Annotated in this window: 49 protein-coding genes and 3 pseudogenes (1 of these 52 cut by a window edge); 31 read left to right on the forward strand and 21 right to left on the reverse strand. The window is 72.0% G+C overall.

Going from position 1 to position 56,943, the window contains the following annotated elements; translation table 11 throughout:
- The 5 genes from OG928_RS02045 to OG928_RS02065 all read right to left on the reverse strand — a co-directional run.
- Nucleotides 1-1,608, reverse strand: the start of a protein-coding gene (locus OG928_RS02045; protein WP_406278243.1) for an amino acid adenylation domain-containing protein. Its footprint begins 6,303 nt before the window's first position; the window shows 1,608 of its 7,911 coding nt (coding positions 1-1,608); it begins with the start codon at nt 1,606-1,608; its stop codon lies beyond the left edge, outside the window.
- 45 nt (nt 1,609-1,653) lie between these two features.
- Nucleotides 1,654-8,433 (reverse strand): amino acid adenylation domain-containing protein, encoded by a 6,780-nt coding sequence (locus OG928_RS02050; RefSeq protein WP_406278246.1) that lies wholly within the window; start codon nt 8,431-8,433, stop codon nt 1,654-1,656.
- Nucleotides 8,434-8,682: 249 nt separating this feature from the next.
- Nucleotides 8,683-10,041 carry an MFS transporter gene (locus OG928_RS02055; RefSeq protein WP_406278249.1) on the reverse strand — a complete coding sequence of 453 codons (1,359 nt, stop codon included), beginning with the start codon at nt 10,039-10,041 and terminating at the stop codon, nt 8,683-8,685.
- 15 nt (nt 10,042-10,056) lie between these two features.
- Nucleotides 10,057-10,647: an ArsR/SmtB family transcription factor gene (locus OG928_RS02060; RefSeq protein WP_406278252.1), complete on the reverse strand. Its 591-nt coding sequence runs from the start codon at nt 10,645-10,647 to the stop codon at nt 10,057-10,059.
- 132 nt (nt 10,648-10,779) lie between these two features.
- Nucleotides 10,780-13,671, reverse strand: a complete 2,892-nt coding sequence (locus tag OG928_RS02065) for an AAA family ATPase (protein ID WP_406278255.1) — start codon at nt 13,669-13,671, stop codon at nt 10,780-10,782.
- Between the two features lie 295 nt (nt 13,672-13,966).
- Here OG928_RS02065 and OG928_RS02070 point away from each other — a divergent pair, with 295 nt between their 5' ends.
- The 3 genes from OG928_RS02070 (at nt 13,967) to OG928_RS02080 (ending at nt 15,911) form a co-directional block, all read left to right on the forward strand.
- Entirely contained in the window at nt 13,967-14,329 is a 363-nt protein-coding gene (locus OG928_RS02070; RefSeq protein ID WP_406278258.1) for an ArsR/SmtB family transcription factor, read from the forward strand.
- 107 nt (nt 14,330-14,436) lie between these two features.
- Complete coding sequence (locus OG928_RS02075) at nt 14,437-14,670, forward strand: hypothetical protein (RefSeq protein ID WP_406278261.1); 234 nt, start codon at nt 14,437-14,439, stop codon at nt 14,668-14,670.
- On the forward strand, nt 14,664-15,911 hold the full coding sequence (locus OG928_RS02080) for a malic enzyme-like protein (RefSeq protein WP_406278264.1): 1,248 nt from the start codon (nt 14,664-14,666) through the stop codon (nt 15,909-15,911). The genes OG928_RS02075 and OG928_RS02080 overlap by 7 nt, the downstream gene beginning before the upstream one ends.
- Nucleotides 15,912-16,086: 175 nt before the next feature.
- On the opposite strand, the gene OG928_RS02085 is transcribed toward OG928_RS02080, so the two are convergent.
- On the reverse strand, nt 16,087-16,512 hold the full coding sequence (locus OG928_RS02085) for a DUF4267 domain-containing protein (protein ID WP_406278267.1): 426 nt from the start codon (nt 16,510-16,512) through the stop codon (nt 16,087-16,089).
- 237 nt (nt 16,513-16,749) lie between these two features.
- Here OG928_RS02085 and OG928_RS02090 point away from each other — a divergent pair.
- Together OG928_RS02090 and OG928_RS02095 are read left to right on the forward strand one after the other, a co-directional pair.
- Nucleotides 16,750-16,935: pseudogene (locus tag OG928_RS02090) on the forward strand (TetR family transcriptional regulator); the annotation flags it as partial.
- Between the two features lie 401 nt (nt 16,936-17,336).
- Nucleotides 17,337-18,218, forward strand: a complete 882-nt coding sequence (locus OG928_RS02095) for a class I SAM-dependent methyltransferase (protein WP_406278270.1) — start codon at nt 17,337-17,339, stop codon at nt 18,216-18,218.
- Nucleotides 18,219-18,257: 39 nt separating this feature from the next.
- On the opposite strand, the gene OG928_RS02100 is transcribed toward OG928_RS02095, so the two are convergent.
- Nucleotides 18,258-19,835: an MFS transporter gene (locus tag OG928_RS02100; protein WP_406290720.1), complete on the reverse strand. Its 1,578-nt coding sequence runs from the start codon at nt 19,833-19,835 to the stop codon at nt 18,258-18,260.
- A gap of 296 nt (nt 19,836-20,131) precedes the next feature.
- Between OG928_RS02100 and OG928_RS02105 the strand changes: the two genes are divergently transcribed.
- The gene (locus tag OG928_RS02105) at nt 20,132-21,097 is read left to right on the forward strand and encodes a TetR/AcrR family transcriptional regulator C-terminal domain-containing protein (protein ID WP_406278273.1); all 966 of its coding nucleotides are present in this window, start codon (nt 20,132-20,134) and stop codon (nt 21,095-21,097) included.
- A gap of 158 nt (nt 21,098-21,255) precedes the next feature.
- Here the strand turns inward: OG928_RS02105 and OG928_RS02110 are convergent, their stop codons facing one another.
- A complete protein-coding gene (locus OG928_RS02110) occupies nt 21,256-21,684 on the reverse strand; it encodes a response regulator (protein ID WP_406278276.1) in 429 nt (142 codons plus the stop codon).
- A gap of 298 nt (nt 21,685-21,982) precedes the next feature.
- Between OG928_RS02110 and OG928_RS02115 the strand changes: the two genes are divergently transcribed.
- The 9 genes from OG928_RS02115 to OG928_RS02155 all read left to right on the forward strand — a co-directional run bounded on the left by OG928_RS02115 (nt 21,983) and on the right by OG928_RS02155 (nt 30,228).
- Entirely contained in the window at nt 21,983-22,582 is a 600-nt protein-coding gene (locus OG928_RS02115; protein WP_406278279.1) for a class I SAM-dependent methyltransferase, read from the forward strand.
- A gap of 64 nt (nt 22,583-22,646) precedes the next feature.
- On the forward strand, nt 22,647-23,435 hold the full coding sequence (locus OG928_RS02120) for an SGNH/GDSL hydrolase family protein (protein WP_406278282.1): 789 nt from the start codon (nt 22,647-22,649) through the stop codon (nt 23,433-23,435).
- Nucleotides 23,426-24,064, forward strand: coding sequence for a pentapeptide repeat-containing protein (locus tag OG928_RS02125; RefSeq protein ID WP_406278285.1), 639 nt, complete (start codon nt 23,426-23,428; stop codon nt 24,062-24,064). The genes OG928_RS02120 and OG928_RS02125 overlap by 10 nt, the downstream gene beginning before the upstream one ends.
- Nucleotides 24,065-24,171: 107 nt before the next feature.
- The gene (locus OG928_RS02130; RefSeq protein WP_406278288.1) at nt 24,172-25,017 is read left to right on the forward strand and encodes a siderophore-interacting protein; all 846 of its coding nucleotides are present in this window, start codon (nt 24,172-24,174) and stop codon (nt 25,015-25,017) included.
- 158 nt (nt 25,018-25,175) lie between these two features.
- Nucleotides 25,176-26,636, forward strand: coding sequence for a M1 family metallopeptidase (locus OG928_RS02135; protein ID WP_406278291.1), 1,461 nt, complete (start codon nt 25,176-25,178; stop codon nt 26,634-26,636).
- Between the two features lie 192 nt (nt 26,637-26,828).
- A complete protein-coding gene (locus OG928_RS02140; protein ID WP_406278294.1) occupies nt 26,829-28,136 on the forward strand; it encodes an MFS transporter in 1,308 nt (435 codons plus the stop codon).
- A gap of 74 nt (nt 28,137-28,210) precedes the next feature.
- Nucleotides 28,211-28,693, forward strand: coding sequence for a TetR/AcrR family transcriptional regulator (locus OG928_RS02145; protein WP_406278297.1), 483 nt, complete (start codon nt 28,211-28,213; stop codon nt 28,691-28,693).
- A 141-nt stretch (nt 28,694-28,834) separates the two neighbouring features.
- Complete coding sequence (locus OG928_RS02150; RefSeq protein WP_406278300.1) at nt 28,835-29,761, forward strand: 4-hydroxy-tetrahydrodipicolinate synthase family protein; 927 nt, start codon at nt 28,835-28,837, stop codon at nt 29,759-29,761.
- 41 nt (nt 29,762-29,802) lie between these two features.
- Nucleotides 29,803-30,228, forward strand: a complete 426-nt coding sequence (locus OG928_RS02155) for a YchJ family protein (RefSeq protein ID WP_406278303.1) — start codon at nt 29,803-29,805, stop codon at nt 30,226-30,228.
- Nucleotides 30,229-30,241: 13 nt separating this feature from the next.
- Here OG928_RS02155 and OG928_RS02160 read toward each other — a convergent pair whose 3' ends face one another.
- The gene (locus OG928_RS02160) at nt 30,242-30,913 is read right to left on the reverse strand and encodes a B3/4 domain-containing protein (protein WP_406278306.1); all 672 of its coding nucleotides are present in this window, start codon (nt 30,911-30,913) and stop codon (nt 30,242-30,244) included.
- A gap of 47 nt (nt 30,914-30,960) precedes the next feature.
- On the opposite strand from OG928_RS02160, the gene OG928_RS02165 reads away from it, so the two are divergent.
- From OG928_RS02165 to OG928_RS02180, 4 genes are all read left to right on the forward strand, one after another.
- Nucleotides 30,961-31,569, forward strand: a complete 609-nt coding sequence (locus tag OG928_RS02165) for a helix-turn-helix domain-containing protein (protein ID WP_406278309.1) — start codon at nt 30,961-30,963, stop codon at nt 31,567-31,569.
- 169 nt (nt 31,570-31,738) lie between these two features.
- Nucleotides 31,739-32,044, forward strand: a complete 306-nt coding sequence (locus tag OG928_RS02170) for a hypothetical protein (protein WP_406278311.1) — start codon at nt 31,739-31,741, stop codon at nt 32,042-32,044.
- On the forward strand, nt 32,041-32,451 hold the full coding sequence (locus OG928_RS02175) for an AraC family transcriptional regulator (protein ID WP_406278314.1): 411 nt from the start codon (nt 32,041-32,043) through the stop codon (nt 32,449-32,451). Before OG928_RS02170 ends, OG928_RS02175 begins: the two co-directional genes overlap by 4 nt.
- Before the next feature lie 5 nt (nt 32,452-32,456).
- Nucleotides 32,457-33,116, forward strand: a complete 660-nt coding sequence (locus OG928_RS02180; protein ID WP_331768082.1) for a glyoxalase — start codon at nt 32,457-32,459, stop codon at nt 33,114-33,116.
- Here the strand turns inward: OG928_RS02180 and OG928_RS02185 are convergent.
- Nucleotides 33,055-33,462 carry a sigma factor gene (locus OG928_RS02185; protein WP_406278317.1) on the reverse strand — a complete coding sequence of 136 codons (408 nt, stop codon included), beginning with the start codon at nt 33,460-33,462 and terminating at the stop codon, nt 33,055-33,057. The two genes, OG928_RS02180 and OG928_RS02185, sit on opposite strands and share 62 nt — an antisense overlap.
- On the opposite strand from OG928_RS02185, the gene OG928_RS02190 reads away from it, so the two are divergent.
- Both OG928_RS02190 and OG928_RS02195 read left to right on the forward strand, forming a co-directional pair.
- Nucleotides 33,419-33,832 carry a VOC family protein gene (locus tag OG928_RS02190; RefSeq protein ID WP_406278320.1) on the forward strand — a complete coding sequence of 138 codons (414 nt, stop codon included), beginning with the start codon at nt 33,419-33,421 and terminating at the stop codon, nt 33,830-33,832. The two genes, OG928_RS02185 and OG928_RS02190, sit on opposite strands and share 44 nt — an antisense overlap.
- A gap of 156 nt (nt 33,833-33,988) precedes the next feature.
- Nucleotides 33,989-34,423, forward strand: coding sequence for a YdeI/OmpD-associated family protein (locus OG928_RS02195; RefSeq protein ID WP_406278322.1), 435 nt, complete (start codon nt 33,989-33,991; stop codon nt 34,421-34,423).
- Nucleotides 34,424-34,712: 289 nt separating this feature from the next.
- On the opposite strand, the gene OG928_RS02200 is transcribed toward OG928_RS02195, so the two are convergent.
- From OG928_RS02200 to OG928_RS02220, 5 genes and pseudogenes are all read right to left on the reverse strand, one after another.
- The gene (locus tag OG928_RS02200; RefSeq protein WP_406290723.1) at nt 34,713-35,147 is read right to left on the reverse strand and encodes a nucleoside deaminase; all 435 of its coding nucleotides are present in this window, start codon (nt 35,145-35,147) and stop codon (nt 34,713-34,715) included.
- A gap of 90 nt (nt 35,148-35,237) precedes the next feature.
- Nucleotides 35,238-35,603 (reverse strand): annotated as a pseudogene (locus tag OG928_RS02205) (ATP-binding cassette domain-containing protein); the annotation flags it as partial.
- On the reverse strand, nt 35,600-36,496 hold the full coding sequence (locus OG928_RS02210; protein WP_406278324.1) for an RNA polymerase sigma-70 factor: 897 nt from the start codon (nt 36,494-36,496) through the stop codon (nt 35,600-35,602). The pseudogene OG928_RS02205 and the gene OG928_RS02210, both read right to left, overlap by 4 nt.
- Before the next feature lie 94 nt (nt 36,497-36,590).
- Nucleotides 36,591-37,793, reverse strand: a complete 1,203-nt coding sequence (locus tag OG928_RS02215) for an NAD(P)/FAD-dependent oxidoreductase (RefSeq protein ID WP_406278326.1) — start codon at nt 37,791-37,793, stop codon at nt 36,591-36,593.
- Between the two features lie 219 nt (nt 37,794-38,012).
- Entirely contained in the window at nt 38,013-38,708 is a 696-nt protein-coding gene (locus tag OG928_RS02220) for an SDR family NAD(P)-dependent oxidoreductase (RefSeq protein ID WP_406278328.1), read from the reverse strand.
- Nucleotides 38,709-38,798: 90 nt separating this feature from the next.
- Here OG928_RS02220 and OG928_RS02225 point away from each other — a divergent pair, with 90 nt between their 5' ends.
- Nucleotides 38,799-39,398: a TetR/AcrR family transcriptional regulator gene (locus OG928_RS02225; RefSeq protein WP_406278330.1), complete on the forward strand. Its 600-nt coding sequence runs from the start codon at nt 38,799-38,801 to the stop codon at nt 39,396-39,398.
- 42 nt (nt 39,399-39,440) lie between these two features.
- Here the strand turns inward: OG928_RS02225 and OG928_RS02230 are convergent, their stop codons facing one another.
- Entirely contained in the window at nt 39,441-40,304 is an 864-nt protein-coding gene (locus OG928_RS02230; RefSeq protein WP_406278333.1) for an SDR family NAD(P)-dependent oxidoreductase, read from the reverse strand.
- Between the two features lie 147 nt (nt 40,305-40,451).
- Here OG928_RS02230 and OG928_RS02235 point away from each other — a divergent pair, with 147 nt between their 5' ends.
- Together OG928_RS02235 and OG928_RS02240 are read left to right on the forward strand one after the other, a co-directional pair.
- On the forward strand, nt 40,452-42,074 hold the full coding sequence (locus OG928_RS02235; protein WP_406278336.1) for an acyl-CoA dehydrogenase family protein: 1,623 nt from the start codon (nt 40,452-40,454) through the stop codon (nt 42,072-42,074).
- An 85-nt stretch (nt 42,075-42,159) separates the two neighbouring features.
- A pseudogene (locus tag OG928_RS02240) lies at nt 42,160-42,507 on the forward strand (STAS domain-containing protein); the annotation flags it as partial.
- A 134-nt stretch (nt 42,508-42,641) separates the two neighbouring features.
- On the opposite strand, the gene OG928_RS02245 reads toward OG928_RS02240, so the two are convergent.
- Nucleotides 42,642-43,355: an ArsR/SmtB family transcription factor gene (locus OG928_RS02245; protein WP_406278339.1), complete on the reverse strand. Its 714-nt coding sequence runs from the start codon at nt 43,353-43,355 to the stop codon at nt 42,642-42,644.
- A 130-nt stretch (nt 43,356-43,485) separates the two neighbouring features.
- Here OG928_RS02245 and OG928_RS02250 point away from each other — a divergent pair, with 130 nt between their 5' ends.
- Nucleotides 43,486-43,977: a GNAT family N-acetyltransferase gene (locus OG928_RS02250; protein WP_406278342.1), complete on the forward strand. Its 492-nt coding sequence runs from the start codon at nt 43,486-43,488 to the stop codon at nt 43,975-43,977.
- Between the two features lie 242 nt (nt 43,978-44,219).
- On the opposite strand, the gene OG928_RS02255 is transcribed toward OG928_RS02250, so the two are convergent.
- The gene (locus OG928_RS02255) at nt 44,220-45,098 is read right to left on the reverse strand and encodes an alpha/beta fold hydrolase (RefSeq protein WP_406278345.1); all 879 of its coding nucleotides are present in this window, start codon (nt 45,096-45,098) and stop codon (nt 44,220-44,222) included.
- A gap of 166 nt (nt 45,099-45,264) precedes the next feature.
- Here OG928_RS02255 and OG928_RS02260 point away from each other — a divergent pair, with 166 nt between their 5' ends.
- Nucleotides 45,265-46,200: a BTAD domain-containing putative transcriptional regulator gene (locus OG928_RS02260; protein WP_406278348.1), complete on the forward strand. Its 936-nt coding sequence runs from the start codon at nt 45,265-45,267 to the stop codon at nt 46,198-46,200.
- Complete coding sequence (locus tag OG928_RS02265; protein WP_406278351.1) at nt 46,113-48,635, forward strand: ATP-binding protein; 2,523 nt, start codon at nt 46,113-46,115, stop codon at nt 48,633-48,635. The genes OG928_RS02260 and OG928_RS02265 overlap by 88 nt, the downstream gene beginning before the upstream one ends.
- A gap of 229 nt (nt 48,636-48,864) precedes the next feature.
- Here the strand turns inward: OG928_RS02265 and OG928_RS02270 are convergent, their stop codons facing one another.
- The gene (locus OG928_RS02270; RefSeq protein ID WP_406278354.1) at nt 48,865-50,040 is read right to left on the reverse strand and encodes an RNA ligase; all 1,176 of its coding nucleotides are present in this window, start codon (nt 50,038-50,040) and stop codon (nt 48,865-48,867) included.
- A 266-nt stretch (nt 50,041-50,306) separates the two neighbouring features.
- Between OG928_RS02270 and OG928_RS02275 the strand changes: the two genes are divergently transcribed.
- Together OG928_RS02275 and OG928_RS02280 are read left to right on the forward strand one after the other, a co-directional pair.
- Nucleotides 50,307-51,098 carry an SDR family NAD(P)-dependent oxidoreductase gene (locus tag OG928_RS02275; RefSeq protein WP_406278357.1) on the forward strand — a complete coding sequence of 264 codons (792 nt, stop codon included), beginning with the start codon at nt 50,307-50,309 and terminating at the stop codon, nt 51,096-51,098.
- The gene (locus OG928_RS02280) at nt 51,095-51,241 is read left to right on the forward strand and encodes a hypothetical protein (RefSeq protein ID WP_406278360.1); all 147 of its coding nucleotides are present in this window, start codon (nt 51,095-51,097) and stop codon (nt 51,239-51,241) included. Before OG928_RS02275 ends, OG928_RS02280 begins: the two co-directional genes overlap by 4 nt.
- Nucleotides 51,242-51,534: 293 nt before the next feature.
- On the opposite strand, the gene OG928_RS02285 is transcribed toward OG928_RS02280, so the two are convergent.
- On the reverse strand, nt 51,535-52,215 hold the full coding sequence (locus OG928_RS02285; protein WP_406278363.1) for a TetR/AcrR family transcriptional regulator: 681 nt from the start codon (nt 52,213-52,215) through the stop codon (nt 51,535-51,537).
- A 224-nt stretch (nt 52,216-52,439) separates the two neighbouring features.
- On the opposite strand from OG928_RS02285, the gene OG928_RS02290 reads away from it, so the two are divergent.
- Entirely contained in the window at nt 52,440-54,122 is a 1,683-nt protein-coding gene (locus tag OG928_RS02290; protein ID WP_406278366.1) for an MFS transporter, read from the forward strand.
- 148 nt (nt 54,123-54,270) lie between these two features.
- Here the strand turns inward: OG928_RS02290 and OG928_RS02295 are convergent, their stop codons facing one another.
- Nucleotides 54,271-55,128, reverse strand: a complete 858-nt coding sequence (locus tag OG928_RS02295) for a phosphotransferase family protein (RefSeq protein ID WP_406278369.1) — start codon at nt 55,126-55,128, stop codon at nt 54,271-54,273.
- A gap of 186 nt (nt 55,129-55,314) precedes the next feature.
- Here OG928_RS02295 and OG928_RS02300 point away from each other — a divergent pair, with 186 nt between their 5' ends.
- Nucleotides 55,315-56,889 (forward strand): MFS transporter, encoded by a 1,575-nt coding sequence (locus OG928_RS02300; protein WP_406278372.1) that lies wholly within the window; start codon nt 55,315-55,317, stop codon nt 56,887-56,889.
- Nucleotides 56,890-56,943: the final 54 nt, after the last annotated feature.

The raw sequence follows: 56,943 nt of genomic DNA on the forward strand, positions 1-56,943 counted from the left end.
CCGATTCGCCCGCTCGTTCACCTGCCGAAAGGTGAGACTCTCCGTCCCGAACATCACCGCGACGGCGTCCGGGCAGCGCTCGACCCGCTCCTCGACCAGTTGATGGATGGTCGCCGTGTCCGGGTAGGGCCCGGTGGTGTCGTTCCACTCCACCAGGATCTGCCGTCGCTCCTCCGCGGTGAGCATGTCCACCTCGGACAACCGGGCACCCGGGGCGACGGTGACCGCGGCCAGCAGGGTCTGGAAGTGTCCGACCAGCCGCTCCACCGTGGCCCGTTCGAACAGATCGGTGCGGTACTCCATCGAGGCCCGCAATCCACTCCCGGACTCCACGACGGTCAACTGAAGGTCGAACTTCGCGAGGCCGCGTGCGATGTCCACCGACCGAACTCGCGTACCGGAGAGGTCCCACGTACCCGTGCCGGCCTCCGGGTCGGAGCCGCCCGGCGCCTGGAGGACGAACATGGTCTGGAAGAGCGGGTTGCGGGAGAGGTCGCGTTCCGGCGCGAGCTCCTCGACGAGCCGCTCGAACGGCAGGTCCTGGTGGTCGAAGGCGCCCAGCGCCGTGTCCCGGACCCGGCCCAGGAGTTCGACGAACGTCGGATCGCCCGACAGATCGGTGCGCATGACCAGGGTGTTCACGAAGAACCCGATCATGTCCTCGATCTCGGCCCGATTCCGCCCCGCGATCGGCGTACCGACCGCCACGTCCTCCTGCCCGCTGTACTTCGACAGCAACAACTGGAAGACCGACAGCAGTGTCATGAACAAGCTCGCACCGCTGTCGTTCGACACCTTCCTCGCCCGGTCCGCGACATCGGCGGGAACGGTGAACGTGACGGCATCCCCGCCGCCGGCCCGCTCGGCCGGTCGCCGCCGATCGGTGGGCAGCTCCAACGGCTCCAGGCCGGCGAGATTCCCACGCCAGTAGCCCAGTTGCCGATCCAGCACGTCCCCGACCAGCCATTGCCGCTGCCACACCGAGAAGTCGGCGTACTGGAGCGGCAAGGCCGGCAGTGCGACCTCGCCCTGCCCGCGAGCGGCGGCGGCGTAGTGCTCCCGCAGCTCCCGGGCGATGACGCCCTCGGACCAGCCGTCCGAGACGATGTGGTGCATCGTGATCAGCAGGTACTGGTCCTCGTCCGCCAACCGCACCACATCCGCCCGCAACAACCGCCCCGCCGCCAGATCGAACGACCGACCGGCCCCGACCCCGAGCGCGTCGCGGGCCAGCTCCTCGCGGGTGGTCGCGTCGTCCACGTCGCGCAGGTCGTGGACGGTGACGGCGACCCGCCACGGGACGTCGACGATCTGCGTCGGTTGCCCGGTCTCGTCGGCGACGAAGCGGGTCCGCAGGATCTCGTGCCGGGCGACCAGCCCCGACAGCGCGGTCTCCATCGCCGGGATGTCCAACGGGCCGGCGACGTGCAGCGCGAACGGTACGACGTATTCGGCGCCGCCGGGGTCCAACTGATCCAGGAACCACAGCCGTTGCTGCGCGAAGGACAGCCGCACGGCACCGGCCGTGTCCCTGCGCGGAATGCGGCCGACATCGGTGCGCTGCCGCATGCGGGACAGGAGACGTGCCTCGATCGACTTCTCGCCCATGATGTTCTTTTCCTATCTCTCCACGCGGTAGCGGAAGGACGATTCCTAGGAAAGCTGGTCTTCGAGTTCGAACAACTCGATGAGCTGGGTCTTGATACCGGCGATCGAGGGCAGCAGGAACAGCTTCCTCAGGCTCACCCGCACCCCGGTCGACATTTCGATCCGGTTGACCAGCTGGGTGGCCAGGAGGGAATGGCCACCGAGTTCGAAGAAGCTGTCGTGCACGCCGACCCGATCGACGCCGAGAATTTCCGTCATGACGTTTGCGATCGCCATTTCGATCTCGTCGCGCGGAGCCACGAAATCCGCATCGGTATCCCCGCATTCTCCATCGGGCGAGGGCAGTGCCTTGTGATCGACCTTGCCGTTCGGGGTGAGTGGAAGGGCGTCGAGGATCACGAAAGCGGACGGCATCATGGCGCGCGGCAGTGTCTCGCCGCACCAGGCCCGGAGCGCCGGTACATCGATGGTCCGATCGAGGGCGGCGACGCAGTACGCGGTCAGCCGCTTGTCGCCGGGGCTGTCCTCGCGGACGACGACGGCGCAGGTGCCGACGGTCGGGTAGGACAGCAACGTGGCTTCGATCTCCCCGAGTTCGATGCGCACGCCGCGCAGCTTCACCTGCCGATCGACCCGACCGAGCAGGTCCAGGTCGCCGGTCGGGGTGAACCTGCCGAGGTCGCCGGTGCGGTACATCCTGGCGTCCGGCGCACCCGCGAACGGGTCGGGGACGAATCGCTCGGCGGTCAGCTCGGCGCGGTTGTGATAGCCGCGGCCCACGCTGGCCCCGCCCAGATACACCTCTCCCAGGACGCCCGCCGGCACGGGTCGGCCGGCTCGGTCGAGCACGTAGACGGTCTGGTTGATCATCGGCCGTCCGGCCAGGACGGGACCTTGCGGGTGGGTGCGGGACGCGCGCCAGAACGTGGTGTCCACCGAGACCTCGGTGGCGCCGTACAGGTTGATCAGGTCGCCGGGAAAGCCGTCGACGAATCGGCGCACCAGGGACGGCTGGAGGGGCTCACCGCTGCAGAACGTGTACCGCAGGTGGGTGCAATCCTCGGCGTGCACTTCGGCGACGAACAGCTCCAGCAGGCTGGGGACGAAGTGCAGCCCGACGACGCGGTGGTCGCGCATCAGCCGCGTGACGCACTCCATGTCCAGGCGTTCGGCCCCGGGTACGAGCACGACCTTCGCGCCGCGCCACAGCGGCCAGAAGATCTCGTAGGCAGACACGTCGAAGGACAGCGGCGTGGCCTGGAGGAACCCCTCCCCCTCGGTGATCGGGAACTCGTCCTGCATCCCCGCGAGGTAGTTGACGACGCCCTGGTGCTCGATCCGCACGCCCTTGGGCCGGCCGGTGGAGCCACTCGTGTGGATGACGTAGGACAGGTCGTGGGGGCCGGCGAGCGGGGCAGGGTTGGTACGGGGCCGGCCGGCGATGACGGGCCAATCGTGGTCGATGGCCAGGTACGGGGTGTCCGCGGGCAGCCGATCCGTGTGGCTCGTGTGGGTGACGATCAGGGGTGCCGCGGTGTCCTCGACCAGGTAGGCGAGCCGGTCGGCGGGGTGGTCCGGGTCGAGCGGGACGTAGGCGCCGCCGGCCTTGAGGATGCCGAGCAGGGCGCAGATCATGTCCGGGCCGCGCTCCAGGCACACACCGACCAGGCTGTCCGGGCCGATGCCCAGGTCGCGCAGGTGATGGGCGAGCCGGTTGGCCCGCTCGTTGAGTTCCCGATACGTGAGGGTGTCCGACCCGCAGGTGAGTGCGGTGGCGTCCGGGCAGCGTTCGGCCCGCTCCTCGAAGAGCCGATGGACGGTCGCCGTGTCCGGGTAGTCGGCGGCGGTGTCGTTCCACTCGACGAGGATCCGCCGCCGTTCTGCCGGGGCGAGCATGTCGAGTTCCGACAGGCAGGCGTCGGGCCGGGTGGTGACCGCGACGAGCAGGTTGCGGAAGTGCTCGACCAGACGGCCCATCGTGGCGTCGTCGAACAGATCCGTGGTGTAGACGATCGCTCCGTCGAGGCTTCCGTCGGCCGCCTCGGCGAGGTACATGGACAGGTCGAACTTGGCGTCGTGTGCCGTGGTGGAGATGGGCTCGATGGACAGGTCAGGCAGGTTCCAGTTGTTGGTGTCGGGGACGTTCTGGAGGACGAACATGGTCTGGAAGAGCGGGTTGCGGGAGAGGTCGCGTTCCGGCGCGAGCTCCTCGACGAGTCGTTCGAAGGGGAGGTCCTGGTGGTCGTAGGCGCCGAGGGCGGTGTCGCGGACCCGGGCGAGGAGTTCGGTGAAGGTGGGGTCGCCGGAGAGGTCGGTGCGCATGACCAGGGTGTTCACGAAGAACCCGATCATGTCCTCGATCTCGGCCCGATTCCGGCCCGCGATCGGCGTACCGACCGCCACGTCCTCCTGCCCGCTGTACTTCGACAACAACAGCTGGAAGACCGACAGCAGCGTCATGAACAGGCTCGCGCCCCGTCCGGCGGCGGTGGCCTTCACCCGATCGGCGAGCTCCGCCGAGATCGTGAACGGAACAACCTCTCCATCGCCGCTCCGCTCGGTCGGTCGCCGGTGGTCGGTGGGCAGCTCCAGGGGCTCCAGACCGGCGAGATTCGCACGCCAGTAATCAAGTTGCCCGTCCAGTACGTCCCCGGTGAGCCATTCCCGCTGCCAGACCGAGAAGTCGGCGTACTGCACCGGCAGCGCCGGCAGCGCGGCCTCCCGGGCGCTCGTCGCCGCGCCGTACAGCTCGGTGAGTTCGCGGGAGAGGATGGCCACCGACCAGCCGTCGAAGGCGATGTGGTGGACGGTGATCGCGAGGATGTGGTCCGTGTCGGCCAGTCGGACCACGACGGCCCGAAGCAGCGGCCCGGTGGCGAGGTCGATCGGCCGAAGCCCCTCGGTGTCGACGATGCGTCGGGCGGTGTCCTCACGGGCGGCCGGGTCGTCGATGTCCCGCAGGTCGCGAGTGGTGACGGTCATGGGTCGGAGGTCGTCGACGATCTGGGTGGGCCGGCCGCTGTCGTCGGCGACGTAGCGGGTGCGCAGGACTTCGTGGCGCGTGACGAGCGCGGTGAAGGCGGTTTCCAGCGCGGTGGTGTCGAGCGGTCCGGTGATGCGCAGCGCGAAGGGGATCAGGTATTCGGCGCGTGCCGGCTCCAACTGGTCGAGGAACCACAGGCGTTGCTGGGCGAACGACAAGGGGAGCGGGTTGCCGTCCCGGACGGCGGGGGTGATCCGGATCGCCTCGCCCGAGTCCATTCCCTCGACCAGGGAGGCGAGTTCGGCCGGCGTCGGTGTGCTGAAGAGCGCCCGTACGGGCACGTCGACACCCAGCGCCTTCCGCAACCGCGAGGTCACCCGCGTCGCGAGCAGGGAATGCCCGCCGAGTTCGAAGAAGTTGTCGTGCACGCCCACCGACTCCAGGCCCAACACGTCGGCCCAGATACCCGTGACGGCCAGCTCGATGGGGGTACGCGGCGCCGTGTACGCGGCGTCGAGGTCCGGACGCTGCTGGTCGGGGGCCGGGAGGGCGTTGCGGTCGAGCTTCCCGTTGGGGGTGAGCGGGAGTTGGTCGAGCGTGACGAACGCCGCGGGGACCATGTAGTCGGGCAGACCCTGCTGTAGGTGGGCGCGCAGCTCCCCCGCCGTCGGCCCCGCGGTGCCGTCCCCGACGGGGACGACGGGGACGACGTAGGCGATCAGCCGCTCGTCGCCGGGGGTGTCCTCGCGGACCACGACCGAGACCGCGGTGACGGCGGGGTGGGCGAGCAACGTGGCTTCGATCTCGCCGAGTTCGATCCGGTAGCCGCGCAACTTGACCTGGTTGTCGATGCGGCCGACGAACTCCAGTTGCCCGTCCGGGCGCCACTTGACCAGGTCGCCCGTGCGGTACACGCGTCGGGTCGTGCCCTCGACGACGTGTGCGACGAACTTCTCGCGGGTCAGGTCCGGCCGGTTCAGGTAGCCGCGGGCCAGCCCCGCGCAACCGATCCAGATCTCCCCCGGAATGCCCACCGGGACGGGAAGGCCGTGCCGGTCGACGACGAAGACCTCGGTATTGGCGACCGGCCGGCCGACCGGGACGAACTCCGGCGTCCCGTAGATGCGCGAGGTCGTCGCCTCCTGTGCCGCCTCGGTGGGGCCGTACCCGTTCACCAGCGGGACGGACGAATGCTCGAACCACTGCCTGACCTGCTCGTGCCGCAGTGCCTCCCCGCCGAGTCGGACGAGCCGCAGGTCCGGCCCCAGTCCCTCGGGGCCGTCCAGTTGCGCCGTCAGCGCGGAGAAGGCCGAGGGCGTGAGCCACGCGACCGTCACGCCGGCGGTCCGGAGCAGGGCGGCCGACGTGGACGGATCCCACTGGTCCTCGCGCAGGACCAGGGCCGCGCCGCAGGTGAGCGGCGCGAAGATCTGGCCCACCGAGGAGTCGAAGGCGATCGAGGCGAACTGCAACAGGCGGTCGTGATGCGTCAGTTCGAGCTCTCGGCGGGTTTCCCGCATGCGGGCGGCGAGCGCGCCGTGTTCGATCTGGACGCCCTTGGGCTTCCCGGTGGATCCGCTCGTGTAGATGGTGTACGCGAGGTTTCCCGGGCCGGCGGCGGGCTCCGGGTCGGTGGCCGGTTCCCCGGAGACGAGCGTCGACCAGTGCCGGTCGACGAGGAGCCGGGGGGTGGTGGCCGGGAGCCGGTGCGTGTGGCCGGCCTGGGTGATGATCAGGGGTGTGGCGGAGTCCTCGATCATGTAGGTGAGCCGGTCGGTGGGGTAGTCGGGGTCGAGCGGCAGGTAGGCGGCACCGGCCTTGAGGATGCCGAGCAGGGCGCAGATCATCTCCGGGCCGCGATCGAGGCACACGGCCACCAGCGAGTCGGGCCCGACGTCGCGGGTGCGGAGGTGGTGGGCGAGCCGGTTGGCCCGTTCGTTGAGTTCCCCGTAGGTGAGGGTGCCGGCGCCACAGGTGACCGCGAGGGCGTCCGGACGCAGCGCGGCCTGCTCCTCGAAGAGTTGGTGGACGGTCACCGCCGCCGGCCCGTCGGTGCCGATGCCGTTCCACTCGACGAGGATCTGCCGGCGTTCGGCCGGAGTGAGCATGTTCGTCGCGGAGAGGCGGGTGTCCGGGTCGGCGGTGACCGTGGCCAGCAGAGTCTCGAAGTGCCCGGCCAGGCGCACCATGGTGGCCTCTTCGAACAGGTCCGTGGTGTAGACGATCATCCCGTCGAAGCTGCCGTCGGCCGCCTCGGTGACGTAGCACGTGAAGTCGAACTTGGCGTCCTGGGCCTCGACGCCGATCGGTTCGACGGTGAGGTCGGGCAGGTTCCAGCCGGCGGTCTCCGGGGTGTTCTGGAGGACGAACATGGTCTGGAAGAGGGGGTTGCGGGAGAGGTCGCGTCGGGGGGCGATTTCCTCGACGAGTCGTTCGAAGGGGAGGTCCTGGTGGTCGTAGGCGCCGAGGGCGGTGTCGCGGACCCGGGCGAGGAGTTCGGTGAAGGTGGGGTCGCCGGCGAGGTCGGTGCGCATGACCAGGGTGTTCACGAAGAACCCGATCATGTCCTCGATCTCGGCCCGGTTGCGACCCGCGATCGGCGTACCGACCGCCACGTCCTCCTGCCCGCTGTACTTCGACAGCAGCAGCTGGAAGGTCGCGAGCAGGGTCATGAACAGACTCGCGCCGTTGCCGGCGGCGGTCTGCCTCGCCCGCTCGGCGATGTCGGCCGGGATGGTGAAGGTGACGGCGTCGCCGTCGCCGCTGCGGCGCGCCGGCCGGCGGTGGTCGGTGGGCAGCTCCAGCGGTTCCAGACCGGTGAGCCGCTCACGCCAGTAGCCCAACTGCTCGTCCAGCACGTCCCCGGTGAGCCACTGCCGCTGCCAGACCGAGAAGTCGGCGTACTGGAGCGGCGGCGCAGGCGGCGCTTGCGCCGGCGCGGCCTCGGTGGCGGTGACCGTCGCGGTGTACAGCTCGGTGAGTTCGCGGGAGAGGATCCCCGCGGACCAGCCGTCGAAGACGATGTGGTGCACGGTGATCGCGAGGATGTACTCCTCGTCCGCGAGCCGAATGAGGATGCACCGGAGCAGGGGCCCGGTGGCCAGGTCGATCGGCTGGAACGCGTCGGTGTCGACGATCTCCCGGGCGGTGTCCTCGCGGACGCGGAGGTCGTCGATGTGCCGGAGGTCGTGGCCGGCGACGGTGAGCGGCCTCGGCTCGTCGATGAGCTGCTCGGGGTGGCCGTCGTCGTCCGCGACGAACCGGGTGCGCAGGACCTCGTGCCGGGCCACGAGGTCGGTCAACGCCGACTCCAGCGCGGTGGCGTTCAGCGGACCACGCACGCGCAGCCCGAGCGGGATCAGGTACTCGGCGCGGCCGGGGTCGAGCTGGTCGAGGAACCACAGCCGCTGTTGGGCGAACGACAGCGGGAGCGGGCCGCCGTCGCGGACGGCGGCCGGGATGGTCGGGTCCTCGGGGGTGTCCCACGCAGTCGGCACGAGGCCGTCGAGTTCGGTGCCCTCTTCGAACAGGCGCCGCGCGCGGAGGAATGCCTGTTCGGCGAGGTGGGACGAGACCGCCCGCACGGTCAGCGGCCGCGGTATCGACGTGGCACGCAAAGCGGTGCCGAATTCCCTTTCGACACGCTCGGCCATGTCCTCGGCGAGGGCATCGGTTCCACCGAGGTCGAAGAAGTCGCCGTCGATGAAATCGTGGTCGCCGCCGACCATTTCGATACCGAGAACGGCCCGCCATATCGCGGCGATGCGGATTTCCGCCGGGGAGAGGTCGTCGCGCGCCGCCCCCGCACCCGTGGGGGGAGCCGCAATGGGATTCGTCGTCATGCGTCCACCAGATCCTCGTCGTCGACCGGCTCCGGTCGGGCCTGTGGCCGTCAGCCGATAACGATGCTGGCAGGGCCCACATGACGAGATAACTGGTTACTTTCGCCCCGCTGTTCGTGGCCACTTGTGCCCGCGACGACGCGGAATGCGCGCCCGAGGATCGGGCTCGGGCGGGGTGTTTCGGGTGCCGGGCTCGCACGGGTGTTTCGGGCACCGGCGGCGACTCGCCCGCCGGCGCCCGGATGGGGTTCAGACGCTCGACTTCTCCGGGACGGGCTCCTCGGTGATCCGCTCCGGGACGGGCGTCTCGGCGATCGGATCCCGGTCGAGCGGCCCGGATCGCGCGGTGCGCTTGCGCATGCCGGTCCACTCGTTGCCCATTCCGGGCACCACGATCGCGACCAGGTACAGCCCGCCGACGATCCACAGCGCGCCGGTCAGGCCGGAGACGGTCACCAGGCCCGCGCCCAGGAGGCCGCCGAAGGGAATGCCGGCCCAGGTCACCGCCTGCGCCAGGGTCTTGACCCGCCCGAGCAGCGGGGTCGGGATGAGTTCGTAGGTGACCGCGCCGATGATCGGGTTGACGAACCCGGAGCCGAAGCCGCCGACCGCGAGCACGACCAGCACCGCCCACAACGGAACGCCCACCGCCATCGCGACGAAGCGCGGTATCCCCCCGATGACGAAGCCGACCAGATAGACCGTACGGCGCGGCAGGCGTTCGGCCACGGCCGCCGCCACCAGCGCGGCCACGATGGAGGTGGCCGCGAAGACGCTGACCACGAGCCCGATCGCTTCCGGGCCGTGCCCGGATTCCTTGGCCCACAGCGGCAGCAGTACCGACATGAACGCCTGGTCCAGCAGGTTGGTCACGGCGAGCATGCCGACGATGGCGCGCAGGAGGCGTGCGCCGCGCAGGAAGTCGGCCCCTTCACGCAACTGCGCGAGATAGCCGGTGGTTTCGTCGACGGGACGCTCGTGGGGTTCGGGGACGGGATTGGCGAGGGTGGTCGAGACGATGAGCGCGGAGAGCGCGAACAGGGCCGCGGTGACCCACAGCGCGTACACGCTTCCGCAGGACGCGACGACGACGCCGGCGACCGCCGGCCCGACCGTGGTGGCGGTGCGCTCGACCGCGGCGGACAGTCCCGTGCCGCGTTCCAGCGACACCTGGGCCGCGCGCGTGGCCGACGGCACGAAGAGGCCCTTGGCGCCGTTGGCCGGCCCGTCCGCGATGCCGACCACGGCCATCAGGGCCAGCAGGGTCCCGAACGAGAGCCCCCCGCCCAGATAGAGCAGCGGCGCGAAGGCCATGGCGATCGCGGAGACCAGGTCGCCGACCACGCTGATCCGCTTCGGGCCGATCCGGTCGATCAGCGGTCCGGAAAGGGCCTGCGAGATGACGTAGGGCACGATCTGACAGAACGCGACCAGGCCGGTCTTGGCGATGCTGCCGGTGGTGGTCAGGACGAACCATGGCAGCGCGATCGACAACACCCGATTGGCGGACAGGGACGCGGCGTTGGCCGCGAGCATCCCGATCAGGCCGCGCCGGGACCGCCGGGCGGGAGGAGCCGTCGCTAACGCGGTGATCTTTTCCGTGGTCATCGTTTTCACTTCCGGTTAGGTGGGGTCGTGAAGGCGCTGATCCTCGGAGTTGGGGAACATCTGGAACTGGAAGGTCACGCGGGCGGCGCCTTCCTGGGACGGAGTCCGGGCATCGGTGCCGCCACGTCGTCTGAGCACGCCGTGGATCTCCGCCATGAGGGCTTTCGCCTCGTCGGGCGTGAGCGTGAGCGCGTAGTCGCCGAAGTCCTGCGCGTCACGCCACTGCGGTGACAGCGCCGGCGTGGCATCGACGGCCCGGAGCAGGTTGTCGGCCCACACCTGCCCGAGCGATTGCAGGAACGCGGCGCCCAGGCCCTCGCTCAGGAGATCGTCCGACACGACGGTGTTGGCGTGCGCGGCCTGCCACCATCGCTCGCGCCGCACGCCGCGGGCGGGCACCTCGACGATGAATCCGTGCTCGGCCAACTGGCGCAGGTGGTAGCTGGTCGCCCCGGTGTTCTTGTCCAGGCGACGGGCCAGCGTGGAGGCCGTGGCCGGGCCGTCCGTGCGCAGGATGCCCAGGATCCGCACCCGGAGCGGGTGTGCGATGCCGCGGAGGTTTCGGGCGTCCAGGCTTACCTGCGCGGGCTGTTCGTTGGACTCCATGCGCTCACAGTACGACTTCAAAGAGATGTTTGCAAAGACTTGCTTGTACTCGTTGGTAACTTATCGCGTGATCATCCGCGCATGCCGAAGACGACGAGCGCGGTCTTCGCGCACGCCGAGGAGCGAAAAGAGCTACAGGTACAAGTCGGTGACCAGGTTGGACAGTTCCCTGCGGTCGGCGCTGTCGAGCTTGCCCAGCAGGCTCGCCACGTGCTTCTCCACCGTCCGCGGCGAGATGAACAGCAGCTTCGCGATCTCCGGGTTGGCCCGCCGCTCGCCGAGCAGCGTGAGCACCTCGAACTCGCGGGCGGTGACGCCGCGGCTGGCGAACCGCACCGGTACCGCGCCGATCCCGGTGCGGCGCTGCATCACCCGAACTCCCGCCTTGCGCAACAGTGCCCGGCAGGCGCCCGCGATGGCGGCGACGTCCACGCCGTGGAAGTGCCGCTCGGCGGTGCGCAGCCAGTCGACCGGCTCGCCCCAGCCGTCGGCGAGCGCCGCCTCGGCGACCAGCCGGAGCACGAGGTGGCGCCCCATCGGGAACGGGGTCGCCGCGGCCTGCGCCTCGGCCATCTTCGCGTCCGCCGCCTTCGCGTCGCCCTCCCGGCCGAGCAGGACCGCCTCGGCGGCCAGCACGAACTGGAGGTTCCAGCGCAGATGGGCGGCCGCGGCGGCACAGGTCTCGACGAGCAGTTCGCGGCCCGCGCGGCCGGCGAGCACCTCCAGGAGCACGCCGAGGCCGTAGCGGCCGGACTGATAGTAGATCGTCGGATGCGTGCGCTCCCACTCGCGGACGCGCGCCATCTCCGCCTCCGCCCCGGGCCGGTCCTCGCCCAGGAGCGCGCAGATGGCCCGATGGCCGAAGACGACCGGAGCGTGGAAGGACTGCTCCCCACCGCGCTGCCGAAACTCGGCCAGGACCAGGCGCATCGCCTCGCGGCGCCCCTGGTGCGCCTGCGCCGCGATCTTGATCACCAGGCAGAACTGGGACTCGCTCTCCTGGTGCATCCGCGTCGTGGACTCCAACAGCTTGTCGGCGAGGGCTTCGGCCTGGGCGAACTCGCAATAGAGCACCTGTTGCATCGCCACGGTGGCGTCCGCCTGCGATCCGGCGGTGACCGCGCCGAGTGTGAGGGCCGCCTGCCGGGCGAGCAGGATCTGTTCGGCTCCCCCGGTGCGCATCAACTCATTGGTCGCCAGGCGTATTTGCGCCCGCAGCCGCCAGATCGGCAGGCCGTGCGCGTTCGCCGTCGCGAACATGTGGCGCAGGTGCACGTCCGCGTCGTCGAAGCTGTGTCGCCGGGCGAGGAGGGCGAGCACCTGGCGGCCCTGGCACGCGGTGGCCGGCAGCGGGATCTCCTCGGCCGTGCGCACCGCACGCAGGGCCAACGCCTCGGCGCGGGCCGCCCGATCGTCGCCCTGGCTGTCGGCCAGGGTGAGCAGATGCGCCTCGACCACGTCGAGCGGCGCGAGGTGGGCCGGCGACGAGGATTCGGCCAACAGCCGCCGAGCCAGGGCCACTTGCTCGGCGGCCTTCTCCCAGTGGCCGCCGACCACACAGACCCAGGCGAGCCGGGTCAGCAGCTCGGCCCGCTGCTGCGGCGCCAGCAGCACCGAACCGTAGAGGTCGGCGCCGCGCCGCAGGGCCTGCTCGACGTCGCCCGCCTCGGTCAGCGCGTACAGCAGCGATTCGAGCACCTCGGCGTGCCGGGCCGCGTGCGAGTGTGCCGGGATCAACTCGAGTGCCCGGTCGAGGAGATGCTCGGCCGAGGCGGCCGCGCCGGCGCCCAGCGCCCTGCGCCCGGCCATCGCGAAGAGCAGTCCGGCGGCCGGCTCGTCGCCGGTGGCCAGTCGCAGTCGTGCGGCCAACTGGCATAACTCGCCCGGGAGTTCCGGGAAGAGCGACTCCACCGCCGTCGCCGCCGCGGCGGCCAACGCCTTGCGCTCGGCCGGCAGCACCCCGCTGGCGAGGGCCTCCGCGGTCCAGGTGTGGCAGAAGGTGCACCAGTCCGGCGAACTGCGGGACGGCTCCAACAACTGGGCCTCGGTGCCCGCCCGTACCAGCGCGTGCAGCTCGTCGTCGGACAGGCCCGACACGCGTTGGAGCGCGGCCAACGGAAACCGCCGCCCGATGATGGCGGCGGCCTGCAGCGCGCGATGCCACTGCGGCCCCAGGCGGCGCGCGCGATCGTTCACGCTGGAGGCCACGGTGGACGGCATGTCCCGCGGCACGTCCTCGACCATCCGCCAGCCGGCGCCGTTGCGGGCGAGCGCCCCCGCGGCGATGCCGCCGCGCAGCAACTCCTCCACCACGAACGGATTGCCGTCGGCGCTCTGGGTCAGCCACCGAGCCACACCGTCCGGCAACTCCCGTGCGGCCACGCCCAGACACTCGGCCGCGAGCTCACCGACCTGCTCGTCGGTCAGCGGTCCGATCTCCATCAACTGCGCCACGCGATCGCGCGCGCTCGACTGCGCCAGGCTCAACGCGGCCGACGGCGCGGACCGGGTACTGACCAGCAGCAGCACGGGCTGGTCGGCCAGGTTGTCGACCAGGTACTCGACGATGCTCATCGTCTCGGCGTCGCAGTCCTGCAGGTCGCCCAGACAGATCAGGGCTCCGCGCCCCCGGCCGACCACGCTCAGCAGGCGCAGTACCGATTCGGCCAGCACGACCAGCGAGTCGTCGCTTTCGTAGGGCACTCCGTTGCGCCACTCGGGAATCAGGCGCCCCAGCGCGGGCCGGTACGGCGCCAGGTCCGGGTCGTCCGGCACCGTGCCGGAGCGCACGATCGAGAACAGCGCCTCGGTGAGCGGGCGAAACGGAACGGTCGCACCGGCCTGTGTGGCCCGACCGCGGAGCACGGCCATGCCGCTGTCCCCGGCGATCGTGACGCACTCCCGCATGAGCCGCGATTTGCCCAAGCCCGCTTCGGCGACCATGAAGATGGCCCCGCCCCGCCCGGCCCGCGCCCCGGCCAACGCGCTCTTGAGAGTGCCAAGTTCCTCTGTACGGCCGATCACATTCGGTGACGAAACCTGCACTCGCGGAATCTACCCCGGTTCCAAGAGCCCTACGCTTCCGTTGAGGTTTTCCCAACGAAGCTCCCCCACGCCACAGCAGGCTCGCGAGACTCGGTCGGCAACTTCCGTGACCGGCAGGGGCATTCGACGTCGGCGCCACCTCGTGCGTGCCGCCTGCCGATCGCCCGCCGATCGCCCATCGGCGACTTGCTAAAGTCTGCAATTGGTAAATTCGCGTGGACGCGAGAAGCGTCGCGAGGACCATCCGTTGTCGATACGGGAAGGACGTGGAGCGGTGGGCGCTCCCCTGTACGAATTGAAGGCGGAGTTCTTCAAGACGCTCGGTCATCCGGTCCGCATCCGCGTGCTGGAGTTGCTCAGCGAACGCGAGTACGCGGTGTCCGAGATGTTGCCCGAGGTCGGCATCGAGGCGTCGCGGTTGTCGCAGCAGTTGGCCGTGCTGCGCCGCGCGAATCTGGTGGCGGTCAGCCGTCGGGAGGGGTCGAGCGTCTACTACACGCTCACCAGCCCCCAGGTGGCCGACCTCCTCGCGGTCGCGCGCCGGATCCTGACCGGCCTGCTCACCGGGCAGATGGAACTCCTGGAGGATCTGCGGGCGACGACGACGCAGGCTTCCCCGGGGGTTCCCGCGGGCTGAGCCCGGATCGGGCCCGGCGTCGCACGTCGGCCCGAACGGCGGCGGCCCGGGGCGGCGGGCGCGGGCATCGGCAGGACGTCATTCTTCAACGAGCGAGGACGCGCACCATGGACGACCGGCGGAAAGCACCCACCACCGGGGACGCACCGCCCCCGGCAACCCCGGGTCGGGCCACCCGCCGATTCGCGCTGCCGCACGGGGTCGGCGACGGGCGGATGGTCACCGGCCACGGCACGGACGGCGCGCCGCCGCTCGGGCTCCTCGCCGGGTCGATCCTCGTACCGTCCGCCGTGTTCGTGGCCGATCCGGCCGACCCCGCGGCCGGGGCGCTGTCGTGTTGAGGCGCGACCCCTCCGGGTCGGACCACCCGGGGGCCAACCCCGCCTTCAGTGTGCGCATCCACGTACCGCCCCACGCCGCCGGCATCGTCGAGGGCGTCCTCGCCGACGCCCCCGGCACGGTGGCGTGGCGGGCCGACGAACCCGACGCCATGGGTACGCGCCGGATCACCCTGGACGCCGACGGCCCCCGCACCCTCTCCTGGCTCACCCAGGCCCTGACCCACCGCCTGGGAGCGGACCTCCTCCACTCGCAGGACCCCGTCTTCGCCACCGCGTCCACCGGCAAACTGACCCTGCGCGTGTGCGCGGCCACCACCACGGGGCACGATGTCGCCCTGCTCGACGCGGACGCCGATCGCCGGGTCGTCTCCCACCTGGCCGCGCACCCCGAGCACACCGACCGCTACACCGGACGAGGCCACCGCGTCGCCCTGATCAGCGATGCCAGCGCCGTCCTCGGCTTCGACGCGCTGCCCCCCGACGCCGTCCTGCCCGCCCTGGAATCCCAGGCCGTCCACCTGCGGCGGGCCACCGGCCTCGACGTCTTCCCGCTTCCGGTGGCAGCGCCCCACGTCGACGACTTGGCCCACGCGGTGCGCCTGCTCGCCCCCGGCTTCGCCGCGGCCGTGCTCGTCCACACGCGGCTCGACCACATCACCACCACCCGCGCCAACCTCGGGCCCACGCCACCGGTCCTGCTCCTCGACGCGGTCAACGACGGCCTCGCCATCGCGATCGCCGCCGCGACCGTCAACGCCCTGGTCAACCGGGGCGTCCACCCGTCGCGGGCCCGGGTCGTCCTCGTGGACCCCGCCCGCGGCGGCGAACTGACCGGACTCCTGATCGCCTCCGGCATCGCCGACCTCACCCTGTTCGACCCGTTCGGACGCGGCGGCGCCGGCGCCCTCCGCGACATCGCCGGCGAGGCCGACCTGATCGTCGACCTCACCGCGTTCGCGACCCCGCCCCCGGGCGTCCCCGTCCTGCGCGCCCGCCCCGACGCGCCGCCCGCCTTCGCCGCCACCACCACCGGACCGCGCCCCCTGCACGCGCTCCCCGGACTGCTCACGGCCGCCACCACCACCCGGCTGCCCATCACCGCGTACGCCAGGATCGCCGCCGTGCGCGCCCTCGTGGAGCACACCCCGGACGGCGCGCTCCTGCCCCCGACGAACCATCCCGGCCTCACCGCCGCCATCGCGGCCGCCGCCTCCCGCGCTCTCGACCCCGACGTGGCGTAGGGCGGCCCACCGACCCGCATCGACGGCACCGCGAAGACCACCACGTCGGGCACGGCCCCGGGCGCGATGCCTCGACCTGGCCGGGGTCGCCGACTGTTATGTACGTCAATGCCCCTGCGCCTCACCTTTCCCGGCAGGCGCTGACAGGCGAATGCCGACACGCGCCAAGGTGGCGTTAGGCGGGCTGCGGGGCGGGCGTTGCCGGAGCGGGCGTGGCCTTGCGGGTCTCGCGCATTATCAGCAGGCCGTTGACCACCATCAGTGTCGCGGTCAGGCAGTGGACGCCGAGCGCGGTGGCCACGGAGCCGTGGTGGGCCAGCACGTTGGTCATGTCGCCGTACGCTGCGAGGGCCTCCACCAGCAGCACCCAGCCCAGCGCCCGGCGGTGGCCCGTCACCAGCAGGATGCCCAGGACCAGGGCCAAGACGACGTCGCGGATTCCCTTGATGATCAGAAAGCCGTCGCCGTCGCCGGACGGCCAGTTCGGCAGGCCGTAGCCCGGCGCCGTCGTCTCCGGGCTCAGGATGTACTCCGTCCCGAACCAGAGGATGAAGAGGATGAAGACGGCGGCCAGGACGGTGTTGATCTTCTTCAGCGACATGGTTCTTCTCCTTGCGAGTCTTCGTCGGCTTGGTGAGCTTCGTGGAGCTTGCCGAGTCGTGTGGGGCCTGATCAGGCCGCGTGGACGCGGCTGATCGAGGGGCGTGGCTTGCCGGGATCACAGTTGTGGGATTCGAGCGGCAGCCGCATTCCCGAATGTCGGGATTTCGGTGGTCAGCCCCCGGGGGGCGGGGATTGTGCGTCACCGGCGCGGCGTCGGCCCGCGGGGTCGGAAATGGACGCCTTCGCCGCGCTGATGGAGAGCCTGGGCGAGGTCGCCGGGAACGGCATCGACCCGGGGCTGTTCACCGAGGCGTTCTGGGCGTCCCTGCACGGGCTCGCCACCCTGACCCGCACGGGCCGCCTGCTGCCCGCGTACGCCGAGCCGAGGGTGGAGCTGGCGGACCGGCTCGCCATGGTCTGACACACCATCCCGGAAGGCACGCAGCCGAGGCCCTCGGGCCCCGCCGCTGCCTGCCTGCCTGCCGCGAGATCGACCCCGCGTGGGCACGCGATATCCATCTCATGGCCCACGAACGCGGCTTCGCGTCCACGGCCGCGTACATCGCCTGGCTCCAGCTCACGTTGGCCCGCCTGGAAAGCCGCCGTCCCACCTGACGCCTGACGCCCGGCCCGGCCCGGCCCGGCCGCGCGACTCGCTCGCGTCGTCGCCCGCACACCCGTCCGCGGCCGTCCGTCACCCCACCGACCGGCTCCTTCGTGACATCGGCCGGCTCGCCCAGGATTACGGCGCCCACGTCCCGACGTTCTCTCCCGCACCGGATACAAACGCCGCGCCGCGCCCAGCCCCTCGGGAGACCGCCCATGACCATCCACCACGACGACCTCGATCGGGACACCCGAGGAGAGCGCCGGGAACGCGACGCCGAGCTGCACGCCCCCTTCCTCGAACAGGCGGCCGCCCGCCTGCGCGACCTCGCCCTGCACGGCGATCACACCCTCACCCGGGTGGACCGCATCCTCGACATCGGCAGCGGACCCGGCCTCGCCGCCTGCCTGTTCGCCCGCTACTTCCCACGGGCCGAGGTCGTCGCCGTCGACACCACCCGGCACGCGCTGACCCGCGCCGCCGCCCGCGCCCGGCGCGAAGGGCTGCACCACCGCGTCCGCACGCACCACGCCGAGCTCCCCCGAGACCTCGACACGCTCGGTACCGCCGACCTCGTCTGGGCCGCCAACATCGTCCACCACCTCGGCGACCAGCAGCGCGGCCTCGACGTGTTGGCCCGCGCGCTGCGCCCGGGCGGGGTGATCGCGATCGTCGAACGCGGCCTGTCGCCGCGGTTCCTGCCCCGCGACATCGGCATCGGCCGACCCGGCCTGCAGGCCCGCATGGAGGCCGCCGCCGAGGACCGGTTCGCCGACATGCGCGCGGCGCTGCCGGGGGCATGCGCGACCGTCGAGGACTGGCCGGCCATGCTGGCCCGCGCGGGCCTGGTCCCCACCGGCACCCACTCGTTCCTGACCGACCTGCCCTCGCCCCTGGACGCCGCGCCGCGCGAGCACCTGCACGACCACCTGACCCGCCAACGCGTGGCACTCGGCGACCGGTTGGACCCCGAGGACCTGCGCACCCTCGACGCCCTGATCGACCGCGAGGCCGACACGAGCATCCTGTGGCGCCCCGACGCCTTCTACCTCGCCGCCGGCACCATCCACACGGCCCGAGCCTGCGCCCACCGCTGAGCACCGCGATCTCGGCCCGCTCGGCCCGCCCCGCTCGGCTCAGCGGGCCCGAACCACCGACGACTCCGGCGCCGCCTGCGCGCCCGGCCCGCCGGCCGGGTCGCAGCCGCCGGAGCGGGCCGAATCGCCGGATTCACCCGAGCCACCCGAGCCGTCCGGGTCATCGAGCCCTCCGGTGGCGGCCGGCACCGCGCCCGCGACCGGCACCCCGCGCAGGAACTTCGCGCAGTACAGCGCCGCGACCACCATGACCACCGCCGCCCCGATCGCCGCCGAACGCATGCCGTCGCAGAACGCGTCGCGAGCGGCGGCCACCAGGGCGTCGCCGGTGTCGCCGGGCATGCTCGCCGCGACCGCCTGCGCACCGCCCAGGGTCTCGCGGGCCGCCCCGGTCGGCGCGGTGTCGGTCATCGCCCGGTGGTAGACCGCGTCGCCGATCGTGCCCAGCAGGGCCATGCCCAGCGCGCCGCCCAGTTCGCTGCCCGACTCCAACACCGCCGACGCGGCCCCGGCCCGCTCCGGCGGAGCCACGCCCATCGCCATCTCGGTGACCTGCGTCATCACCGCCACCACACCCGCCGCGTACACGGCGGAGCCCGCGAGCAGCAGCCCCAACGACGAGTCCGAGCGCGCGCCGGTGAGCACGAGGAAGCCCACCGCGCCGATCGTGAACCCACCGCACATCACCCACGCCCGGTCCACCCGCCGCGCCAGCATCGTCGCCACCGGCGTGGCCACCGCCACCGCGAGCGAGGGCACCAGGCTCCACAGCGCGGCCTCGAGCGGGCTCATCCCCAACACCGACTGGAGGTATTGGGTGGTGAAGATCGCGAACCCGACGATCGCGAACATCGCCAGCACGTTCGCCACCACCGACCCGCCGAACGCGCGCATCCGCAGCAACTCCAGGTCCAACAGCGGGTGCGCGGCGGTGCGTTGACGCCGCGCGAACAACGCGCCCATCACGAGTCCGAACCCGATGCTCGCGATCGGCGTCGCCGCGACGCCCGAGCGGGCGCACTCCTTGATCCCGTACACCACCGGCAGCACCGTGCCCAGCGACAACACCGCGCCCACCAGGTCGAACGGGCCGTGTGCGGTGCCGCGATGGCGCGGGATGAACACCGGCACCAACAGCAGCAGGATGGCCATCGCCGGCACGTTGATCAGGAAGATCGATCCCCACCAGAAGTGCTCGACCAGCGCCCCGGACAGGATCGGCCCCAGCGAGATCCCGCCGGTCATCACCGCCGTCCAGATCGCGATCGCCGTCCCGCGCTGCTTGGGGTCGTGGAACATGGTGCGGATCAGCGCGAGCGTCGAGGGCATCAGGGCCGCACCGCCGACCCCGAGCAGCGCACGGGCCACGATCAGCCCCTCGGCACTCTGCGCGTACGCCGCCGCCAGCGAGGCTCCGGCGAACAGCACGGCCCCCGTCAGCAGCAACCGGCGCCGGCCGATCCGGTCCCCCAGCGCGCCCATCACGATGAGCAGGCCCGAGAGCACGAACCCGTACATGTCCAGGATCCACAGCTGCTGCGTGCCGGTCGGCTCCAGGGCGCGCCCGATGAAGGGCACCGCGAAGTAGAGCACCGACACGTCCATGCTCACGATCATCAGCGGCAGAAGCAGGACGGCCAGCCCCACCCATTCCCGTCGTCCCGCCCGAGGCGCGGACCCGGGGGTCGCCTCTGTGGATGTCTCGATGCTGGTCACTGGTGCGACTCCCCGATTGAAGCGCCTATACGGCGTACGCTCTGACGCGTACACAGTAAACAGATCGCCGACACCCTGGCAATATCGCCTCACTTCCTTGAAATAAAGCCTTTGCCAAGTAGTGCACCTCAACTAGTGCACTGAAGCGTTGCGAGTGCCATATAGTGCACTCACGGAACGAACGCCAGGGAGGCCCCATGACCCGCGAATCCACCCCCTCCACCCGGATCACCGCCGACCTGCGCCGCCGTATCGAGACGGGCGAACTGCGCCCCGGCGACCGGGTCCCGTCCACGCGCGCCATCACCGCCGAGTGGGGCGTGGCAATGGCCACCGCCACCAGGGCCCTCACCGCCCTGCGCGAAGCCGGCCTGGTCCGCGCCGTCCGCGGCATCGGCACCGTCGTCGCCGAACCCACCGAACCCGCCGTGTCCACCACGCCCACGACGCCCAACGTCGCCATCGCGGTACCGCCCACGCACCCCCCGCGCACGGACGCCGAGCTCACCCGCGCCCGCGTGGTCGCCGCCGCCATCGCCATCGCCGACGAACGCGGCCTGGCCGCGGTCTCCATGCGCCAGATCGCCGCCGACCTGGGCGTCGCCGCGATGACGCTGTACCGGCACGTCCCCGGCAAGGACGACCTGCTCGCCGCGATGGCCGACACCGTCTTCGCCGAGGCGCCGCTCCCCTCGCCGAGGCGGATCGGCTGGCGCGCCCGCCTGGAGACCTCCTGCCGGCTCCAATGGGCGATGTACCGCGCCCATCCCTGGCTCGCCCAGGCGATGTCGATGACCAGGCCGCTGCCCACCGCGCGCGGCATGGCGCACGTCGAATGGGCGATGGCGGAGTTCCGGGAGCTGCCGCCCCGCGTGATGATCCACATCGCCGTCACGATGCTCAACTACGTGCGCGGCACCGCCATCAACATCGGCACCGAGTTCGAGGCCGAACGGGCCACCGGCATCTCCAGCGAGCAGTGGATGAAGGCGCAGGAGGCCACCATGGAACTCATCCTGCGTTCCGGCCACTTCCCGATGTACGCCGCCGCCCTCACCGACCCTGACCTCGACCTCGATCTGGACTCGTTGTTCGGCTTCGGCCTGGAACGCCTCCTGGACGGCGTCGCCACGCTCGTCGCCACGCACACCCCCGACGCCTGAGCCGGCCGCGCCGGCCCCGCCCCGGGCACGGCGAAGTCCCGGGCCCCGCCGTCATCGACGACCGGGACCCGGGACTCCCGAGCTCAGTACCACCGCGGCATCGCGGCATCACGCGTCGCGGCACGCCGGCGGCGCGTCGTGCGCCGCCTCGCGCCCGCTTACGTCCGCGGCAGCGTCACCAGCCCCAGGAAGAAGTCGTCGATCCCGCGGACCGTCTCCAGGAACGACTCCAACTCCACCGGCTTGGTCACGAAGGCGTTCGCGTGCAGGTCGTAGCTGCGCCGCACGTCGTCCGGCGCCGCCGACGTGGTCAACACGACCACCGGGATCGTCCGCCACCGCTCCTCGGCCTTCATCGCCGACAGGAACTCCCGCCCGTCCATCCGCGGCATGTTCAGATCCAGGATCACCAGGTCGGGCCGCTGCCGGGTGCGCAACCACTCCAACGCCTCCAGGCCGTCCGCGACCCGACACAACGCGTGTCCTTGTGCCCGATCGAGCAGCGCCTCCTCGATCATCAGCGCGTCACCCGGATCGTCCTCCACCAACAGGATCGTCAGCGCTCGCGGCATCGCGGTCTGGCTCATCGCACCACTTTCCGATCACGGTCCCGGTCGACCCACCCACGCGACCGACACCCAACCACCCGACCATGCTGAGATCCCACCTCGGCGCGCCCGAACCACAGGCCCACACCCGAAGGCTAACGCCCCACCCCCATGGCGCAGCAGAGCCCACCGCGCGCGCCGCCCTTCCTTGACGCCGTCCACGGCATGGCGCATCGTGGGGCGTCGATCACACTCGGCGACAGTCCGGTCGGGATCGGCAACCGGAATCGGCAACCCGCCCGGCCCGGCTCGACACCCAGGGGGAGACACCATGCGGATGAACTCCATCGAGAAGGCCGTCGTCGCCAGCCCGCTGCGCCGCGCACCGCAGATCTGGTACGAGACACCCCTGCTGCTGCGCCTGGGCGGCGCCCTCGACCCCGGTGCCCACGCCCTGGAGATCGGCTGCGGGACGGGCAAGGGCATCGACCTGATCCTGAACCGCTTCGGCGCGCACCGCGTCGACGGCATCGACCTCGACGCCGGCTCGCTCGCCAAGGCCCGCCGCCGCTGGCACGGCAACAGCCGGGTCGCCCTCGTCGAAGGCTCGGCCACCGACCTGCGCGCGACCATCGGCGCCGAGGACGCGAGCTACGACGCCGTGTTCGACTTCGCGATCGTCCACCACATCCCGGACTGGCGCGCCTGCCTCGCCGAGATCGGTCGGGTGCTGCGTCCCGGCGGGCGCTTCTACTTCTCCGAGATGACCGCCCGTGCCCTGGCCCGCCCCAGCCTCGCCCTCCTCTTCGACCACCCCACCGAGGACCGCTTCGGCGACCGGGACTTCCTCGCCGAACTCCCCCGCCACGGCATGGACGTCCTGGGCTCCAAGTCCCTCCTCGGCGACTACTTCTTCGGCGTCGCGCGCCGCCACTGACCGACCCGCCGCACCACCCCGCCGCACCGGCCCGGCCGCCGTCGGCGGCTAAGATTTTCCGGCCATGAGCACACCGCACACACCCCCGCGCCCCACCTTCGAGACCTTCGTCGCGGTCGGCGACTCGTTCACCGAAGGCATGTCCGACCTCGCCCCCGACGGCGGCTACCGCGGCTGGGCCGACCTGCTCGCCACCCGGCTGGCGGCCGACACCCCGACGCTGCGCTACGCCAACCTCGCGGTGCGCGGCAAACTCATCCGCCAGATCGCCGACGAGCAGGTCGACACCGCCGCCGCCCTGGGCGGCGACCTGATCACCCTCGCCGGCGGCCTCAACGACGTCCTGCGCCCGCGCTGCGATGTCGCCGCCGTGTGCGCGGTCTTCGAGGAGGCCGCCGCCAAACTCGCCGCCGGCGGCGGGCACCTCGTCCTGTTCCGCAGCACCGACCCCACCCGCAGGCTCCGTTCCTCCGCCCGCCTGATGCCCCGGATCGAACAACTCGTCGGCTTCGTCGACACCGTCGCCGCCCGCCACGGGGCCACCGTCGTCGACCTGTTCACCGCCCGCGTCTTCGACGACCCGCGCATGTGGGCCGACGACCGCCTGCACCTGTCCACCGAAGGCCACCGCCGCGTCGCCGAGGCCACCGCGCAAGCCCTGGGCCTGCCGGCCGAAGACGACTGGCGCGCACCGCTGCCGGCGGCCGTCCCCGCCGCCTGGGCCGACCGCCGCCGCGCCGACGCCCGCTGGGCACGCACCCACCTGGGTCCCTGGTTGGCCCGCCGCGCCACCGGCCGCTCCTCCGGCGACGGCCGCGCACCCAAACGATCGGACCTCGCCCCATGGCAGTGACCGAGCACCTGGCCGACCTGCCCTGGGCACAGCACCTCACCCCCGCCGAGCTTCCGCTCGAACCGGACGGCGACCACGACGGCGTCCACTTCGACCGGGTCGAACTCGACGGATCCGGCGGCGGCCGCTTCATCGAGTGCGCCTTCACCAACAGCACCCTCGCCGCCGGCCGCTACCGTCGCTCCCGGCTTTCCGACGTCTGGCTCGCCGACGTCCGCGTCGTCGGCGCCGACCTCGCCGAAACCGCGTGGGTGGACGCGACGTTCCTGCGCTCCGTCGTCGCCGGCGTCCAGGCCTTCGGCTCCACCTGGCGCCGGATCGCCTTCCAGGGCTGCAAACTCGACTCCGTCAATCTGCGCGAGGCCCACCTCACCGACGTGGTCTTCCAGGACTGCCTCCTGCGCGACCCCGACCTCGCCGGCGCCAAGCTCACCCGGGTCACCTTCCCCGGCACCCGGATCACCGGTGCCGTCCTGGACAAGGCCACGCTGACCGGCTGCGACCTGCGCGGCGCCGAACTCGGCATCGCCTCCGGTCACGCCGCCCTCAAGGGCACCACCATCGACACCGGCCAACTCTTCGACCTCGCCCCGCACCTGGCGCAGCACCTCGGCATCACCGTCACCTGAACGAAGCGGTACACCGCCGGGCCGGGACGGGTACACCCCCGGGGAACACCCCGCGCCTCCACCAGTTAGGTTTACCTAAGTCGCACAGTGCAGGTGAGGAGAACCCCATGGCGGAACGTCCCGTACGCAAGACCCGCAAACTCATCGAACTCCAGGTCCGCAGCGCCGAATCGGTCGGCCCCCACCTGATCCGCATCGTCGCCGGCGGTGACGGATACCGACACTTCACCGACAACGGCTACACCGACGCCTACGTCAAGGTGCTCTTCCCGCTGCCCGAGGTCGCCTACCCCGAGCCGTTCGACATGGAGACCATCCGCGCCGAACTCCCGCGCGAGGACTGGCCGCGCACCCGGACGTACACGGTCCGCGCGAACAACCCGCGCACCGGCGAACTGACCATCGACTTCGTCCACCACGGCGACGAGGGCCTCGCCGGCCCGTGGGCCGCCCGCGCCAAGCCCGGCGACACGCTCCGGCTGATCGGCCCCGGCGGCGCCTACGCCCCCGACCCCGAAGCGGACTGGCACCTGTTCATCGGCGACGAGAGCGCGTACCCGGCCATCAGCGCCTCGCTCGAACGCCTCCCCGCCGCCGCCAAGGCGATCGCCCTCCTCGAGGTCGGCACCGCGGCCGAGGCCCCCACCGGCACCCTCCCCGCCACCCACCCCGACCTCGACCTCGCCACCACGTGGATCACCCGCGACGCCGGCCCCACCCTCCTGGACGCCCTGCGCGCCCTCGACTTCCCGACCGGCCGCGTACACGCGTTCGTGCACGGCGAGGCCGGCGTCGTCAAGGAGATCCGCCGACACCTCGTCGACGACCGCGGCGTGGACCGCACCCACATCTCCTTCTCCGGCTACTGGCGCAAGGGCCGCGACGAGGACGGCTTCCAGGCCGACAAGGCCGCCGAAAAGGCAGCCGAACGCGACACCGAACAACCCGCCTGACCCACCCGCCCGACCCACCGCGCTCCGACAACCCACGGCGACACACCGCGGCCCGGGACCCCACGAAGAGGCCCCGGGCCGCGACGCCTGTCGCCACCCGAGTGAAAGCTGCGTGGCGGGGCTACCGTGAGCGAGCGGGCCGGCACAGGGTGGTGTCCATGAGACGTCCATCCCACACCGTCATCGCCGTCGCGGCGGCCATCGCCCTCACCGCGGCCGCCGCCCCGACCGCGCAGGCCGGCAACCCCTCGGGCGGCACACCCACCCCCGGCGCCCCCGGCATCGGCGACCCGCTCTTCCCCGGCAGCGGCAACGGCGGCTACCGCGCCGACCACTACACCCTCGACTTCGACTGGCAGGCGCCCGCAACCGCGTTCCCCGCCACCACCACCATCGAGGCCACCGCCACCCAGGCGCTCTCCCGGTTCAACCTCGACTTCGCCGGCAACACCCTGCTCCGCGTCACGGTCGACGGCAGGCCCGCCATCACCGCGCGCGAAGGCGACGAACTCGTCGTCACCCCGGCCCGATCGCTGCGCAAGGGCCACAAGTTCACGGTCCGCGTCGACTACACCGCCGACCCCACCCAACAGCGCCACCGCGACGACGCCATCGAGACCTTCGGCTGGATCCCCACCCCCGACGGCACCGTGATCTACCCGCAGCCCGACGGCGCCAAGATGATCTTCCCCGGCAACGACCACCCCAGCCTGCGTGCCCGCACCACCGTGAACATCACCGCCGCCGACGAGCTCACCGCGCTGTCCAACGGCACCCTCACCCACAAGCGCCGCGCCGCCCCCGGCCGCACCCGCTGGACATACGACAGCCGCCAGCCGGTCGCCGGCCAGCTCTTCCAACTCGCGGTCGGCAAGTACACGCTCATCGACAGCACCGCCCCCGACGGCACCAAGCTCCGCGACGCCGTCCCGCCGTCCCTGGTCGACCAGGTCGAGCAGTACCGCACCCTCACCCCGCGCCACCTCGAGTGGGTCAAGAACAAGCTCGGCCCCTACCCCTTCGACAGCTACGGCCTGCTCGTCGCGGACACCGACCTCGGCGTCGCCCTGGAGACGCAGACCCTGTCGCTGGTCCCCAAGGCCGACCTGCTCGGCGACAAGGTCAACGCCGAACGCAACATGGTGCACGAGCTCGTCCACCAGTGGACCGGCGACAGCGTCGCCATCGAGCGGTGGGCCGACCTGTGGCTCAGCGAGGGCCACGCCCGCTACTACGAGCGGCTGTACAGCGAGGAGAACGGCGGCGCCAACTTCGAGGCCCTGATGCGCGAGGCCTACCGCCAGCACGACATCTGGCGCCGCGACGCCGGCGCCCCGGCCGAGCCCACCGAGCCCAACCTGTTCAAGCGGATGCGCTACGACGGCTCGGCCCTGGTCTTCTACGCGTTGCGCGCCGAGGTCGGCGACGACACCTTCGCCAAAATCGAACGCGCCTGGGCCACCCGCGAGCGCGGCCGCGCCGCGAGCACCGCCGACTACATCGCACTCGCGTCCAAGGTCGCCAACCGCGACCTCGCCCCGTTCCTCAACGCCTGGGTGTACGGCCCGAAGACGCCCGCGATGCCGGGCCACCCCGACTGGACCGTCGACCCGGCCTGACCGCACCACGCGAGCACCACGCGGCGGCCGGCCACCCGCCGGCCGCCGCCCCCATGCGTCCCGCCCACACCCCGCCCGCGTGACCGCGCAAACCCGCCCTCGCTCCCCCACGAATCCGGCTTGGCGCAGCGGATTACCCGTGATAGAAACTGGAACGAACGTCCCACTTTTTTTCTATCGACGGGAACTCCCGTGCGCAACCCCTACCGCGACATCTTCAGGGCCCCCGGGGCCAAGGGATTCTCGGCAGCCGGATTCATCGCCCGCCTGCCCATGTCGATGACCGGCATCGGCATCGTCACGATGGTCTCCGAGCTGCGCGGCGAGTACGGCCTCGCCGGTGCGGTCGTGGCCACCTTCGCCATCGCGACCGCCCTGATCGCCCCGCAGATCTCGCGCGTGGTCGACCGCTACGGCCAGGGCCGGATTCTCGTCCCCGCCACCGCCGTCAGCGTCGTGTCCCTGGGCGCCCTGCTGCTCTGCGCCCGCTACGACGCCCCGTCCTGGACGCTGTTCGTGTGCGCGATCCCCGCCGGCTGCATGCCGAGCATGGGCGCCATGGTGCGGGCCCGCTGGCTCGTCCTCTACCGCGGCTCGCCCCACCTGCACACCGCGTTCTCCTTCGAGTCCGTCGTCGACGAACTGTGCTACATCGTCGGCCCGATCATCTCCGTGCAGCTCTCCGTCTCGGCCTTCCCGGAGGCCGGCCCGCTCGCCGCCATGGTCTTCTTCACCATCGGCATCCTGCTCTTCAGCACCCAACGCCGCACCGAGCCCCCGCTCCACCCCCGCACCGCGGGCAAGGCCACGTCGGTGATGCGCATCGGCGGACTCCAGGTCCTCGTCGTCACGCTGATCGCCATCGGCGCCATCTTCGGCACCGTCGACGTGGTCACCATCGCCTTCGCCGAGGAGCACAACCAGCGGGGCGGCGCGAGCTACGTCCTCGCCACCTACGCCGCCGGGTCCTGCCTCGCCGGCATCGCCTTCGGCGCGCTCAAGCTCGCCACCCCGCTGCCGAGGCTGCTGCTGATCAGCGTCGGCCTCAGCGCCGTCACCGTGCTTCCGCTTTTGATCGTCGGCAGTATGCCCGCGCTCGCCGCCGCGGTCTTCGTCGCCGGCATGTCGATCTCGCCGACGATGATCGTCACGCTCAGTCTGGTCGAACGGCTGGTCCCGCCCGCCCGGCTCACCGAGGGCATGACCTGGACCGCCACCGGCCTCGGCATCGGCACGGCCGCGGGGTCCTCGCTCTCCGGAGTGCTCGTCGACCACTTCGGCACCCGCGCCGGCTTCGGCGTCGCCGCGGGCTTCGCCCTGCTCGGGTCGGTCGTCACCGTCGCCGGCTTCCGCGTCCTGTGCCGAACCGCCGCACACGCGAGCGAGACCACCGTCGCGCACAACACCTCGCTGCCGACCGCTACAGCCGTACCCGTACCGGCACCGACGCCCGCCCCCGCGCCCGCACCCACTCCCGCCCGAGAGGGTGGGTCCCACTGAGCGAGGAAACCGTCGACGGCCGCCGAGCCAAGGGCGAACGCCGCCGCCGCGCCCTCATCGAGGCCACCCTGCGCGTGGTCGAGCGCGACGGCGCCGCCGGTGTCAGCCACCGCACCGTCTCGCGCGAGGCAGGCCTGCCGACCAGCGCCTCCACGTACTACTTCGACGGCGTCGACGACCTGCTCACCGCCGCCCTCACGTCGTGCATGACCGAGGACGCCGTCAATGTCCGCGCGATCGCCGCGGCCCCCGGCGACCCCCGACGCACGCTCGCCGAACAGCTCACCCACATCGGCACCTCCCCCGGCCGACTCATCGCCGAGTACGAACTGTTCCTGCTCGCCGCCCGCCGCCCGGAACTGCGCGAGTCCACCGACCACTGGATGGCCGCCGTCACCGACTTCGCGCTGCGCTTCACCACCGATCCCATTCGGGTCCGGGTCTTCGTCGGCGCCCTGGACGGCCTGCTGATCCAGGCCCTGCTGACCGACACGCCCCCGACCACCGACGAATGGGAGGCGATGATCCGCGACCTGCTCCCGGGGCCCTGCCTGTAGGTCCGGGCGCTGTCTGCAAGGGAGTTCCGCATGCAGCCGGGTCGCCGGACCCGGCAGGAAAACGAAATCGGGGCCGACGGCATGGGACCGGTCCGTGAAAATCACTCGAACAAGCCCCCTCGGTACGTCAGGGTCGAGGCCATGACCACCTCCAGCGACACCTCCCGCATCAGCACGCCGGCCCCGCGCGGAATCCTCGTCCCGCTCGTGACCCCCTTCACCGCCGACGGCGAACACGTCGCGCTCGACGCCCTGGAAGGGCTGGCCCACTCCGTACTGGCCGACGGCGCGGTCGGCCTGGTCGCGCTCGGCACCACCGCGGAGGCGGCCACGCTCGACGCCGCCGAGAAGGAGGCGATCCTCGACGTGTGCGCCCGCGTGTGTCGCGAACGCGGCGCGGCGCTGATCGTCGGCGCGGGCACGAACGACACCCGCGCGAGCGTCCACATCCTGCGCGCCTACCGCGACCGCCCCGAGATCACCGGATTCCTCACCCCGGTGCCCTACTTCACCCGCCCGTCCGAGACCGGCGTCGTCGCCCACTTCGCCCGCCTCGCGGCGGACAGTCCCGCACCGCTGATCGTGTACAACGTCCCGTACCGCACCAGCCGCACGATCGGCGTCGAGACCCTGTTGCGGCTCGCCCGGATCCCGCGCGTCGCGGGCGTCAAGCACTCCGTCGGCGCGATCGACCAGGACACGATCGCACTGCTCGCGGCCGACCCCGCGGGCTTCGGGATCTGGGCCGGCGACGACCTGTACCTGTCCCCGCTGCTCGCCCTCGGCGCGACCGGCGGCATCCTCGCCTCGGCACATCTGGCCACCCGGCACTTCGTCGACCTGGTGCACGCCTGGGACGCGGGCGACGCCGCGACCGCGCGCAAGGCCGGTCACCCGCTCGCGACCCTGTCCGCGGCGCTGTTCGCCGAGCCCAACCCGACCGTGATCAAGGGCGTCCTGCACGAACAGGGCCGCATCCCCAGCCCCGCCGTCCGACTGCCCCTGCTGCCGGCCGAATCCGCGTCGGTCGCGGCCGCGGTGGACGCGCTCGCGCGCGTGGAGAAGTAGCCCCGACCGGTGGCGGCGTCCCGGTGGGCCAGAATCGAGGCATGTCTCGACGCACCTCGCGGCCCCGACCGGACGCCGTCACCGCCGCCTCGCCCTGCCCGTGCGGGCTGCCCACCACCTACGGCGACTGCTGCGGAGCGCGCCACGCCGGCTCCCCCGCGCCCACGGCCGAGCTGCTGATGCGCTCGCGCTACAGCGCGTTCGCCGTGGGCGACGAGGCCTACCTGCTGCATACGTGGCATCCCGACACCAGGCCCGCCCGGCTCGACCTCGACGGGCGTACCCGGTGGCTGCGCCTGGAGGTGCACGCGAGCACCGCCGGCGGCCCGTTCCACACCGAGGGCACCGTGGAGTTCACCGCGCACTACCTCGAACGCGGCCACGAGGACGCGCTGCGCGAGCACAGCCGCTTCGTCCGGCACGACGGCGCGTGGGTGTACGTCGGCCCGCTCCCGCTCGCGGGCTGACCCACGCCGGCCGTCAGGCGCCGACCAGCCGGCTCTCGATCCGCACCGACGGGCTCAGGTCGCGCAGCAGCTTGGTCAGGTCCTCGCCGGCCTCGTGCAGCGCGTCCAGGGTCATCGGTTCCAGGCGCTCGAACAGGAACAGCGCCTCGGTGGTGTGCTCGGTGATCCGGGTGCGCACGCACTGCCGCCAGTTCCAGCGCCGGCAGGTGACACCCTCGTCGTCGCACCAGACGACCTCGCCCGGCGCCGGGTGGTCGATCGCGGGCTCGCCGGCTTCGAGCACCTCGAACGGCTCGGTGCCCGCGGCCCGGATCAGCCGGGCCGCGCCGCGATAGCGGGCCAGGTCCTCGCCGCCGACGGGCAGCACGTGCCGAACCGACACCGCGTTGTACAGGTCCACGAGGAGGTTGACCTCGGGCAGGCCGCCGCGGCGCATCAGTGCCTCGACCGAGCAGCGGGTGCGCTGGGGCTTGGCGCCGAAGGCCCGGTACGCCTCCCGCCACGCGACGACGTTGGGGTGCTCCTCGGGCGGCATCGCGGGCAGCGACAGCGTCGCCGCGGCGAGCGCGGCGCGCGAGCGGTCGTCGGTCGGGCCGCCGGGGAGCCCGGTGGCGACGAGCGCGAGGACCACCGCGTCGGGCCGAAGGGCGTGGACCGCCGGGTCGATGGTGATGGACGTGAGCACGTTCGGGTTCTCCTCCGCGAGGACGTCGGTCCATTAGAGTAGACCGCATGGCCCAGAATAATGACCCGTTGGCAGATCCTGGTCAACCCGCCGTCAGCCGCGCGATCGCGGCCAACGTCCGGGCGGCGCGCGCCGCGCACGGGTGGTCCCTCGAAGCGCTCGCGACCCGGAGCGGCCTCAGCAAGGGCGCGCTCGTGGGCGTCGAACAGGGCCGCGGCAACCCGGGCGTGCTCACCCTCGCCCGGATCGCCGACGCCCTCGGCCTGCCGCTGACCGGCCTCGTCGACGGCGCGCCCGCCCCGACCGTCGAGGTCGTACCGCCCGGTGCCGGCACCCGACTGTGGCAGGGCGACCGCGGTGGCCACGGCGACCTGCTGATCGGCAGCGACCCGCCGGTGTCCGCCGAGCTGTGGCGCTGGACGCTGGCCCCCGGCGACGCACACGTCAGCGCGGCCCACGGCGTCGGCGTGCGCGAGCTGGTCACCGTCCTGGACGGCACGCTGACCCTCGACGTGGACGGCGAACGCGTCGACATCCCGTCCGGCGCGTGCGCGCGCTTCGCCGCCGACCGGGCGCACGCGTACCGCAACGAGGGCGAGGCCCCCGCGTGCTTCATCGGGGTGGTCCTGTTGCCGGGCCGCACCGATCCGGGCTGAGCCGCTCGGACCGCCTTTCGAACCCTTGTCGGGCCCTTGTCCGGGGCGGCCTCGGTTGCGATCGTGTACCCGGCACGGAACCCACCGTTCCCGCCGAAGCCGAAGCCGATCCCGAAGCGGAAGCGGAAGCCGAAGCCGAAGCGGAAGCCCAAGACAAAGGAGCGCGGATATGAGTCCCATGAGTCGTCGATCACCCGTTCTGTGCGACGCTTGCGCGCATTTTCGGCAGCGCGTCAACGGCGACTCGAGGACAACGGCCGACAGATACATCGCGTACTGTTCAGCGTTTTCCGAAGCCATCCCCCGCAGCATCTCCCCCGGTGGCTACGATCACCGTCGTCCATATCCCGGCGACAACGGCATCATGTTCGAAATGAAGGACGGCAAAGAGAAAATTCTGGCTCTGTACGAGAAAATCACCCCTGAAGATCGCAGAAATCGCGTAGCGCCGGATGCCACGGAAGCAGTCGAGTGACATGCGGCCATCGCTCATCGTCATCGATCTCCCGTACCCACAAGCGCTCTGCCACCGGACAGCTTCGCGGCCAACGCGCTGTCCGAACGGCGCGTCCCACCACACCAGGGCAAACGTTGCCTGATGCCCGGCGGGGCGGCCTCAGCGTCACCGAGGTCTGCTTCGCGGTCGGCTGCGCGTCGCTGGGAACGTTCACCACCCGCTTCACCGAGCTGGTCGGCATGCCGTCCGGGGCCTTCCGGCGCCAGGCGGCGGATGCGGCGGCCGACCATGCCGATGCTGCGGCTACGGCCCGCGATGGGGGGTCGGCGATCAAGGTGGAGGGGATGCCGGCGTGCGTGGCGAAGCAGGTCTCGAGACCGGTCAGGAATCGAGAAGCCCCGGCCGCCGCGCTGCCCCTAGCGTGATGGTCATGGCAACCACCGCTTCCACCACAGCCGACACGTCCCTCGCGTCCGTCACCCTCGAGGTGGCCGACCTCGAGGCCGCTCGCCGCTTCTACAGCGCCTTCGGCGTGGACACCTACATACGCCTGCGGGCGTCCGAGGCGCACTCCACCGGATTCCGCGGCTTCACCCTGGCGCTCACGGTGTCCGGGCCGGCCACCGTCGACCACTTCGTCGGCGCCGCCGTGGACGCCGGCGCCACGGTGCTCAAGCCCGCCGCGAAGTCGCTGTGGGGCTACAGCGGCGTCGTCCAGGCCCCGGACGGGACGATCTGGAAGATCGCGACCTCGGCGAAGAAGGACACCGGCCCCGCCACCCGCGAGATCGACCAGGTCGTCCTGCTGATCGGCGTCGAGAGCGTGAAGGCCACCAAGCAGCTCTACGTCGGCCGGGGCCTGACCGTGGCCAAGAGCTTCGGCGGCAAGTACGCCGAGTTCGCCCCCGGTCGGTCCAGCCGCATCACGCTGGCGCTGTACAAGCGCCGTGCCCTTGCCAAGGACCTCGGCGTCCCCGCCGACGGCACCGGCTCGCACCGCATCGTCCTCGGCAGCACCGCCGAAGCCTTCACCGACCCGGACGAGTTCGCCTGGGAGGCTGCCGCGCCGCTCGCCCCCACGCCGTCCTGACCCCCGGCCCCCACTCCCACCCCGCTCGACCCCGATTTCCCGCTTCGGGGCCGACCCGCAGCCAGGCCTCCTGCACCGCGTGCTCGGCCTCGCTGGGTGAGCCGAGCATCCGGTGGGCCACCGCGTGCAAGCGGCTCTGGTGCTCGGCGAACCGTTCGCTCAGCCAGTCCTGTTCAACCCTCGGTCGCATTCCTCCATCCGATCCGGGCATACCGATTGACCGGCCAACACGTGCCGACGTGACAGCCGGGCCCTGGCCCGGATGTCCGGCACGTACACATCCACAGTGCAAGGAGCAAGACATGAAGGCGCACGTCAGTTCCATCCTCCTCGGTGTCCGGGACATGGACCGGGCCAAGCAGTTCTACACCGAGGGACTCGGCTGGAAGATCAAGAACGACTACGGCATCTCGGTGTTCTTCGACTCGGACGGCGCCTCGCCGGTCGGCTTCTACGCTCGCGAGGGTCTGGCCGACCAGGTGGGCACAGCCCCGGAAGGCAACGGCTTCAGCGGGCTGGTCCTGACCTACGTCGTCCGCAGCGAGGCACGCGTCGACGAGATCATCGCGGAGGCCGGCAAGGCCGGCGCCACGATCCTCAAGCCCGCCGGTGCCCTGCCGTGGGGCGGATACGGTGGCACCTTCGCCGACCCGGACGGCTACATCTGGAGCCTCGGCTACAGCGCCCAGGGAACCGACCAGCCCTACGCCGAGTAGCCGCGATCTCTTGCCCCGCAGCCGTCCGGGAAGGCGCGGCGCGTGCCGCAGCCGTCCCGGGCACGGCGATGGTCCCGGGGTGGGAAGTGGGAGCGGCTATCGGAGCCGGGCGGGCCGGATCCGCGGTGAGCCGGCAGAACAATGAGGAGAAAGATCATGAAGTTTCGCACCCTCGTCGAGCCACCCGAGCCCATGCGGGGCCTGGAAGTTCCGCCCGAGGTGGTAGCAGCGCTCGGCGGGGGCGCGCGGCCGCCGGTGACCATCACGGTCAACGGGCATTCCTGGAAAAGCCGGGTCGCCATCCTGAGAGGCCGCCACCTGCTCGGCCTCGGCAACGCCAACCGGCAGGCCGCCGATGTCGCGATCGGCGAGGAGGTCGAGGTCGAGCTGCAGCTCGACACCGAGCCGCGCGTCGTCGTCGAGCCTGCGGACTTCGCCCAGGCTCTGGACGACGACCCGGTCGCCCGCGCCGCGTACGACAACCTCGCCCACAGCCACAAGCGCGAGCATGTGCGCGCCATCGAGAGCGCGAAGAAGCCCGAGACGCGCCGACGGCGTATCGAGAAGGCCATCGCCACCCTGCGGGGCTGACCCCCGAGAGATCAGCCCGAGGAAGGCGACCTTTTGCCCGGCGACATCGACCACGTTCCCGCAGGCCACATGGCGGTAGGCGCCGAGCGGATCCACCGGCACGACCTCGGCGTCCGCGGCGTCGTGCAGCGCGGCCAGCCAGGACGCCCTGCGGCCGGCGACGAATGTGGGTTTGATCGCCGCATAGTCACCGAGCGGGCGGCCATGCCCGTCCCGGGGAAGCAGGTCGGTTCGAGGCCGTGGCCACGAACCGACCCACCGGCCTACCGGCCGGCGTCTCCCGGATGAATCAGACGTAGTAGCCCGCCACCACCGCGCTCGCCTCGTCGTACAGCGCCGGGCCCTCGTGCGGGACGGTCGCGATCACCGAGGGGGCGGTCGGCGACTTGAGGCCGTTGAGCTGTTCGGTGGCGAGCGCGAACACGACGCGGCCCAGGCCGGATCGTTCGATCGCGCCCGTGCACATGCCGCACGGCTGGCAACTCGTGTACATGGTGGTGCCGGCGGCGGTCTCGCGGTCGAGTTCGCGGGCCGCCCAGCGAGCCAGCTTGAGTTCGGGGTGGGCGGTGATGTCGGCGTCGGTCAGCGACGAGTTCTGCTCCTCGGCCAGCACCTCACCGTTCGGCCCGACCAGCAGCGATCCGAACGGCGGGTCACCGGCCGCGCGAGCGGCCCCGGCCAGCTTGATCGCCCGGCGCAGAAACTGTTCCTCGTCGTGTGCCATGTCCCGTCCCGTTCGCAAGGGGGTGGAGTGTCCCCCGGAGGCTATCCGCCCCCGGCTCGACAACGCGGGAATCTCGCCCGGCACAACGAGGTGCAGGTCCGCCATGAGGAGCATGTTCTCCTCGCCGGTGATCAGGCCGTCGACGGCGGAGAACTGCCCGGTGACGCCGATCGCGGCCCGCACCGCCCGCGGGTCGGCGGCCAGGTCGTGGCCGCCGACGTGCAGGTCGCCGGAGTCGGCGGTGATGAGGGTGGACAGGATGTCCACGACGGTGGTCTTGCCGGCGCCGTTCGGCCCGAGCAGCGCGAACACGGACCCGGCCCGGGATGCGCAGATCGATGCCGTCGAGGACGGTCTTGCCCAGACCGTGCAACGTGTCCTCGGCGACGGCCTCCCACCGCCGGCCGCGGCTCCCGTTCCTTTCTCGGGGCGGGGCCGCGGCTGTTCCGGTGTCAGTTCAGGGTGAGCGGTGTGGCGGCGGCGATGTGGGTGAGCTTGGCGGGGTTGCGGACGAAGTAGATGCCGGTGACGAGGCCGTCCTCGACGCGGATCGTCATGACGCTGTCGATCTCGCCGTCGACGCGCAGGAGGAGCGCCGGATCGCCGTTGACGGTGGTGGACTCGCTGGTGAGCGAGCCCTCCTTGTCGCCGAGGCCGACCAGGAGGAGGCGGACCACCTTCGCGAGGCCCATGACGGGCCGTAGCGCGGCGCTACGGACACCGCCGCCGTCGCTGATCAGGACGACGTCGGGGGCGAGCACGTCGAGCACGCCCTGCATGTCGCCGGTCTCCACGGCGTGCTGGAACGACGCGAGGGCGGCCTGGGCCTGGCGCGGGGAGACCACTTGGCGAGGGCGGCGGGCGTCGACGTGCTTGCGGGAGCGGTGGGCGATCTGGCGGACCGCGGCGGGGGTCTTGCCGACCGCCTCCGCGATCTCGTCGTAGCCGACGTCGAAGACCTCGCGCAGGACGAACACGGCCCGCTCGGTGGGCGAGAGGGTCTCCAGGACGAGCATCACGGCCATGGACAGGCTCTCGGCGAGCTCGACGTTCTCGGCGACGTCCGGCGAGGTGAGCAGCGGCTCGGGCAGCCACGGGCCGACGTAGGTCTCCTTGCGGCGCCGCAGGGCCCGCAGCCGGTCGAGCGCCCGCCGGGTCGTGACGCGGACGAGGTACGCGCGCTGGTCGCGGACCTGCGCCAGATCGACCTCGGCCCAGCGCAGCCAGGTCTCCTGCAGGACGTCCTCGGCGTCGGCCGCCGAGCCGAGGATCTCGTAGGCGACGGTGAAGAGCAGGTTGCGGTGGGCGACGAAGGCATCGGTCGCCGGGTCCGCGGCGTGGTCTCGCATCCTCGAATCCTTCCATTCCTTTCATGGCGGTCCGCCCCAGGGGGTTCGGGCATGGGCGAGCGGGCGGCGCGCCTGGGCCGCCCGCTCGATGGGGCTACGACACGTGCGCGGGCCGGCTCGCGCCCGCGGCCTGTACGCGCTGCTGCCGGGCGTCGTCCTTGGCCTTCAGGACGCGTGCGCCGGGCTTGTGCGCCTCGTCGGCGAGTTGCTTGACGGTGTGGGAGACGACGAACTCCTTCAGGCGTGCGCCCGGGCGGCCGCCGACGTGGAACCGGATGGCGGTGTCGTCCTTGCGCGCGAACTGGAAGATGCCGGCGCCGCGGCCGAGGCTGACGCACAGCCCTGCGAAGGCGATGCTGATGGCTTCGGGCCGCCCGCCCTCGATCCGGCGGAGCACGGCGTCGGCGGCGTGCGGGCCGAGCTGGACGGCGGACTGGCATCCCATCCGGTAAGCGAGGCCCGAGGGCGCGGCCGCGTCCCCGGCGGCGACGATGCGGTCGTCGTCGATGCTGGTCAGGGTCTCGTCGGTGAGGAGGCGGCCCGTCTCGTCGGTGCTGAGGCCGCTGCGGGCGGCCAGGTCGGGAACGCCGAAGCCGGCGGCCCAGATGGTCAGGTGGCCGCGCACCTCGCGGCCGTCGGCGAGGCGCACGGCGTCGGCCGTCACGGACGCCGCCTTGGTGTCGGGGCCTTCGAGGACGGTCACGCCGAGGGCCGCCAGCCGTTTGGCGACGAAGCGGCGGCCGTTCGGGTGGAGGTAGGGGCCCAGCTGTCCTCCGCAGACGAGGGTGACGGTACGGCCCGCCTCGGCGAGCTCGGCCGCGGTCTCGATGCCGGTGGCGCCACCGCCGACGACCGTCAGCGCCGCGGTGGCGGGCGCGGCGGCCACGGCCTGGCGCAGCCGCTCAGCTTCCTCCAGGGTCGCGATCGGGTAGGCGAACCTGTCCGCGCCGAGCACCTTCGGCGCGCCGCTGCGGCTGCCCACCGCGTAGATCAGGTGGTCGTACCCGACGGTGCCGCCGTCGGCCAGCGAGACGGTGCGCGCCTCCCGGTCGATCCCGGTCGCGGTGTCGACCACGAGCTCGACGCGTTCGCTCAGGACGTCCTTGTAGTCGACGACCGCGTCGTCGGACCCCGCCACCAGCTGGTGCAGACGCAGGCGCTCGACGAAGGTCGGGCGCGGGTTGACGAGGGTCACGGCCACGTCGTCGCGGCTGGTCAGGCGGTTGGCCGCGAGGACTCCGGCGTATCCGCCGCCGATCACGATGACTTCGGTCCGGCCGCTGTTGTGCTTCGTCATGGTCTCTGCTCCATTCGCTCGGGGTTTCGCACACAAGGCGCCGGGCGGAGGGAACTTGTGACACGGTGTGGCCCGGATCACATCCGGCGGTGGGTCAGGGCGCGTCGGACAGGTGAGCGTGCAGGAGGACGGCGTTGGGGAGCCGTTGACGAACCAGAGGGCGTCCAGGACGACCGCGACCTCGCCTGATTACGCGAGTTCACCAGTGGGGCCTGGGCGCTACCACGGGACCGTCTCGCCGTGGCGATCCAGGAACTGCAGGCCGGGGGCGCCGGACTGCGCTTCGAGGACGTCGACGACGGCCGGGATGCTCTCCTGGGGGGTGAATGGCGCGTCGGGTCCGCCGAGTTGGGTCTGATTGTGGCCGGGGTCGATGAGCAGCTTGGTCTGTCCGTCGCCGGCGTGGCGGGTGGCGTAACTGCGCATCAGTTGGTTGAGCGCGGCCTTGCTGGCCTTGTAGAGCTCGTAGCCGTCCTCGGTGTTTCGCGAGATGCTGCCCTGGTCGGAGGACATGACCGCGACGGTTCCGCCGGGCGCGACGAGTGTGCGGAGGGCCTCGAGGGCGCGCAGCGGGCTCAACGCGTTGGTGATCATCACCTCGGTGAACATGTCGGTCGGGACCTCGTCGATCGGCAGGTTGCCTCGGTCGATTGCGGCGTTGACGAAGAGCAGATCGAGTCGACAACCTTCCAGGCGCTCGCGCAGAGCGGCTATCTGTTCGGGGCTTGTCATCTCCAACGATTCGACCTTCAGCCGTCCGTTCCAGGCATCGGCATTCGCTTGCAGTTCGCCGCCGCCCCGGCGGGTCGTGGCGATGACGCACCAGCCGCGTCGGGCGAGTTCGTTGGCGAGGACGAGCCCCAACCCTCGAGAGGCGCCGATGACGAGAGCTTGACGGTTGGACGTGGCAGACACATTCACTCCTTCGCAGCGGTGAGATTTAGTCTAGACGAGGCGTTGCGTCTAGACTAAATCACGAGGCTGCCGACGGGTATTGTGTTTCGCATGCCCGCCACGAGCTCTCAGCCCCGCAGGCCGCACTCCGGCAGCCGGCGCGACGAGGAGGCACGTCTGGCCGTGCTCCATGCCGCGGACGATCTGCTCGTCGAGCACGGCTTCGGCGCCCTGACCGTCGAGGCGATCGCGCGTCGTGCCGGCGTCGCCAAGCAGACGATCTACCGCTGGTGGCCCTCGAAGGTCGAGATCCTCCTCGACACGCTCATCGAAGACAGCGACAAACGCCTTCCCATCCCGACGGAGCAGCCCACGGCAGAGAGCATCCGTGGCTACCTACGCGGCTTCGCGCGATTCCTCACCCACGACCCCGCAGGTAAGGTCCTGCTCGCGCTCATCGCCGAGGCGCAGCACAACCCCAACACGGCAACGAGCTTTCACAAGCGCTATCTCGGCCCCCGCCGTGACCAAGAACGCGACATGCTCACGCGCGCGATCGACGCCGGCGAGGTCTCGCCCGAACTCGGCCCCGATGCCACGATGGACGCTCTTGTCGGCCCGATCGTCTACTGCGCCCTGACGGGTTCGAGCATCCCCCGCGGCCTGGTGGACACCCTCGTCGAGGACCTGCTCAGGCCCCGCTCGAATTGAGTGTCCGCTCGGATTGAGTGCCCGCTCGGATTGAGCGTCTCCTCAGCCGTTCGCCGGCCCGACTGCCGGGTCGGCCGCGTGTAGTTGCTTCCAGATGCGTTGGGCGAAGACCGTTTCGCCTGCGTGGGCGTCGGCTTCGTCGGCGGTGGCGAGCCAACCGACGATGTCGCCGGGGATGTCCGGGCCGGCGGCGGTGAAGTTGGCTTGGAGGTGGCCGCTGGAACCGCGGGCCTTCTGCGACTCGGTGAGGACGAAGCCTGGGTCGACGTTGAACGCGCGCAGTCCGCGGTCGCGGTACTCGGCGTGCAGGACGCCCGCGACCCGGCCGAAGGCGGCCTTGGACGCGGCGTAGGCGACGCCCCAACCGCCGGCGCCGGCCGGCCCGGGCGGGTTGAGTCGGGCCGAGCCGGAGGTCATGTTGACGACGTGGCTGCGCGGGTGTTCGAGCAGGTGCGGCAACAGGTGCTGGATCAACACGAGTTGGTGCAGGTAGTTGCCGATGAGGAGGTTGTGCGCGGCCTCGATCGGCAGGTCGAGGAAACGGTCCATCGCGCCGGGGCCCTGGTGGATGGCGTTGTTGAAGAGCAGGTCGACCCGACCCCAGGCGGCCAGGCCGGTCTCGCACGCGTCGGTGACCGATTGCCGGTCCATCAGGTCCATCCGGATCGGCAGCGCGCGCCGGCCCAGGGCCTCGATCTCGCGCGCGGTGGTCTCCAGGCTGCCGGGGATCGTGAACTGCGTCGGCTCCGCGGTGGAGGAGGTGGGGCCACCGCGCCCCTCGCCTTCGCGCACCGTGCGGGCGGTCAGGACCACGTCGTAGCCGGCGCGGGCGAGGGCGAGGGCTCCGCAGCGGCCGATACCGCGACTGGCGCCGGTGACGAAGGCGACGGGGGTGTCGTGAGGCATGCGCGCACCATGCCAGATTAACTTGACAGAATCCAGCAAATCGCCGGCTCGACTCGCCCTGCCCCGCCGAGCCGACTCGGTGCGACACGTGCCGACCAGGCCCGTCCGCTCTTGTTACCGACGCGTAGCGCTGCTTGACTGCTGGACATGTCGACGCACGAGGTCACCAACCAGGTCCCGACCCCGACCGCCCGCGACACCGCCGCCGATCCCGCGCTGATCGAGGCGCTGCACCGCGAGGGGGCGGGGTGGGCCGAGCCCGAGGTCCGCGACCTCGGGCTGCTCGCGGGCAGCGAGCAGGCCCAGGAGTGGGGCAGGCTCGCCAACGAGCACGAGCCGGTCCTGCGCAGCCACGATCGCTACGGCCACCGGATCGACGAGGTCGAATTCCATCCGGCCTGGCACGAACTGATGGCGGTCGCGGTCGCCCACGGCCTGCACGCGAGCCCGTGGCGCGAGGACCGGGCGGGCGCGCACGTCGCGCGGGCGGCGAGGCTGTACGCGTGGAGCCAGGTCGAGGCGGGCCACATGTGCCCGATCTCGATGACGTACGCGTCGGTGCCGGCGCTCCGGGTCGAGCCGGAACTGGCCGAGGTGTACGAGCCGTTGCTCGCGTCGCGCGAGTACGACTACGGACTGCGCGAGCCGACCGGCAAGCGCGGCCTGCTGGCGGGCATGTCGATGACCGAGAAGCAGGGCGGCTCCGACGTCCGCACCAACACCACGCGCGCGGTGCGGTCGGCGGACGGGTCGTACCGGCTGACCGGCCACAAGTGGTTCACGTCCGCGCCGATGTCCGATCTGTTCCTGACCCTGGCCCAGGCTCCCGGCGGACTGTCCTGCTTCCTGGTCCCGAGGGTGCTCCCCGACGGCACCCGCAACGCGTTCCACCTGATGCGGCTCAAGGACAAGCTCGGCAACCGGTCCAACGCGTCGGCGGAGATCGAGTACGAGGGCGCGTACGCCCGCCTGGTCGGCGCCGAGGGCCATGGGGTGCGCACGATCGTCACCATGGTCAACGCGACCCGGCTCGACTGCGTGATCGGCGCGGCCTGCGGAATGCGGGTCGGCGCAGTCCGGGCGGCCCACCATGCACGGCACCGGCGGGCGTTCGGCGCCGCGCTGATCGACCAGCCGCTGATGCGCAACGTGCTGGCCGACCTGGTGGTCGAGTCGGAGGCCGCGACCACCGTCGCCATGCGGCTGGCGGGCGCGGCCGATCGGGCGCTGAGCGGGGACGCGGACGAGGGGGCGTTCCGACGGATCGCGGTCGCGGTGTCGAAGTATTGGGTGTGCAAGCGCGGACCCATGCACGCGGCCGAGGCACTCGAATGCCTGGGCGGCAACGGCTACGTCGAGGAGTCGGGGATGCCCCGGCTCTACCGCGAGGCGCCGCTGGTGTCGATCTGGGAGGGCTCGGGCAACGTCGCCGCGCTCGACGCGCTGCGCGCCATGGCCCGCGAACCGGCCTGCGTGGACGCGTACTTCGCCGAGGTCGACGGCGCCGCCGGAGCGGACCCGCGCCTGGACGCGGCGGTCGCGGAGCTGCGCAAGGACCTGGCCGATCCGAGCGACGCGGAGTTCCGGGCCCGGCGGATCGTCGAGTCGATGGCGGTGGTGCTCCAGGGCTCGCTCCTGGTGCGCTACGCGAGCCCGGCGGCCGACGCGTTCTGCGCGACCCGGTTGGCGCGCGAGGGCGGCCACGCGTTCGGAACCCTGCCCTCCGGCACCGACACGGGCGCACTGCTGTCCAGGGTGGAACCCGCATAACGCGCGTCCCGCACTCGCACGGGACCCTGGGAAGGCCGGCCTCCCCAGGGTCCCGTTTCATGCCGTCATGCCGTCACGCCGTCCCGGCGGGCGTCAGGCGATGGTGATCTTCGCCCGCCGGGTCGCCCACCTGACCGACGTCAGCTCGACCCGCGCCGCCGACGACGCGAGCGTGACCTACCTGGTCACGGGCGAGATGTTCTTCGCGTCCAGCAACGACCTGGTTCACCGCTTCGACTACGCGAACGACCCGGCCCACGTGATCATCGACCTCTCCCGTGCGCACATCTGGGACGCCTCCACCGTGGCCACCCTGGACGCGATCACCACCAAGTACGCGCGCTACGACAAGAGCGTCGAGATCGTCGGCCTCAACAAGCACTCCGCGCGGATCCACGACACCCTCAGCGGCGAACTCGCGGGCAGCCACTGACGGCGGCGCGGGGCGCGCACCGGTCGTGCGGTCGTTCCGTCGGCGCCGTTCCTTGTGATCGGAGATCGGCCGGGTGATCAGAGACCGGCCGGGTGATCAGAGATCTGCCGGGTGATCAGAGACCGGGCAGGTGATCAGAGACCGGCCGGCGGCAGGCCGAGGTGGTCGTGTAGTGCATGCCGACCGGTGTCGGTCACGGCGAGCGCGCGTGTCGTGCCGATGCGCGTGATCCAGCCGACGGTGAGTGCGTGACCGCACAGGGCGGCACCCACGGCGCCGGCCAGGTGGGGGCGGCGCTCGGTCCAGTCCAGGCACGCACGCACCAGCGGCCGGCGCGAGCCGCTCGGCAGGGTGATGCCGACCCCGGCCAGCCAGGCCGCGCCATCGCCGGTCAGCTCCGGCTCGGGCCCCCAGCGCAGCAGCCCGCGCTCGACCATCGCGTCGGTGATCGCCAGCGAGACCGCTCCGGCCAGGTGGTCGTAACACAGACGCGCGCGGGCGAGTGCCTGCTGACGGCCCGAGGCGGACAACGAACGCGGTGACGCGGCCTTGTACGGGGCCAGCGCGGCGAGGCTCTCCATCAGCTCCACCACCCTGATGTCGGCCACCCGCAGGTACCGGTGACGTCCGTGCCGCTCCTCGACCAGGAGCCCGCCGCGCACGAGCAGATTCAGGTGCGTGGTCGCGGTCGAGGGCGCGACACCGGCATGACGTGCGAGCTCGGTCGCCGTCCACGCCCGGCCGTCCAGCAGTGCCAGACAGAAGGCGGCCCGGGTCCCATCGGCCATCAGCCGCGCCACGCCCGCCAGGTCCACCCCCACGTCACGACCTGCGCGCTGAGCGTCCATCCCCCGATTGTCACCGATCTCGGTTCGGCGTCCGTCGAAGTGTCCACGCCTTAACGTCGCCGAGCGCGCGGAACACGCCCGTACCTGCACGGGGATGCCGCGCCGCCCCCGCTACCGCATCGGAGGAACCATGCCCGAATCCGACCCGACCGTCGGCGCGCCGCCGCGTCCCGAACCCCGGGCGGACCTCGTTGTCACCGATGCCCCGAAGCCCGCGGACATCGCCCTGATCTCCGACGCCCTGGACCGGTTCAACATCCGGAACACGGGAATCGACGACCGGCAACCGCTCGCGGTCCTCGTCCGTGATCCCCGGACGCACCAGGTGATCGGCGGACTCACCGGGCGCACCTCGCTCGGGCTGTTCTTCGTCGACCTCTTCTTCCTGCCGCCCGAACTGCGCGGCAGCGGGCTGGGCGGCGAAATCCTTCGACAGGCCGAGCAAGAGGCTCGCGCCCGCGGCTGCCGTGCGGCCGTGCTCTACACGATCACCTTCCAGGCCCCTGGCTTCTACCGGAAACAAGGGTGGAAAGACCTGGGAGAGGTCCCCTGCGATCCGCCGGGCACCAGCCGCGTATTCATGACGAAGGAAATCGCCGCACCGACCGGCGACGGAGTTTGACCGACGGAACGGCGCGACGACGACCATCGGCGCTCGGATCGGCGCCGAGGACCGGACCGGGTCGGCTCCTTCGGGTCGGTGGCGCGTGCGGGGGCCGGCGCGGGCGGCGCCGGGGTCGCGGCCGATCGGACCAGCGGGTCCGGCCCTCGCCGAGAGGTTCGCCCGCACTTGCACCTGCACCTGTGCCCGTGGCCGTGGCCGTGGCCGTGACCGGTAGGCACCGAGCGCCGGGCACGCGCGGTTCACTCGGCGAACAGGTCGCGCAGGGCCTCGGTTACTTGAGCGGGGGACTCCTCGGCCATGAAGTGGCCGCAGGAGACCGTGGTGTGGCGTAGGTCGGGAGCCCAGGCTCGCCATCTGGCGGCGGCATCGAAGCCGAGGGCGCTGCCCCAGTCCTGTTGGAGGACGGCCACCGGCATCCGCAGCCGGTTGCCGGACTGCCGGTCCGCCGTGTCGTGTTCCACGTCGATCGTGGCCGACGCCCTGTAGTCGGCCACGATCGAGGGGATCGCCTCCCGGGACGCACGGAGATACGCGGCGCGGACATCGTCGGGGATCGCCGCGGGGTCGTTGGTCCACATGTCCAGGAAGTACCCGAAGAAGGCGTCCGGGGCGCCGGCGATCAGTTGCTCGGGCAGCCCGACCGGTTGCGCCATCAGGTAGAGGTGGAACGCCACGGCGGCCGAGGTGCCGCGCAACACGTCCCACGTGTCCAGCGTCGGCAGCACGTCGAGCAACGCGAGCCGGGTCACCGCGTCGGGGTGGTCGAGCCCGGCCCGGATCGCGACCAGGGCGCCGCGGTCGTGCCCGGCCAGCGCAAAGCGCTCGTGGCCGAGGGCCCGGGCGAGTTCGACGACGTCGGCCGCCATCGCGCGCTTGGCGTAGGTCCGCCCGTCGTGGTCGACCGGCTTGTCGCTGTCGCCGTAGCCGCGCAGGTCGGGACAGATCACGGTGTGGTCCGCCGCCAAGTCCGCGGCGACGTGCCGCCACATCAGGTGGGTCTGCGGAAAGCCGTGCAGCAGCACGACCGGGCTGCCCGAACCGCCCACGGCGGCGTTCAGCGCCACGCCGACGGCGACCGTGACGCGCCGGTAGTCGAAGCCGGGGATCTTGGCAGTCATGAGTGTGTGTCCTTCGTACGAGTCGATTGCGGCACGAGCCTGCCGGGCCCGGATGAGCAATCGATCAGCAGCCGATGAGTGCCGCCGCCCACCGCGCCGCACCCCCTCTGAGCAGGGCGGTCACCGCCTCTCGGGATAGGTTGGGACGACCCCGAGGAGGTGTGCTGTGACGTCGTCGGTGCAGTTCGCCGTGCTCGGCCCGGTGGTGGCCGAACACCCGGACGGGCCGGTGGATCTCAAGGGCCCCCGGCATCGCGCCGTCCTGGCCCTGCTGCTGATCGCCCGGGGCCGGGTCGTTCCGGTCCGGCGGCTCGTCGACGACCTGTGGGACGACCCGCCGGCGAGCGCCGTCGCCACCGTCCGCACCTTCGTGTCGTCGCTGCGTCGGGCCGTCGAGCCCGACCGGGCGCCGCGCTCCCCCGCCGAGGTGCTGGTGACGGCCGGCCCCGGATACGCGCTGCGGCTGCCCGCGCACGCGGTGGACGCCTGGCGCTTCGAGGAGGCGGTACGCGAAGCCGGCAGGCTGCTCGACGCCGGCGATCCGGCGGCGGCGCGGTCCCGGGCGGCGGAGGCGCTGGACCTGTGGCGGGGCCCCGCGTACGCGGAGTTCGCCGATCAGCCGTGGGCCCGCGGCGAGATCGCCCGCCTGGACGAGTTGCGGCTGCTCGCCGTGGAACGGCACGCCCGGGCCGCACTGGCGCTGGGCCACGCCGCGGAGACGGTGCCGGACCTGGAGGCCCACGTCGGCGTGCACCCGTGGCGCGAGGACGCGTGGGGGCTGCTGAGCCTGGCCCTGTACCGAACGGGCCGGCAGACGGACGCGCTGGCCGTGCTGCGCCGAGCCCGCCAAGCCCTCGCCGCCGAGCTGGGCTTGGACGCGGGGCCCGATCTGCGCCGTCTGGAGGCCGACATCCTCAATCAGGCGCCGCACCTGGCCCTGCGCCCGGCCGAGGCCCCCACCGCAGCAGCCGCCGCCCACCCGCCGACCGCGCCCGCGGCCCGCGCCCCGGCCCGTTGTTCATCGGCCGCACGGACGAGCTCGCCCGGCTCGAATCGGCCGCCGCGTCGGCCGTGTCACAGCACCGGCTCGGGCTCGCGCTGATCTCCGGTGACGCCGGCGCGGGCAAGAGCGCGCTGGCCGAGGCGCTGACCCGACGGCTGGCGGACCGGGGCTGGACGACGGCGTGGGGCCGCAGCCCGGAGTACGCCGGCGCGCCCGCCGCCTGGCCGTGGACCGAGATCGTCGCCGCGCTCACGGCGGCGGGACACCCGCCCGACCCGGCGTTCACCGACCTCGACGCGGCCCGACCGCCCGCCGAGCCGGCCGCCGCCCGGTTCCGCATGCATCAGGCGTTCGGCCCCTATCTGTCCACGGTGGCCGCGGCCGGCCCGGTCCTGCTGGTACTGGACGACCTGCACTGGGCCGGCGAGCAGACCCTGGACCTGCTGACCGCGCTCGCCGGCCGCCCCACCGCGGGGCCGGTGCTGATCCTGGGCACCTACCGGACCACCGAGATCTCCCCCGCGCTCGCCCCCGCCCTGGGCCGCTGGGCCCGCGCCGAACCGGCCCGGGTCCATCTGGAGGGGCTGCCCGAGGCGCAGGTGCGCGAACTCGTACGCGCCACCGCCGGGCGCGACGTGGACGGCCCGACCGCCCGCGCGATCCACCGGCGCACGGCGGGCAACCCGTTCTTCGTCCGGGAGCTGGCCCGGCTGCTCGGCACCGGCCGCGGCAGCGGCAGCGGCAGCGCCACCGGCACCGGCACCGGCAGCGCCACCGACACCGACACCGAAGCCGACAGCGCGCTGTCGGGCATCCCGGCCGGAGTCCGCGACGTCATCCGCCACCGCCTGACCACGCTGCCGAAGCCGACCCGCGACGTCCTGCACCTCGCGGCGGTGCTGGGCCTCGACGTGGACGTGGACCTCCTGGTCGCCGTCACCGGCCACGAGGAACGCACGCTCGACGCGGTCGAGTCCGCGTCGCGCAGCGGATTCCTGCTTGACGCGGGGCCGGAGCGGGTGCGGTTCGCGCACGCCCTGGTGCGCGACACCCTGTACGACGACCTGCCCCGTCCGCGCCGCGCGCGCCGACACGCCGCCGTCGCCGAGGCCCTCGAACAGCTGCGGCCCGACCGCCTCGACGCGCTCGCCCACCACTTCCTGCGCGCCGAGAGCCCGGCGACCGCCGCGCGGGCCGTCCACTATGCCCAGGCCGCCGCGGAACAGGCCGAGCGGCGGTTCGCCCCGCACGAGGCGGCGCGGCTGTGGCGGGCGGCCGTCGAGGCCCAGGACCATTCCGGTGCCGGCGACGCGCGGACCCGGCTCGCGTCGGTCATGGGCATGGTGCGCGCGCTCGCGGTCTCCGGCGATCTGGCGAGCGCCCGGCGATACCGGGCGCAGGCCATCACGGCCGCCGCGGAGCTGGATGACCAGGCGCTCACCGCCAAGGTGATCGGCGCGTTCGACGTCCCCGCGATCTGGACCCGCAACGACGACGAGGCGCTGGCCCGCCAGGTCGTCGAGGTGACCGAGCGCACCCTGGCCGCGCTGCCGCGCGGCGCGGCCGAAACGCGGGCCCGACTGCTGGGCACCCTCGCCGTGGAACTCCGCGGCGGCGCCGGCGAACTGGGCCGCAAGAGCGCGCGCGAGGCGACCGCCATCGCCCGCCGACTCGACGACCCGGCCCTGCTCGCGTTCGCCCTCAACGGCCGTTTCCTGCACGCCTTCGAGCACGCCGGACTCGCCCGGCGGCGGGCCGGGATCGGCACGGAGCTGCTGGAACTCGCCGAACGGCACGGGCTGTTGGCCTTCGAGGTGCTCGGCCGGCTGATCCTGCTCCAGGCCCGCGCCGCGCTCGCCGACTTCGACGCGGCCGACGAGCACGCGAGCGCCGCGCTCCGCCTCGCCGAGCGCTACGAGCTACCGCTGGTCGACGTCTTCACCGACGGGTACGCGGCGCTGCGCCTGACCGCCGCCGACCGACCCGAGCAGGCGGAGACCGCGTACCGCGCCCTGGCCGCCCGCCTGCCCGGAACCGGCATGCGCGGCCTCGAGGAGGGCCTGCTCCCCCTGGCCCTGCTGTGCCTGCGCGTCCAGGACGGCCGGCCCGCCGAGCCGGTCCCCGGCACCGACTTCGGCCCGTACGAGCCCTGGGCCCGCCCCCTGGAGCTGCTCGCGGCCGGGCGTCACGACGAGGCGCGGGCGGCGGCCCGACACATCCCCGACGCGCCCGGCGACCTGCTCCACGAGGCCCGCACCTGCCTGGCGGCGGTCGCCGCCATCGCGGTCGGCGACCGGCCCCTGATGGAGCGGGCGCACGCCGCACTGCTGCCCGCCGCCGGCGAACTGGCGGGCGCGGGCAGCGGGATCCTCACACTCGGCCCGGTCGCCCGCTATCTGGGCGACCTCTGCGCCGCGCTGGGTCGGCCCGGAGAGGCGCGGGCGCACCACCGGCACGCGCTCGCCGTCGCCCGGAAGGCGCACGCACCGCACTGGACCGCCGCGGCCCGCGCCGCCCTCCCCGGCAAGGACTGACCCCACCGCCGCCGACGCAACCGGCCGACGAGGCACCCGCGTTCACCCCCACCAGCGCGCCCCGACACCAACTCCGCGTCGAACGCCACAACGCCCGCACCACCGACGGGCTCTGAGCCCGCGTCAGCCAACGCGTCCTCGCCCTCAACGCCGCCATCCGGCACAACCGGCAAACCGGCGCAACCATCAAACGATCCCTGACCGCCTACGACCACCGACCCAATGCCCATCAACGAAACAGGGGGCGCGTCTCCCGCCACGCCCACGCGTCGATCGATCGGCCGTCGAACAGCAGGAAGAGCATGGCCTTGAACCGGTCGAACTCCGGGTGCGCGGCGGCACACCGCGCGAAGTCCGCGCGGTCGGGCGTCGGTCCGGCCACCGCCAGCACCTCCGCGAACACCGCCTCCGCCCGCGCGGTCCACCAGGCGTGCCCGCGCCGCTTCGCCGCCACGAGCCGGAGGACGTGGGCGCGGTACTCCTCGGGTATCCGCTCGAACACCAGCGCCGGATCCCGCCCGGCGGCGAGCACCTGCCAGACGCCGAAATTGTCGGCCCGCCCGAGCAGGGCGCGTACCCGCAGGTGGTCGGCGAGCTTGACCTTCACGCGCAAGCCGGAGGCGAAACGCACCACCCAGCCCTCCCGTTCGGTGCCGGAGACCGGATTCCCGTCCAGGTCGAGGTCGTTTCGGGCGAGCCGGATCAGTTCGGCGAGCGGCGGCGCCTGATCGGCGGGACGGACCGGGACGACCGAGCCGCCCATGGCGCGCCACGCGTCCGCGCACTCGGCGAGCGGCACTTCGACGAGGTCGGGGCCGTACGCGCCGAGCAGGACGAGTTCGGATCGCGCTCCGTGGTCGACCACGATCCGGTGCTCTCCGCCGACCAGTTCGGCCAGGTAGGTCGTGCCGGGGCGCAGTGCCGCGGTGTCGCGCCGTGCGAGCCACCCGCCGGCGCAGTCGGCCTGCTCGCCTTTGAACGAGCCGCGGCCGGTGACCCGCCAGGCGCCGGCGTGGTGGTAGACGTTGATCAGGTAGCCGTCGAGCTTGTCGTACACCTCGAAGGGCTCGTGCCGGGGCAGTGCCGGCGCGAACGGTGAGCCGGCCCGGTGCCGGTCGTGGTCGAAGAACTTCGGGAACCCGGCGGCGAGGACGTCCCCGGTGGTGTCGTCGACGACGAGGCCGCGCGTGCGTGTGGTGACCGGTGTCCAGTGGTCCTCCGTCAGGCACTTGGTCCGGTAGTCGTAGATCGACCTGGGAAGCCACCACCGTTCGCGCCTGCGCCGTACGCGTCCGGCCGCGACCTCGGCGGCGAGTTCGGCGGGGTCGAAAAGCGCGGACAGCGGGGTACGGCGTATGCCGTCGGGCCGGCTGTCGGGCGCGTCGGGCGGTGCCGGCACGGACACGGAGCACCTCTGGGTCGGTGGTGGATGGACCTCCGAGTATGCGTCGACGTGCGGCCGAGAGCACGGGGTTATCCACTCGATGCGGTGCCGGCGACGGGCCGGTCGTCGTCCGGATGAACGGAGAGGGCGGTCGGAAGGGCGTCCAAGCCAGGTCTTCACACACCGACCATGGACGCCCTTCGTGCCGGCCGTCGTGGTGCTCGGCAGGGGATTGAAGACACGGCCTAGACTCCTGCGGACCACCCGGTCCCGCCGAAAAGGATGCCATGAGCAAGTCCGCGCCCGCCTTCCCGGTCTTCCCCGTCACCGGTCGACGTGTGCTCGTCAGCGGGGCGTCGCGTGGCCTCGGGCGGGCGTTGGCCCAGGCGTTCGCCGCCAACGGCGATCGGGTGGCCGTGCACTACGGGTCGCGGCGGGACGAGGCCGAGGCGACGCTCGCGGCCTTGGCCGGGGACGGGCACATCCTGGTCGGCGCGGACATCGCCGACCCCGCGGCGGCCGAGCGGCTGGTCGATCGGGTCGCCGAGGACCTGGGCGGCATCGACGTCCTGGTCAACAACGCCGCCGTCAACACCCCGCACCCGCCCGCCGACACCGACTACGCCACGTGGGTGACGGCGTGGCGCGACCACACCGCGGTCAACCTGCTCGGTACCGCCAACCTCAGCCACCTCGCCGCGACCCGGATGATCGCCGGGGGCGCCGGCGGACGGATCGTCAACATCGGTTCGCGCGGCGCGTTCCGCGGCGAGCCGGACCACCCGGCGTACGGCGCGACCAAGGCCGCCGTCCACGCCCTGGGCCAATCCCTGGCCGTGGCCCTCGCACCCCACGGCATCGCGGTCGCCTCGGTGGCCCCCGGGTTCATCGACACCGACCGCGTCTCCCACCGCCTGACCGGCCCCGAGGGCGACGCGATCCGAGCCCAGAGCCCGTTCGGCCGCGTCGCCGCCCCCGCCGAGATCGCCGCGGCCGTCCTGTGGGCCGCCTCGCCGGACGCCCTGTGGGCCTCCGGCACGATCCTCGACCTCAACGGCGCCTCCTACCTGCGCAGTTGAGCCCCACCTCGCCGATCGAGCCCCAGCCCGCGTCCCGAGCCCGCGAGAACGGCAGGCTCGCCGAGAAGTGGTCGGACAAGGATCTCCTCGGCTTCCTTCAGCAGCTCGGCGTCACCCCGACGCCCGGCGAGGTATCCGGATAGCCCGGGGCGGCACAGCGATCCGAGGGGTCCTCCTCGGCGTCGACACCCGCAAGGACGTGCACGTCGCCGCGGTGATCACCGTGCTCGGCGCGCGCTCGGCCGCCTGGAGCGGAACCCACCCGCCGACGACGACCATCCCCCGTCCGTACTCCGGCACTTGGCGTTGCCTGATTCGGCACTACCGGCGCCGGGTGACGTCCCGAACGACGCCGAGGAAGTTGTCACGTACGCACGTCGCCCGACCCGGATCTGATCTGCTGGGACGACAACCTGGTCGAGAACGCCCCGCCCATTCAGGGCGTCGCGAGGACCCGCTCGACGACCTCGGCGGCCCGGTCGGCGGGCACGCCCAGCGCGACCAGCGCCGCCACCGCCTGGTCGGCCGCGGTCACCTCGACGCCGACGTTGATCGCCTGGAGCAGCGCCACGCACATGCCCTCCAGCGCGATCGCGAGCACCGGCGCCGGCAGGTGGTCGGCGAAGACCCCCGCGCGCTGCCCCGCGGCGATCAGCATGGTCGAGTGGTCCCGAACGGGCGCCAACATCGCGGGGATTCCGCCGTCGCCCAGGTTGCGCTGGGCGAAGCTGATCAGCAGGCGATAGCGGTCGCCGGTGCGCCACGCGGCCAGGTCGAACCGGGCCACCGCCTCCTCGGCCGTGTCCCCCTCCCGGCAGGCGCTCTGTACGGCGGCGAGCATCTCGCCGCTCGCCTCCTCGGCCAGCCCCGCGACCAGCGCCTCGCGGCTGGGGAAGTGCCCGTACACCGTGCGCCGCACGACGCCGGCCGCACGCGCGATGTCGTCCATCGAGGCGTCCGCGTCGCGGATCAGCTCGGTCCGGGCGACGGCGAGGATGCGCTCACGGTTGGACTGCGCGTTGCGCCGGCGCACGGGCGCGACGCCCGGCGCGATCGCGGCGGTCCCACCGTCGGCGTCGCCGGACGCGGCGCCGGGGGCACCCTGCTTCGTCTGCATCGCGCGTTCCTTCCTGGGGTGACCTGGAGCCTGTCAGAGATACCGCACAAATACCGCACCGATGCCGCACCGACTCCGCCGATGACACCGACACCTCGCGAATCATCCCTTTTGAGCACACTTCGCTCTCCATGTTTGCACAGTCGTGTGCAATAAACTAAGTTGCACAGCGTTGTGCAAATAGCGCGCGGCTGCGCCGGCCGCCTGTCTCGAAGGGCGTACCGATGTCCGTACTCGCCACCACGCCGGTCGACCGGATGGACCGGCCGTACTCACGCCGCTGGTGGGCTCTGGGCGTGCTCTGCTTGAGCCTGCTGATCATCGTGATGGCCAACACGTCGCTGATCGTCGCGGCCCCCGACATGACCCGCGACCTGGGCCTGTCCAGTCGCGACCTGCAATGGGTGATCGACGCCTACACCGTCCCGTACGCCGCGCTGATGCTGATCCTCGGCGCGATCGGCGACAAGTACAGCCGACGCGGCGCGCTGATCACGGGCCTGGTGATCTTCGCCGCCGGCTCGATCGCGGGCTCGCTGGTCGACTCCACGTCGGGCGTGATCGTCGCCCGCGCGGTGATGGGCGTCGGCGCCGCGGTGATCATGCCCGCGACCCTCTCCCTCCTGGTCGCGACCTTCCCCCGGAGCGAGCGGGCCAAGGCGATCACCGCGTGGACCGCGACGTCGGGTCTGGCGATCGCGCTCGGCCCACTGATCGCGGGTTGGCTCCTGGAGAGCCACGCGTGGGGTTCGACGTTCCTGATCAACGTGCCGATCGCGCTGATCGCCGTGGTGGCCGCGCTGTTCGTGATCCCGCCGTCGAAGGCGCACGACTACGGCCGGCTCGACCTGGTCGGCGGCGCGCTGTCGATCGCGACCCTCGGTTCGCTGGTGTACGCGATCATCGAAGGCCCGCACTTCGGCTGGGGCACCGGCCCGGTGACCGCGCTCGTGGTGTTCGTGGTCGGCCTGGGCTCGTTCGTCGCGTGGGAACTGCGGCACCCGCGCCCGATCTTCAACCTGCGCAAGTTCGGTGAGCGGGTGTTCTCCGGATCGATGCTCGCGGTGCTGCTGTTCTTCCTGGGCACCTTCGGCGCGATCTACTTCCTGACCCAGCACCTCCAGTTCGTGCTCGGGTTCACCGCCCTGGAGACCGGCGTACGGCTGCTGCCGCTGGCCGGCGCGGTGTGCTTGGGCGCGGTCGCGACCGGACGGCTCACCCCGCGACTGGGGATGCGGGTCACCGTGACCACCGGCATGGCGCTGGGCACGATCGGCGTGCTGCTGATGACCCGGATCCAGGACGGCTCGGGCTACGGCGACTTCCTCGCGCCGCTGATCCTGCTCGGCGTCGCGATCGGGCTGAGCGTGTCGCCGTGCACGGAGGCGATCATGGGCTCGTTCCCGGAGAACGAACTGGGCGCGGGCGGCGGCGTCAACGACACCGCGGTGGAACTGGGCGGCGCGCTGGGCATCGCGATCCTGGGCTCGGTGCTGGCCACCTCGTACGAGTCGGAGCTGACCAAGGCCGTCGGCGGCAAGCTGCCGCCGGAGGCGATGGACGTCGCCAAGGACTCGATCGGCGGAGCCCTCGCGGCGGCCGAACAGGTGGGCCACGTCGCGGGTCCGCAGCAGGCGCAGGCACTGATCCAAGCCGCCGACCACGCGTTCACGCAGGCGGTCGCGCACACGAGCCTGATCGGCGGCATCGTACTGGCCGTCGGCACGATCCTGGTCGGCCTGATCCTGCCGAACCGGGCCCGCACGCAGGCGGCCCGCGAAGAGGCGACGAGCACGCCGGACACGGACACGAGGGGCACGGACGCGAAGGGCGCGGACGCCGGCACCGACGCCCGCGCGAACACGAACACGAACGCCGACAAGCACGAGAAGCAACCGGTGAGCTGACCCGACCGACGGCAACCAGGCGAAGGGGCGGTCGACTTCGGTCGACCGCCCCTTTCGCATGCCCGGTGCGGTCCGCAGCCCCGGTGCGGTCCGCAGGCGGGCCCTTTCACGCGCCCGGTCCCGTCCGCGCGCCCGGTCCCGTTCCAGCTCAGCCCTTGGGCAACATCCGTACCGCGCGCCCCACCCACGCCTCGAATCGCTGCCACTCGACGATCTCCTCGCGGCCCTCCGGCTCCGGCCAGTCGAGGAGCGCGTCGCCGGCGTCGAGCAGGTCCCAGTAGGGGTGATGGTCGCCGGTCCGCCCGGACGCCTTCGCGTACGCGGGCAGGAAGTCCTCGGCGACCGCAACGCCGTGCGTCAGCGCGAGGTTGAGCCGGACGCGCGCGAGGTCGATGCCACGCGGTCCGACGCACCCGGTGGTCCAGTCGACGATGCCGCCGATGTCCTCGCCGAGCCACAGGAGTTGCTCGGCGTGGAAGTCACGGTGGATCAGGCCCGGTGCCGCGTACGGGGGTTCGCCGGCCAGCGCGGTGAACATCCGCTGCCAGACGTGTGGTCGCGTCGTCCACGTGGGCATCGTGCGCGCGCCATCCACGGCGGGGTCGTAGTAGGGCGCGTACTCCCCCAACCCGGCACCGGTCGGGTCCACCGCGTGAATGGCCGCGAGCAGCTCGGCGGCGCGGCCCAGCAGTACCGCGGGGTCGGCCGGCGGCTCGGGCGTGCCGGGTACGCGCGTGGTCAGCAGCGCCGGCTCCGGGTCGTCCAGCCGGACGGCGATCAACTCGGGCGCGGGGACCGGCGTTTCGGCGAGCAGCCGCAGCACGCGGGCCTCGTTCTCCGGCCGGTACCACGGGTCGCTCGCGAGTCGGTCGGCGTCGTGGAACACCCGCAGAACGAGGTCGCCGACGCTGTACAGCCGATTGGCGCCGACGCCCATGGGTGCGATCGCGGCGTCGCCGACAGCATCCCGCAGCCAGGCGAGGGTTTCGGCGTTCGGCAGGTGCACGGGTGGGACTCCTGTTCGTGGAAGGTCTGCGAACCAGCCTGCCAGGGTCGACCATCGGCTTGAACTTCACATCTGTTGACTTTAAGCCCTACCGCTCGACAAGATGAGTTAGGCAAGCCTTACTTCCTTCCCCTGGCCTCTTTCTGGCCTCTTCCTGGCCTTCCTTCGATTCCCAGAGGTGGCGACGTGGCAGACGCACGTGCGAGAACAGCGAGTTCGGCGGGACCGGCCGGCTCGGCCGGCTCGGCCGACGGCTCGCGGCTGGTCCTGATCCTGGTGACCGTGGCCTCGGTACTGCTCGTCGTGGACATCACGATGGTGTCGGTCGGGCTGCCGCGGATCCAGGACGACCTGAACGGCTCACTGGCCGGCCTGCAATGGGTGATCGTGGCCTACTCGTTGACCTTCGGCGCGTTCCTGCAGACGGCCGGCAGCGTGTCCGACCGAGTCGGCCGCCGGCCGGTCTTCCTGGGCGGCATCGCGCTGTTCACGCTGTCCTCGCTCGCGTGCGGGCTCGCTCCCGACGTCCTCGTCCTGGACGCGTTCCGCGGCGTCCAGGGCATCGGCGCGGCGATGCTGCTCGCGACCGGGCTGCCGTTGATCGCGCAGGCGTACGAGGGCCAACGGCGCAACATGGCCATCGCCACGTGGGGTTCGACGCTCGGCGCGTGCGCGGCGGTGGCGCCGCTGCTCGGCGGCCTGCTCGTGGACGTCGCGAGCTGGCGCTGGATGTTCCTGGTGAACGTGCCGATCGGGGTCACCGCGTTCGCGCTGGCCGCCGCCAAGCTGCCCCGGGACCGGCCCGCGCCGGTGGCCGGGCGGATCGACTGGGTGGGGGCGGCGACGCTCGTGGCCATGTGGGGGCTGCTGAACCTGACCGTCACGCGCGGCGACGAGCAGGGCTGGACGAGCCCGCTGACGCTCGGGCAGTTCGCCTGCACGGCGCTGCTGATCGCGCTGTTCGTCGGCATCGAGCGGCGGGTGGCGGCGCCGATGCTGGATCTGGCGCTGTTCGGGATCCCGACGTTCGTGGGCGCGGTGACGATCTCGTTCCTGTCCCGGTTCGTGACGGTCGGCTCGTCGGTGTACTTCCTGCTCTACTTCCAGGGCGCGCTCGGCATGTCGCCGCTGGACTCGGGCCTGCTCCTGCTGCCGATCTTCGTCCCGCAACTGTGCATGGGCCTGGTCGCCGGCCGACTCCAGAAGCGCTTCGCGGCCGCGCACATCATCGCGGCCGGGTTCACGATCCTCGCGCTCGGCGCGCTGCTGATGGGACTGAGCTTCTCCCCCGACGCGTCGTGGCCGGCGCTGCTGCCGGGACTGCTGGTGTGGGGCGTCGGCAGCGGGATCGCGTCCAGTCCGGTGATGTCGATCGCGGTCAACACGGTGCCCGCGGAGCGGGCCGGGATGGCGTCCGGGACGGCAAACGGGTTGTTCCCGATCGGCGCGGCGGTGGGGATCGCGGTGCTGGGCGTGCTGTTCGCGGCCCGGTTCGACACGGTGGTCGGCGATCGGGCGGGTGTCCCGGACGCGGTGCGCGAGCGGATCGTGGCCGCGGCTCGGGACGGGGACGCGGACCGGGTGCGGGAGTTGACGCCGGCCCGGGGCGGGGAGGCGGTGACGGCGGCGATCGATCACGCGTACGCGGCGGGGGCCGCAGGGGTGATGTACGGGGTGGCGGCACTTGCGCTCGGCACGGCGGGGCTCGCGCTGATCCTGGTCCGACAGCGGGACCTGGAGCCCGCAACCGGCACGGCGTAGCGAGCGTCGGTCCCGATTGACAGGATCGGGACGGGTGTTCGAGTGGTGTCAGGC

Source organism: Embleya sp. NBC_00896, from assembly GCF_045207785.1.
Lineage (GTDB): Bacteria > Actinomycetota > Actinomycetes > Streptomycetales > Streptomycetaceae > Embleya.

What these genes read in the sequence shown, in the direction of transcription:
- OG928_RS02250 (WP_406278342.1), top strand. Translation starts at nt 43,486, where the DNA reads ATGCCCGAATCCGACCCGACCGTCGGCGCGCCGCCGCGTCCCGAACCC.
- OG928_RS02185 (WP_406278317.1), bottom strand. Translation starts at nt 33,462, where the DNA reads ATGTCCCGGACACCGAGGAGGATGGAACTGACGTGCGCCTTCATGTCT.
- OG928_RS02235 (WP_406278336.1), top strand. Translation starts at nt 40,452, where the DNA reads ATGTCGACGCACGAGGTCACCAACCAGGTCCCGACCCCGACCGCCCGC.
- OG928_RS02285 (WP_406278363.1), bottom strand. Translation starts at nt 52,215, where the DNA reads ATGCAGACGAAGCAGGGTGCCCCCGGCGCCGCGTCCGGCGACGCCGAC.
- OG928_RS02100 (WP_406290720.1), bottom strand. Translation starts at nt 19,835, where the DNA reads ATGATCGTGAGCATGGACGTGTCGGTGCTCTACTTCGCGGTGCCCTTC.
- OG928_RS02050 (WP_406278246.1), bottom strand. Translation starts at nt 8,433, where the DNA reads ATGACGACGAATCCCATTGCGGCTCCCCCCACGGGTGCGGGGGCGGCG.
- OG928_RS02075 (WP_406278261.1), top strand. Translation starts at nt 14,437, where the DNA reads ATGGACGACCGGCGGAAAGCACCCACCACCGGGGACGCACCGCCCCCG.
- OG928_RS02150 (WP_406278300.1), top strand. Translation starts at nt 28,835, where the DNA reads ATGACCACCTCCAGCGACACCTCCCGCATCAGCACGCCGGCCCCGCGC.
- OG928_RS02180 (WP_331768082.1), top strand. Translation starts at nt 32,457, where the DNA reads ATGGCAACCACCGCTTCCACCACAGCCGACACGTCCCTCGCGTCCGTC.
- OG928_RS02165 (WP_406278309.1), top strand. Translation starts at nt 30,961, where the DNA reads ATGGCCCAGAATAATGACCCGTTGGCAGATCCTGGTCAACCCGCCGTC.
- OG928_RS02230 (WP_406278333.1), bottom strand. Translation starts at nt 40,304, where the DNA reads ATGCCTCACGACACCCCCGTCGCCTTCGTCACCGGCGCCAGTCGCGGT.
- OG928_RS02115 (WP_406278279.1), top strand. Translation starts at nt 21,983, where the DNA reads ATGAACTCCATCGAGAAGGCCGTCGTCGCCAGCCCGCTGCGCCGCGCA.
- OG928_RS02110 (WP_406278276.1), bottom strand. Translation starts at nt 21,684, where the DNA reads ATGAGCCAGACCGCGATGCCGCGAGCGCTGACGATCCTGTTGGTGGAG.
- OG928_RS02210 (WP_406278324.1), bottom strand. Translation starts at nt 36,496, where the DNA reads ATGCGAGACCACGCCGCGGACCCGGCGACCGATGCCTTCGTCGCCCAC.
- OG928_RS02120 (WP_406278282.1), top strand. Translation starts at nt 22,647, where the DNA reads ATGAGCACACCGCACACACCCCCGCGCCCCACCTTCGAGACCTTCGTC.
- OG928_RS02130 (WP_406278288.1), top strand. Translation starts at nt 24,172, where the DNA reads ATGGCGGAACGTCCCGTACGCAAGACCCGCAAACTCATCGAACTCCAG.
- OG928_RS02125 (WP_406278285.1), top strand. Translation starts at nt 23,426, where the DNA reads ATGGCAGTGACCGAGCACCTGGCCGACCTGCCCTGGGCACAGCACCTC.
- OG928_RS02255 (WP_406278345.1), bottom strand. Translation starts at nt 45,098, where the DNA reads ATGACTGCCAAGATCCCCGGCTTCGACTACCGGCGCGTCACGGTCGCC.
- OG928_RS02055 (WP_406278249.1), bottom strand. Translation starts at nt 10,041, where the DNA reads ATGACCACGGAAAAGATCACCGCGTTAGCGACGGCTCCTCCCGCCCGG.
- OG928_RS02135 (WP_406278291.1), top strand. Translation starts at nt 25,176, where the DNA reads ATGAGACGTCCATCCCACACCGTCATCGCCGTCGCGGCGGCCATCGCC.
- OG928_RS02215 (WP_406278326.1), bottom strand. Translation starts at nt 37,793, where the DNA reads ATGACGAAGCACAACAGCGGCCGGACCGAAGTCATCGTGATCGGCGGC.
- OG928_RS02225 (WP_406278330.1), top strand. Translation starts at nt 38,799, where the DNA reads ATGCCCGCCACGAGCTCTCAGCCCCGCAGGCCGCACTCCGGCAGCCGG.
- OG928_RS02085 (WP_406278267.1), bottom strand. Translation starts at nt 16,512, where the DNA reads ATGTCGCTGAAGAAGATCAACACCGTCCTGGCCGCCGTCTTCATCCTC.
- OG928_RS02155 (WP_406278303.1), top strand. Translation starts at nt 29,803, where the DNA reads ATGTCTCGACGCACCTCGCGGCCCCGACCGGACGCCGTCACCGCCGCC.
- OG928_RS02190 (WP_406278320.1), top strand. Translation starts at nt 33,419, where the DNA reads ATGAAGGCGCACGTCAGTTCCATCCTCCTCGGTGTCCGGGACATGGAC.
- OG928_RS02275 (WP_406278357.1), top strand. Translation starts at nt 50,307, where the DNA reads ATGAGCAAGTCCGCGCCCGCCTTCCCGGTCTTCCCCGTCACCGGTCGA.
- OG928_RS02290 (WP_406278366.1), top strand. Translation starts at nt 52,440, where the DNA reads ATGTCCGTACTCGCCACCACGCCGGTCGACCGGATGGACCGGCCGTAC.
- OG928_RS02170 (WP_406278311.1), top strand. Translation starts at nt 31,739, where the DNA reads ATGAGTCCCATGAGTCGTCGATCACCCGTTCTGTGCGACGCTTGCGCG.
- OG928_RS02245 (WP_406278339.1), bottom strand. Translation starts at nt 43,355, where the DNA reads ATGGACGCTCAGCGCGCAGGTCGTGACGTGGGGGTGGACCTGGCGGGC.
- OG928_RS02105 (WP_406278273.1), top strand. Translation starts at nt 20,132, where the DNA reads ATGACCCGCGAATCCACCCCCTCCACCCGGATCACCGCCGACCTGCGC.
- OG928_RS02200 (WP_406290723.1), bottom strand. Translation starts at nt 35,147, where the DNA reads ATGGCACACGACGAGGAACAGTTTCTGCGCCGGGCGATCAAGCTGGCC.
- OG928_RS02060 (WP_406278252.1), bottom strand. Translation starts at nt 10,647, where the DNA reads ATGGAGTCCAACGAACAGCCCGCGCAGGTAAGCCTGGACGCCCGAAAC.
- OG928_RS02095 (WP_406278270.1), top strand. Translation starts at nt 17,337, where the DNA reads ATGACCATCCACCACGACGACCTCGATCGGGACACCCGAGGAGAGCGC.
- OG928_RS02195 (WP_406278322.1), top strand. Translation starts at nt 33,989, where the DNA reads ATGAAGTTTCGCACCCTCGTCGAGCCACCCGAGCCCATGCGGGGCCTG.